Source organism: Yoonia ponticola (assembly GCF_014199395.1).
Classification (GTDB): domain Bacteria; phylum Pseudomonadota; class Alphaproteobacteria; order Rhodobacterales; family Rhodobacteraceae; genus Yoonia; species Yoonia ponticola.
Window position 1 is genome coordinate 1 of record NZ_JACIJM010000003.1, and the last position, 57,159, is coordinate 57,159.

Genomic DNA, 57,159 nt, shown 5'->3' on the forward strand with positions numbered 1-57,159 from the left:
ACTCGTCTGTAAACCGTATTCCTTTGTTCATATCCGTCTCTCCTTGGTTCCAAAATTACCAAGCAAAGCGTCTACAAATCTAGGGGCACCTCAAATTGCATTCGGTTCAGGTATTCAGGGGTGATGTTCCCACCGTGCGCACAGATTAATTTCCCAACGCCCGACCGCATCAGATAATTAACCACGGTGCCACCGACACCGCCGCACCTGCCCACAAAGACAGTGCTGCCTTTCAACCGTTCAATACCTTCGGAACCCATTATCGGTATCTGCCGTGAATACCGTTCTTCGACGACGTGTTTGGTCATAGTATTTCTTTCGTTTCAGCCGTATTTTTCCTACAAAACAGGAAAATCCGGGTTTTCGCGTTTCCATTGAACGACACCACCATCAAGGGAACTTGCCTTGATATTGCGTTCGTCCAGCCGATCCTTAAGCGCGATCAGTACGTTTTTGGATCGCAGGCCAGATTTGCAATAAAAGACGATGTCGTGCCCATTGGTTTGCTGCAAAATACGGTCAAGATATTTACCGTCAGCATCCGCTTTGCGCATCAGGGAGGCTGGAATTGAAATTGATGATGGCAGGTGGCCATACATGAATTCAAAATTATCTCGCACATCGACAAGCGCAGTTTTGCCAGACGATATCTGTCGCCGTAACTGATGTGCAGTCACAACAGGCACTTGTTGAACGGGGGCTGGTGGTGGCAAATCGATGCCACAAATAGCATCAGAGGGAAGATCGCCTACTTTGGTGAACTTACCCGCACAGGCGGGGCAATCGGCACGACGTGGCACGCGGACCATGTCATAATCGTGGCTTGCGATGTCCATGTTCAACATGCGCCCGCTTAAGCTTTCACCGAAACCGACGATGTATTTCACAGCTTCGGTCGCTTGCATGCAGCCCGCAATGCCAGGAAGCATGCCCAAAACACCAGCATCGCCGCATGTTGGCACGTCTGCAGGAGGTTCGGGGAACAGGCACCGATAGCATGGGCCGTCTTCCATACCCAAAACAGTGATCTGTGCTTCAAATTTGTAAATGCTTGCATAAACGAACGGGATCCCGGCCAGTTTACACGCGTCGTTCAGGATGTAACGGGTTGCAAGGTTATCGCAGCCATCCAACACAATGTCGTAGAAACTAACGATATCGTAAGCGTTCGCCGCATCGAGAAACTCGCTATAGATTTTGACATTGATGTTTGGGTTTAGCCGGGCGATGGCTGCACGCGCGGAATCGACTTTGGGTTTTCCGACTTGGTCGGTGGCATGGATGACCTGTCGCTGAAGGTTGGTTTCGTCGACAACGTCTTGGTCGATGATCCCGATTGTCCCGACACCTGCGGCAGCTAGGTACAAAAGGGCCGGTGATCCAAGACCGCCTGCACCAATGACCAGAACCCGTGCAGACTTTAGTTTTTCTTGGCCTTCCAATCCAACTTCGAAAAGCTTCATGTTGCGGTTATATCGTAGAATTTCGCTTTGTTTTAGCATAACTTTGGTTCCTTCATGGTCTTCTGTATCCAAATTTTTCGCTAATTCTGGGGGCTTCATTTTCCACCCAAAGAAGAATGTCCTGACCGGCCCCTTGCGCGAAATCGATTGCGGAAATGAGAGAGTAGAGGTTCGTTCCCGGATCGCGCGCGATCTCGACTAGCCCATTGCGTTGACTGGTGGAGAATGAACTTTCATCGACAATGATATGGCAATTGCGGATGCCGCAGATGCGCAGGCTGTTGGCGGCTCCCCCCGACGACACCTGATAATTTTCCAGCGCATTAGGATCGATGCCCGCAATAGCCCACTGCGCCATTTCGTAAGCGTGCGTACCTGACTGATCCCCGCGGGACATAAAAGTCTCGTCGCTTTGTAATAACGCGGCCAAACATTCATGTATTGATTGGCACGTGATCGTGCTGGTTTCAGGTCCCACAAATAGAAAGTCATTGGCAAATAGAATTTGCCGTGTGTGATCTCCTTGCGCGATCAATTCTTGTTCTTTGGCCGCGTTATGGGTGATCGCAAAGGGCACAAAACCATCCTGCAATACGCGCAATTGTTGCGACGTTCCCGCGATGGAATAGCTCAGGTCAAATGTTGGAAAGGCGGTCTTCATTTCGCCAAGCAAGGCATTGGCGAAACCCGATGCTTCTTGGGTAGTTGTCATGCCAAAGGTGATATCTTGCTCGGCTTTCCCGGGTGCGGCCCACAGTATCGAAAGTGCGGTAAGGACTTTAAATAACATGGTGTACATTCGGCGGCTTGATGCTGACAAATGTCGGAAATTCGACAGAGTTCCAGCAAGGCTCATTGCCGCTTTCCCATAGAAAGTTGGGATCATGTGTACAGCAAATGATGTAGCCATTGCGGTTTGCGATGAATTCCCGCAGTAACCGCATCAAGATTGCCGAATTGCTGCGGTCTAAAGCTGCTGTTGGTTCATCCAGCAAAAGCAGTTCAGCACTTGATGCGAGTGCCGCTGCGAGATGTACGCGGTGCAATTGCCCACCCGAAATCTGCATCATGCTGGACAACAAGATAGAGGTCAGGTCGAAAGCCTCAATGATGTCTTGCAGCGTGTCATCGCACCCGATGCAGTCATGATTTGCGACCAGCATCTTTTTGAAGAACTTATCTACTGTGAATTCAAAGCGGGGCGGATGTTGCGCGATGTAGCGGATATTTGCTATTTCACCATTAAATTTCAACAGCTTGCTGAATTTAATCCCCTTGACCTCGCCGTCTGCGTGGCCATTGGCAAGACCACGCAGGAACGTTGACTTGCCTATGCCGGACGGCCCGTAAATTGTGCAACACCGCCCATCTAATAACACAGCTGATATGTCGAACAGCGCACGATTATTTGCTTCGGCCCTAAGCCGTTTTATTGAACAAATCATTCAACAAGTCCTACTTTTTAAGAGTGTGGGTAGCCGGGTGTCCGACTTTACTTAGTGCTCTGTTGTTCCGACCCCGATCCCGAGGTGGTGCGCTGCGTGATGGTCGTCTTGCACCATAAACCCCGAGAACCCGAGCGCCTGAATTTTTGCCACTTCAAGCGGATCGTCTGATGTAACCACTACGGTATATGTGTCACCTTCATTCGAGAAATCGATTGCCCAATCCGGGCGCACCGCTTTTAAGAATTCAGAATGTGCTGGGATCATATTGTTTACGGCACGTCTGGCTGGCCCTTCGCCCGTGATGATCATGTTGAGGCCGTTATCAAGTTCGGTTTTTTCGACCTTGGCGTATGTCATCAGGGCATCCATGTCTTTCAGGTGCTCCCAAAGGGCATCTAGATCAACCTTGTCCCAATCTGCGCCAGAATTCTCGATGATTGTGCTGATTTCTGATATCGCGCCAAACATCCCTTGACCCGGCTCAATTGGGCCAGCTGCGGTTTGGGTCATAGCAACATGATCATCGGTCATTGTGTCGGCATCGGCGCTTTCGTCCGCAGTTTCGCAGTCCTTTGGGAAATGCGTGCAGTGTAATGCAGCGTCGCCTTGATCTTCGGTGGTAGTTTGGGCCGATAAGTGCGTGATGCCAAATGGAACTGTACCGACAGTCAACGCAAGTACGGAACCGGAAAGCAAAGTGAATGCAGTGAGTTTCATGGAAACCTCATATAAATGATTAAGATGAACGGTGGTCGCAGGCTTTCGTTCATCAAATGTTAATGAGTACATTGTGAATTGCAACGCAAATATTAACTTTTATTGTTTTAAAACAACAAGTTAACTTGCCGCATGTCTCTTGGTTGCTTAACGCCCACGAAAAACAATTCTGCAGCTTGGTAATTTTTTGGAAAGACATCGCTGACGTTTTGAAAGGAAAGGGTTTTACCCTTCATTGCACACAAGACAGACGGATCTGCGGCGCGCGCAATGGCTCCGAAAAGTGGTCAGAAAATAGAGGGAAAACACAAATGAAAGGTTGTTTTTGCATAATGCCAAAATCAAAGGCGTTGTAGCAAACTTCAGGTCACCCGCCATAACGGCGCTGTGACGCGAAACCAAAACCAACAGATCAATTGGAAAGCCCGGAAATCGTCGACCAAACGTCAGCGAAACCTAGGTTATACGGGGGGGCAATTGGGGCGTCGGAGGCCTAATGCTAGGCCATAATGTGTCATGCCAAAGGTAAACAAGAACATGAACGTTGTCCGGTTTCGACCAGACCACTGGTTCGTTCAGCGTGCTAATAGGCATAAGCGCACAGCCAGCCACCATCTGACCGGACGAACAACACTTTTTCATATTGTGCCCGTTTTCAGATTTCCCCTTAAGTGCCGTGCCATGTGACTTATGCATGTTTAGGTCAGGGACATGCGACGACTTGGTAACGCGTTCAGGCTGGACACCGGCATGAACCATCGCAGTGGTTGAATTCCCGCGCATATCCGCAACAGAATTCGATTGGTTATTGGTAGTCATCACATGGAAGGACTGAAGATAGCCCGATGCGCTTATCAAGATCATGAGCGAAAGAAAAATCGCAAAAAATGAACGCGGGGCCATACGAGTGTCCTCTTCGGTTGCGGGACCGTTGCACATTTTCAACTCAGAAGACAGCCTTTCAACAAGTCAGTATTTTTCAAATACTGCGACGACCCTACGTTTGGCTTGCATTGGCGGCTAATGAAACACTCGTCCGCTGCGGCCAACTTTGCTCAACCTGATCGCCGTGACACAAGTTCGACCCAGGCCACTTCGTCTCTAAGGTCCAAAATTTTCACCAAAGGTTAGTTTTCGACCATCGTTACTCTTACCTGCGCATGCCGTCACTTTGAAATCAGCCTTTGGTTTTTCGGATACTAAGGTCCGGGTTGTCCCCCACAACCGACATCGCTGGAAAGCGCAGCGAATGACCGCTGACCGTCCGTTTAGCCTCACAACTTTCATCAGTGCCAGATTCCTGTGGGCATTCATCTCTGCGCACCACGTAGTAATTTGGCAGGTCTATTTATCTCGGCGGCTCTCGGCCCGCAGCATACTTAAAGTATGAAACGCCCAAAAATCGTGCAGGCCACGCTCCGCAGCAAAGCACCGTAAATTTCTAAGCTTTAACGCTTGACTAATTCAAATCTAAAGTACTTTACTGATCTAAACCAATGCTAAACAAGGCGGAAATTGCTTTGCACCCAAAGTTAAATACTCTCTTTTCACTGTCCGGAGCCATAGCAGGGGCCGGTTTCGGGCTACTTGCGCTTATCGTTTCGGCAGACATTCTGATACGGAACTTAGGGTTGGCCAAATGGCCGTGGCTTAACGAGTTGACCGAATATCTGTTGACCGTTTCGACCTTTGGTGGCGCCCCATGGGTGTTGCGTCAAGCTGGGCATGTGAATGTCGATATCTTGTTGCGTGTTGTGCCTGCGTTCATTGCCACTTTTCTGTTGCGTGCGTCTTACGCGCTGGGTTTGGCCATTTCAGTCATCGTGACATGGCTGGCGATCTCTGCGGCACGCGATAGCTTTAGCTCTGGTTCAATTGTCTTCAAAAATCTTGTCTTTCCCGAATGGTGGATGATGGTCCCTGTCATCTGGTGTTTTGCGCTGTGCAGCGTCGAATTTCTGGTGCGCCTCGCTTGGGGAGAAGTTCAATGATCTGGTCAGAAATCCTGTTAATGATGATTTGTCTGCTCGCCGTACAATTCGCAATCGGATTGCCTGTGGCCTTTGCCTTTTTAGGGGCTAATCTGATTGGCGCTTGGATATTCTTGGGCGGTGAAGCCGGACTTGTCCAACTGGTGCGCAACGCCTCCGGTTCGGTCAATTCCTTTGCGTTGGCCCCCATTCCGCTCTTCGTTTTAATGGGCGAGTTGTTGTTTCACACAGGCCTCGCATACAAAGCGATTGACGCTGTGGAAAAGATGTTGGTGCGGCTGCCCGCGCGGTTGGCCTGTGTGACAGTTGTGGGCGGCACCACGTTTGCAGCACTTTCGGGGTCTTCTATTGCCAATACGGCGATGTTGGGTGGCACGTTGTCACAAGACATGTTGCGGCGCGGCTATTCACCAACGCTAACCTTTGGTCCTGCGATGGCGGTTGGTGGCATCGCAGTTCTGATCCCACCCTCGGCTCTTGCGGTGATGCTGGGATCATTGTCAGGCATATCCATTTCACAACTGTTGATCGGCGGCCTGTTGCCCGGACTGCTTATGGCTGTGTCGTTTTTGGTGTTCGTTATCCTGACGGCTGTTTGGTCACCGTCCAGCGCCCCGCGCGAAGACAAGACCGTGATTCTGACCAAGCGCGAGCGGTATATCCCATTCCTCCGGGATGTCGTGCCTTTGTCCGGCATCTTTTTCGCTGTCATCGGCGGCATGTTAACAGGCATTGCCACACCAACCGAAGCGGCGGCACTTGGATCAATCGCGGCCCTGATTGCCACCATCGCTTACCGCAAACTCAATCTGACCAATCTCGTGAAGTCATTGATGGAAACCGCTAAGGTCTCGATTTCGATCCTGTTCATCATCGTAGCCTCGATGACGTTCTCGCAGATATTGTCCTTCTCTGGGGCCACGTCAGGCTTTATGCAAGTCATCCGCGATGTTGACCCAACACCAATGGTTCTGATCCTGACAATGCTCGGTATCATCTTGGTTATGGGGTGCTTGATCGACCAGATTTCGATCATGATGATCACCCTGCCCTTCTTTATGCCCATCGCCCAATCCGCGGGTATTGATCCGGTCTGGTTGGGCTTGATGATGCTGGTTGCGATCGAGTTAGGTCTGCTTACGCCGCCTTTCGGACTGTTGCTGATGGTCATGCAAGGATCCAGCCGACAAACACCGCTTCTGCAAATCTATAAGGCGGCCGTGCCCTTCATCCTGATCGAATTGGTTGTCTTGGCACTCATGTTGTTCGTGCCAGCGCTGACGATGTTCTTGCCGTCCCTACTTCACTGATCACTACATTCATCCAACGGAGACACATAATGACTTTCAACGCCAAAACATTCGTATTCGCCACGACGGTGGCAATATCAGGCCTCGGCAGCATGGCCCAAGCAGAGGAAGTTGTCCTGCGTGCGGTTTCGGCGTTCCAACTCGGCACCGTCTTTTACGATCCGTTTGAAAGCTTTGTTGAGCGTGTGAACGAGAACGGCAAAGGGATCGTGCAGATCGACGTTATCGGTGGCCCCGAAGCGATGCCACCATTCGAAGTGGGTAACGCACTGCGCGGTGGGATCATTGATCTGGCCAACACGACAGCCGTCTATCACGCAAACCTCGTTCCCGAGGGTATGGCCATGACGCTGACGAATATGTCGATGGACGAGTTACGTGAAAATGGCGGCTATGATCTGCTTGACCAACTGCACCGCGAGAAAGCCAAGATTCACTGGCTGGGGCGTCTTACACAGAACATTCAGTACTACATTTATTTGTCGGAACTTCCCGATGGCGTCGACTTCGACGCATTGAAAGTTCGCTCTGCACCCGTTTACCAATCGTTCTTTTCCGCACTCGGGATCACGCCAGTCCAAACGGCCCCGGGCGAAGTCTTTACAGCACTGGAGCGCGGGACAATTGACGGATACGCATGGCCGTCGCTCGGTGTGTTTGACCTTGGCTGGCAGGAAAAAACGGCGGCACGGATCGAGCCCGGCTTTAATCAAGTTGAGACAGGTGTTTATTTCAGCGATGCGAGCTGGAACGAACTGTCTCAAGAGCAGCAAGACTTCCTGACCGAGCAGATGATCGCATTTGAAGGTGAGGCTGATCGCTACAACGCGCTTGCAGACGCCGAATTTGCGCATCAGGCCGAATATGGCATCACAACGATCCAGCTAGAAGGCGAGCAGTTGGACACCTTTGTTAAGATGTCAAACGAAGAGGGTTGGAAACCAGTCATGGCAGCGAGCCCAGACGCTGGCGGACGACTGCGCGACCTTCTGGTAAAGTAAACAACCGTTGGTGCGGTTTAGGCCGCACCATCTTTGGTACAGCCGCTGCGTCATGGGCACGGCATCAGCATCGTGGAATGCGAGTGATATCTTCGCGATTTTGGCTCGAATTTTTGCTATTTCAGATCCACTCACTAGCTTCATCGCGTTGTGGGATGTGAAGTATGGGACTCTCATGTTACCTATTTAGGTTTATTTACAAAGACTTGCGCTCAAACAGATGCGCACTTTCTCCTCGCCACCTTCCGCTAAAGCGTTTAATGACGAGCACTGACCGATTGTCACTGACCAGCACAACTGAACCAGACCAAGCGCGGCCGATCTTCTGACGAGCACCCTGCCCTGTCGCACTGCAGACAGCAACGGCAATTTAGTTCTCAAAAAGTCGTCCACGCAGAACGATTTCCCAGACCGGACGCCTTATGCGCGACGCTGGTCCTGTCTTTGTTCACGCCATTGAAGCATGCGTTAGACATGTTACGTGCCGCATTAACGAACGGAGAAATACAATGAACAAATCTTTAGCAACACTCGCACTTGCCCTTTCGACGTCCTTTGGCGCGGCACAGGCCGATACACTGAACGTGGGCATGTCGGGCGGCTACTTCCCTTTCACTTTCGTCAAGCTTGACGTTCTGCAAGGGTTCGAGGTTGATTTTATCAACGCAATCGCTGCTGAAACAGGCGACGATGTGAACTTTGTCACAATGTCGTTTTCCGGTCTGGTTGGCGCGTTGGAAACAGGTCGGATCGACACGATTGCCAATCAGATCACGATTACACCCGAACGCGAAGCAAAGTTCGCCTTTTCACAGCCCTATGTCTTTGATGGCGCGCAAGTTGTGGTCAAAGAGGGCAATGAAGATACAATTGCCAGTGTCGAAGACCTCAGCGGCAAGACTGTCGCGGTCAACTTGGGATCTAACTTTGAGCAATTGTTGAGCGCGTTGCCGAATGCCGATCAAATCGACATCCGCACCTACGAAAGCAATATTGCGCAAGACACCGCGCTTGGCCGCGTGGACGCATTTGTGATGGACCGCGTGTCCTCTGCCCAGTTGATCGCGGAAAGCCCGCTACCGCTGGCGCTTGCAGGCAAGCCGTTCAGCGAAATCCGCAACGCATTGCCGTTCCGCAATGACGAAGACGGCGTCGCCATGCGCAATCGCGTCGATGCGGCCATCACCACGTTGAAGGAAAACGGCACAATGGCCGACATTTCTGAAAAGTGGTTTGGCGTTGATATCTCGGTCGCGGAGTAACCTTTATGCGAGCACTGGATTTCGCATACATGTGGGACTTGGTCCCCGTTCTTTTGGGATACGTTCCGCTGACGCTGTTTATGGCGTTGGTGGGGATGTTTTTCGCGCTTATACTCGCGTCGGTTATGGCCGTTGAACGGGTGTTTCGCGTGCCAGTGCTCGACGTTTTTGTACGTCTTTTCATCAGCTTCTTTCGCGGCACCCCGCTGCTGGTGCAGTTGTTCTTGTTCTATTTCGGCTTGCCGCAGGTGCTGGCATTTTTGACCACGATTGATGGTGTCACGGCGACCATCATGGGGCTAACGTTGCATTTTTCTGCTTATATGGCCGAGAGTATTCGTGCAGCTATTTTGGGTGTGGATCGCAGCCAGTGGGAAGCCGCCCAAGCCGTTGGCATGACCCAGACGCAAATGATGCTTCAGATTATCCTGCCGCAAGCCGCACGCGTGGCCGCACCAACGTTGGTGAACTACTTCATTGACATGATTAAAGGCACCTCGCTTGCGTTCACCTTGGGCGTCACGGAACTGATGGGGGCGACACAAAAAGAGGCTGCGGGCAGTTTTCTATACTTTGAGGCGTTTCTGGTTGTCGCTGCGATCTACTGGATCATGGTCGAGGCGTTGTCCTTTGCCCAACGGCACTTGGAAACCTATCTGAACAAGGCGTATGCACGATGACCTCACATGCTGGCATTTCGATAAACGGGCTGAACAAGTCCTTTGGCGAGACATCTGTTCTGAAAGATATCTCGTTGGACATTGCCCCCGGTGAACGTGTCGTTGTGATCGGGCCGTCAGGGACAGGCAAATCGACGCTGCTGCGGTGTCTGAATTATCTTGACCGACCAGACAGCGGGACCATTCGGGTTGGTGATCTGACGGTTAATCCGGCCAAGGCATCGCGATCCGACATTCTGGCCCTGCGCCGCAGGACGTCGTTTGTGTTTCAAAACTACGCCCTGTTTGCCAACAAAACCGCCCGCCAGAACATCACGCAGGCGTTGATCACCGTCAAAGGCCAATCCAAAGCAGATGCACAGGCCCGCGCTGACGAGATTTTGCGCGAGACGGGTTTGGCCGACAAGGCAAATTCATACCCTGCAGCCTTGTCTGGCGGACAACAGCAGCGTGTCGGGATTGGCCGTGCTATGGCGTTGGATGCCGATTTGATGTTGTTTGATGAACCAACGTCGGCTCTTGATCCTGAATGGGTCGGCGAGGTTTTAGACCTCATGCGCCGCGTTGCTGAGAAACGTCAGACGATGCTGATCGTCACCCATGAGATGCAGTTCGCGCGCGAGATCGCGGATCGGATTATTTTTATGTCTGACGGACAGATTGTCGAGCAAGGCACACCCGAAAAGCTGCTAGAGACACCTCAAGATCCCCGCACCCAAGCGTTTTTGCGGCGTGTTGCTAAGACTGGGTCTTAGTCACGGGATTACGGTCTGGGCATGGCGTCTCGGATGAGCCAGTCACGATTGCTTTTCAGCGGCGGCAGCGTCGTAGTCCGCACGTGCAGCATCAATCGCCGCAAGATTATCCAAAGCCCAATACCCCAACGCGCTGACGGGTTCGCGGAATGACTGGCCCATGGGCGTTAGATTGTATTCCACTTTTGGCGGAATCGTCGGATGGTAGGTCCGGTTAACCAAACCGTCGCGTTCCAGCTCTTTTAATGTGAGGCTTAGCATGCGTTGAGAAATGCTCAAATTCCGCTTCAACTCGTTAAAACGAAGCGTTCCGTAGCGGGCCAGCGATATGATGACGAGCACGCTCCAGCGATCACCGACACGCGATAAAACCTCGTTGATCCGTTGGCAGTCGGGGCATTGCTGTGAGTCTAACATGTCGGTTCCCTTTTTGTGACCGAGGTTCTTTTCTGTGCCTTCTTGTGGCTGAATTAGGTTCTCAATATATATCAGGTAACAAATGTATACCGCACTAAGTCAGTGCCCACAATAGGACCAATATTATGACCAAAAGCACCCTACTCGACCAGTTGAACTGGCGCTACGCAACCAAGAAAATGGACGCGACCAAAGTGGTTCCACAAGACAAGCTAGATGTCATCATCGAAGCAATCCGCATGACGCCAACATCCAGCGGCACACAGCCATTCGAATTGATCGTTGTAACCAACCCCGACACATTGGCAGAGATTCAAAAAGCTGCGGGCGATCAAGCTCAGATCACCGATGGCTCGCACCTGTTGGTCTTTGCTGCGTGGGATAACTACACAGACGACCGCATCGACGAGGTGACTGATCTCAATGTTGCGGCACGGGGCGATCTGCCAATGCTGAACGCTTACTACGACAATTTGAAAAGCAACTATGTGCCACGCGACGCCGAGGTGAACTACGCGCATGCCGCCCGCCAAGCCTATATCGCGTTGGGCGTAGCGCTAGTTGCAGCCGCCGAACAACAAGTAGACAGCACCCCAATGGAAGGTTTTGACCCAAGCAAGGTAGACGAGATTTTAGACCTATCAGAGCGCGGGTTGCGGTCGGTTATTCTATTACCTCTGGGCTACCGTGATGCGTCTGGTGATTGGTTGTTGCCAATGAAGAAAGTGCGCAAGTCAGCTGAAACCATGGTCAGCTACGTCGCTTAATCCACAAGGTCATACCTCGAATTGCGCCCCACCCCCAAGCAGGTCTCGACCATGTCGTGCTTGGGTCCGCGCAAATCTCATTCAAGAAAGTGAACAAAATGTCCCTGCCCGATACATATCTTCAGATGATTTCCACTGTCAGTGCCGATGGTGAACTTCAAATGCGCCTTGCTGAAAAGCAGATGCCGACACCAGGTCCAGACGAAGTCTTGGTCCGCGTAGAGGCCGCCCCGATCAACCCGTCAGATCAAGGCGTGATGTTTGGTTGGTCCTCAATGGACAAGGCCACATCAACAGGCACAGGCGCCGACACGGTGCTTAAAGCGCCAGTGTCAGAGCACGGCATGGACGTGATGAAGGCCCGCGTTGGCCAAGACCTGACCATTGGTAACGAAGGCAGCGGTACTGTTGTTGCTGCTGGTGAAAATGCTCAAGAGCTTATGGGCAAAGTGGTTGGCCTGATGGGCGGCGAAATGTATGCGCAATACCGCCTTGTGAAGGCTGCGATGTGTTTGCCGCTAGGGCCGGATCATACCGCAAAAGATGGTGCCGCCTGTTTCGTCAACCCGCTGACGGCGTCGTCTATGGTCGAAGTCATGCGGCTTGAGGGGCACACAGCCCTTGTTCATACCGCCGCCGCGTCGAACTTGGGCCAGATGTTGAACCGCATCTGTCAAGCTGACGGTGTGCAACTGGTTAATGTCGTCCGCTCTGCGGCGCAGGAAAAATTGTTGCGCGATATGGGTGCAGAGTATGTCGTGGATAGCTCGAAAGACAGCTTTATGGCTGATCTCACAGATGCCGTACACGCATCTGGTGCGACATTGGCCTTTGATGCGACGGGTGGCGGACGCTTGGCGTCTGATATCCTAAGCGCGATGGAAGCGGCAGCAGCACGCACACCTGGTGCCTACAGCATCTACGGGTCCGTGAAGCATAAACAAGTCTATCTCTACGGTGCTTTGGACACGTCCGAAACAATCCTGACACGCGGCTATGGTATGGCGTGGGGCGTTAGCGGATGGTTGCTGCCAAACTTCCTTGCCCGTGTCGGTCAAGAGGTTGCTGGACGGATGCGCGCGCGGGTTGTCGCGGAACTCACAACGACCTTTGCGAACGATTACTCTGACGAGATTTCGCTCGCCGACGCACTGCAAGCCGACGTCGTGGCACGCTACAATGCTAAAAAGACAGGCGCTAAGTTCCTGATCAACCCACAGCTTCCGTTGTAACGCGGTCGTTAATTAGTTTGCTAATAAGCGCTCCAGCACAATGTCGTGTTGGGGCGCGTTCTGCGTTTTAATGCGGTCCGGCAGGACGGTCAGCCACGAGCCCGATTAACGACCCTTGGGGTTTCGGGAAAACTTTGCTCGCGAAGTATCCCGCATAAATTATTGCGCCTCCTGCGTGAAATGTGCGAAAGCCCAGTCGAATACTCGGGAGTCACATATCCGCGACAAAAGCACGCCGCGTGCTCATGCGATATCTCTTACCGTTCTTGGCACCTGCAACTGGTGCGGTTTCGTAGAAAGCTATCGCCGTGCAAACACCTTATTATCTCATCGACAAGTCACGCTTGCTGCCCAATCTCGAAAAGATCGCGTGGCTACGTGAGGCGTCAGGTGCAAAATGCCTGCTCGCGCTCAAGTGCTTTGCCACATGGTCGGTCTTTGATTTCATGGCCGAGTATATGGACGGGTCGACGTCGTCATCTTTGTATGAAGTCCGCTTGGGCCACGAGAAATTTTCGGGCGAAACCCACGCCTATTCCGTGGCTTATGCGGATCACGAGATTGATCAGGTTTTGGCATGTTCGGACAAGATTATCTTTAATTCGATCGGGCAGTTAACCAAGTTCGCGGGGCAGTCTCAGGGTCATATCCGTGGACTGCGGGTTAATCCCGGCGTGTCCACGTCTGACTTTGACCTTGCTGATCCGGCGCGTCCGTTCAGCCGTTTGGGCGAACACGACCCTGCTGCGATTGACGCGGTTGCGGATCAGATCAGTGGTCTGATGTTCCACAACAACTGCGAAAACGATAGCTTCGCGCGGTTCGACGAGATGCTGAGTTTGATCGAAGACCGTTTCGGCGCGGTGATCCACAAAATGGATTGGATCAGTCTGGGGGGCGGTATCCACTTTACAGGTAAAGACTATCCGCTGGACCGCCTTGCTGCGCGGCTCAAGGCATTCGCGCAGAATTTCGGCATCCAAGTCTATCTTGAGCCCGGAGAAGCGGCGATCACGGGCGCTGCCACATTGGAAGTCACGGTGTTGGATACGATGCACAACGGCAAGAACCTCGCTATCGTTGATAGTTCTATCGAGGCGCATATGCTGGATTTGCTGATCTACCGCGAGTCTGCAAAGGTTTCCCCGAACACCGGAAATGAGCAGTGGATGATCTGCGGCAAATCCTGCCTTGCGGGTGATATCTTTGGCGAGTTCCGCTTTGATGCGCCGCTCAAGGCGGGGGATCGGCTTTCGTTTCAGGACGCGGCGGGCTACACAATGGTTAAGAAAAACTGGTTCAACGGGGTCAAAATGCCAAGCATTGCGATCCGCGAACTTGATGGCACCACACGCATGGTGCGTGATTTCAACTATGACGACTTTGCTGCGGCACTGTCATAACTCACCAAAATAAGAGGTCTCTTGGATACATGAAACGTAATGTCCTGATCATTGGCGCTGGTGGCGTCGCACAAGTTGTTGCACATAAATGTGCGCAAAATAACGACGTTTTGGGCGATCTTCATATCGCAAGCCGTACAATCGCCAAGTGTGAGGCGATCATCGCAAGCGTGCACGCCAAAGACGCAATGAAACAGGACGGTGTATTCAAGGCCCATGCTGTTGACGGGATGGACACTGCTGCGGTGACCGCATTGATCACCGAAACGGGTGCGCAAATCGTGATTAACGTGGGCTCGCCTTTTGTGAACATGACGGTGCTCGAGGCCTGCATCCAAACGGGTGCCGCTTATATCGACACCGCGATCCACGAAGACCCGACCAAGATTTGCGAAACGCCGCCATGGTACGGCAACTACGAATGGAAACGCCGCGAAGATTGCGCCGCTGCGGGTGTCACCGCGATTTTGGGCGCTGGGTTTGATCCTGGCATGGTTAACGCGTTTGCGCGCTTTGCGGTGGACGAATTCATGGACGAGGTCACATCCATCGACATCGTCGACATCAACGCGGGCAACCACGGCAAGTATTTCTCGACCAACTTTGACCCCGAGATCAACTTTCGTGAATTTACTGGCACGGTCTATAGCTGGCAGCAGGGCGCGTGGCAGGAAAACAAGATGTTCGAAGTGGGCCGCGAATGGGACTTGCCCGTCGTCGGCAAACAAAAAGCCTATATGTCCGGCCACGACGAGGTGCATTCGCTCGCCGCAAACTACCCGCAGGCCGATATCCGGTTCTGGATGGGCTTTGGCGATCACTACATCAACGTTTTTACGGTCCTGCAAAACCTTGGCCTGTTGTCCGAGCAGCCAGTGACCACGGCAGAAGGCCTCGAAGTGGTGCCGCTTAAGCTTGTCAAAGCTGTGTTGCCTGACCCGTCCAGCCTCGCGCCGAATTACACGGGCAAGACCTGCATCGGCGATCTGGTCAAAGGCACCAAGAACGGCGAAGAAGTCGAAGTCTTTGTCTACAACGTGGCCGATCACAAAGACGCCTATAACGAAGTTGGCAGCCAAGGGATTTCCTACACCGCAGGCGTCCCTCCGGTGGCTATGGCAATGCTGATCGCGGAGGGCACATATGACAAAGGCGTCATGATGAATGTCGAAGAGTTGGACCCCAAACCGCTGTTCACCCTTCTCGACACCATCGGCCTGCCAACCCGCGTCAAAGACGCGAATGGCGACCGTGAATGGAACGCGGCTTAACTGCGCTTTAACCAGCCAGCCTCGGAAATGCGGGGCTGGCTGTTCGCATTGGTTTCGACGGGACGCCGGAGACTGGTACTGATGTGCTCCTGATCGCAAGAGGATTCACCGATGCCTGAAAATGCCGCTGACGCTGTTATAGGCCTGTATCAGGACAACGCGCCATCTTGGAATGATCAGCGGAACCAAACCCTTTTTGAGCAGCCTTGGCTCGATCGCTTCCTTGCCCTCACACCGGCGGACGGGCGCAACATTCTGGATCTTGGGTGTGGCACGGGGCAACCGATTGCGCGGTATTTTAATGACAACAACTGTCAGATCACCGGCGTTGACGCTGCCGTTGCAATGACTAAGCTTGCGCGTGAGACCTTTCCTGAGCAGACATGGATCACCGCTGATATGCGCAACTTTCAGTCCTTGGGTAAATTTCATGGCGTGATAGCGTGGCACAGCTTTTTCCATCTTAAGCCTGACGATCAGCGCCCGATGTTCAAGACCTTTAGCCGTCTGTGCTACCCCGGCGCTGCGCTGATGTTTACCAGCGGCACATCGCTGGGCGAAGCAATCGGGACATATGCAGGCAAACCTTTGTATCATGGAAGCTTAGACAGCACCGAATATCGTCGCTTGTTGCAGGAGAATGGCTTTGATGTGATTGGTCACGTTAAAGAAGACCCAACATGCGGTGGTGCGACGATTTGGTTGGCGCAGAAGGTTTGAACGGCGACTGAAGGTTCGGAGCGGTCAAGCGCTACAAAAGCGTGGATCGTTTAAATCTGACGCGCTGCAGAATCACCAAGGGCGCTGACGCCCCACCTGCAACCCAAAGCTGTATCCAAATCTCATTCACCGCAGTATATTTTCGCAAATTCTTTCCAGTAATGCGGGAAATACCTCTTCCAGCGCTTTACCCTAGCGAAACACTCAACTATGACATTTTCGTGAACCGGTGCCATCCAGACTTCGTCAAGACAGCATATGCCGAGTGTTGTAATTGATGGAGAACTGCCATGTCTGCGCCCAAGACGCCGTCCAATACCTTAAATGCAAAGCCAAAAGCTTTGGGGAAACCACTTGTCAGTCTGTCTGCGGCTGCTGTGTGTTTTGCCAGTGCGGCCTATGCGCAGACCAGCGCTGATTCTGGTCTTGTCGTTCTACCTACGGTTGATGTCGAGACGACCCAAGCCCCTGCCCCGCAGGTCAGCGCGCCACGCGCATCAACGACCCCGACAGTGACGGATGCCCAACGTCGCGCCCAAGCTGCCGCTGCCGCAGCGGCAGCCGCCCGTGCAGAAGCTGCCGCCGCCGAGGCCCGCGCCCAAGCCGAAGCTGCAGCAACAGCGCAACGCGCAGAGGCCGCACGCCGCGCCCAAGCCGGTGCAAACCCTTACGCCGATCCAGATGCGCCATTGCGTGCCTCAACCATCTCGAACAGCCGCGTCCAAGGTCCATTGTTGGAAACACCGCGCACAGTGACAGTTGCGACCGAGGAATACCTAGACACCACAAACACCACGTCGATCCGCCAGTTGGCGCGGTCCACACCGGGTGTGTCGCTGGGCTTTGGTGAAGGTGGTAGTTCGTTCGGGGATAACCTTTATATTCGCGGCTTCCGTGCCAACAACGACGTCTATGTAGACGGCGTGCGCGATTCAGGTCTGGCGGTGCGCGAGACATTCAACTCCGAGCAAGTCGAGATCGTCAAAGGTCCATCCGGGTCGATCGCAGGTCGCGGGACAACTGGTGGTGCGTTGAACATCGTCACAAAACGTCCACAAGACGTTGACTTCCAACAGACAACTTTTGAATTTACCGATGCTGGCACGCTGCGCACGACGCTGGATTACAACTGGGCGCAAAGCGATCAGCTGCAATTCCGTATCAACGGCATGTTGCAAGACGGCGAAGTCGCTGGCCGCGACGATGTGTACGACGACCGCCAAGGTCTCGCGCTGGCTGCCCGTTACAAGGTGAACGACAACATCACAGTTGATGCAGATTACAGCTACACCAAATTCGACCAGATGCCGGATTGGGGCGTGGGCTACATCACCGACCCAGACGGGCTTGGTATTTCCGAAGGCCCGATTACCGAATCCGGTGTGTCGCGCGACACGTTCTACGGCATCGACGGACGCGACTTCCAAGAGTTCGAGCAAAACACCATGAGCGCGAAAGTGACGTGGGATTTGAACGCGACGACCACGCTGACCAATACGCTGCGCGGTGTGTCATCCGTGAACGACTACATCATCACAGCGCCGAGCCGTGTGAATGATAACGGCTCAACGGATGTGGCGGATTGGACCGTCGGGACAAGCGTGAAGTCGCGCTATCAAGAAACTGACGTCTATTCCAACACCACCGAGATCGCGGGCAAAGCGGCGTTCCTTGGCTATCAGCACAGCTACGTGGCGGGTGTCATGTTGCAATCTGAGAGCCTGAAGCGCGCCAGCTATGAAGACCTGCAATCCGAGGACTTTCCCATCGGTGAAAGCGGCTGTACCCTGCCTGCGCTCAACCCCGACCCATCCCGGTGCTGGAACGGATCGTCACCCGTGCGCGGTGATTTCAGCACCGAAGTCGATGTAACAACCACCTCTGCTTACGTCACGGACCGCGTCACCCTTTCGCCACGTCTGATCTTTGATGCGGGCCTGCGGGTCGATCATTACGAGACAACGGCTTCTGGCACTAGTCGCGGCGTAGATTTTGATCGCGAACGGTCTGACACAATGCTCAACGGGAACCTTGGGCTGACCTATAAGCTACAGGATAACTGGACCGTTTACGGTGCTGCGGGCACGTCTACCAACCCGATGGGCCAAGAAATCGAAGCGGGCGGCGGATCTTACGGCGGTCTGGATGCCAACGGCGAACTGCTTGATCCTGAACGCAACACATCGCTTGAAATCGGGACAAAGTACGAGTTGAACGAACACCTGTTGTTCACAGCCGCCCTGTTCCAGACAACCAAACACAATGGCATGGAAACCTTTGACGGCGTCACGGACTCGACGCTGGAATACCGGATGTCGGGCATTGAGTTGGGTGTCGCAGGTCGTGTTGCGGATAAATGGGGCCTCTACGGTGGTGCTGTGTTTATGCAGTCCGAAATCTTGGACAGCCTCGACGATACCTTGGTCGGCGAACAGATCGCGACAGTCGTGAACGAACAGTTCAACCTGCTCGCAACATACGATTACGATGATCGTCTGATGTTGGGCGCACAGATCAACTGGGCTGGTGACGTTGACCTTGGCACAACTGCGCCAAACGGGAACAAACTGCCGTCCTATATGACTGTTGATCTGGTGGCGTCTTATGATGTCAGCGACAACGCTGCGATCCGCTTTGGTGTGAAGAACGCATCGGACGAGACATATTACGACACCGCCTACCGTTCCGGCGAGCCGTTCACATATGTCGCCCCCGGTCGTGAAATCTGGGCTGCCATCGACGTGAATTTCTAAAGTTCCCAAGCCAAACATGCGCGCGCGGGCAGGCTTTTGGTTTGCCCGCGCCAATTCAATCCAAAGAGGCACATCATGCTGATCACTATTCCCGACGTCTTTACCCCCGAAGAAGTCCGCACAATCCGCGACCAACTCGACACTGCCGCTTGGGACAACAGCAACAAAACGGCAGGTGTGCAAAGCGCCGAAGTCAAACATAACCAGCAATTAGATGCCAAGGACGCAACCGCGCAGAACCTTGGTAAACTGATCCTCGAACGGCTGGGCCATACGCCGCTGTTCCTGTCGGCGGCCCTGCCCCTGAAAATTCTGCCGCCTTTGTTTAACCGTTATGAGCAAGGCGAGACCTTTGGCCTGCACGTGGATAACGCGATCCGGTTGAACCTTTACAACGGCGAACATATCCGCACTGATCTGTCGATGACCCTGTTTTTCTCGGAACCCGAGGAATACGACGGTGGCGTGCTGGAAATCGAAGATCATTACGGCACGCAAAGCGTCAAGCTCCCCGCAGGCCACATGGTCCTCTATCCGTCCACATCGCTGCACCGCGTTACCCCTGTGACACGCGGCGCGCGGGTGTCGTCGTTCTTTTGGCTGCAAAGCATGATCAAAGCCAACGAGCAGCGCACAACGATGTACGAGTTGGACCAAACCATTCAAACACTTGCCGCCCGCTTTGGCACCAATGACCCCGAAGTCGTGCGTCTGACCGGGATTTACCACAATCTGATCCGCACTTGGTCCGAGGTTTAACATGACCATCCTAACCGCATCCTTTAGCCTCGTCTTTGCTGATTATCAGACGCAAGTGACCCACTGGCTCGCCACCGCTGGCGAAGACCACATGTCCCCTGTTGGCATGTTCATGGCCGCTGACGTCATCGTCAAAACCGTGATGTTGATCCTGATTGTAGCGTCGGTTCTGGTATGGGCGATTTTTGCGGCGCGGCTGATCCTGCTGATCGCGGCGCGTATCCGGCTACGGCGTAACTACCGCGTGCTGGACCGCGCGGGCCATCTGGACCGCAATGGCCCGTTTCGCAAAGGCGGCGGTGTCGTAGGGGCAATGGTTCGCGTGGCCATGAGCGAGATCACAGCGTCGCAAGGGGCCGATCGCGCGGGCATAAAAGAGCGCACCGACAGCGCCTTGTCGCGGATTGAAGCAGGCGCAGGACGCGGGATGCAACGCGGCACCGCACTGCTGGCGATCACCGGATCATCCGCGCCGTTCATCGGATTGTTCGGCACCGTGTGGGGCATCATGAACAGCTTTGTGTCGATTGCCGAAACCAACACGACAAACCTTGCCGTCGTGGCCCCCGGTATCGCAGAAGCATTGTTGGCCACGGCGATGGGACTTGTTGCGGCGATCCCTGCTGTGATTTTCTTTAACCTGCTGGCACGGTTCAACGGGGCGTATAAAGCAATGCTCGCTGACGCCTCCGCGCTGGTCAGTCGGCACCTGTCGCGTGATCTGGACCTTGCGGCAATGACACCGCAGGCTGAACCAGAGGCCGCCATTGCGGTGGACACCCCAGCCCCAGTGGTCGCAACTCCAGCGCTACAGGCGGCAGAATAATGGGCGCACGATTAGGTATCGGTGACGACGACGATCTCACGGAAACATCCGAGATCAATGTCACGCCATTCATCGACGTGATGCTGGTGCTGTTGATCATCTTCATGGTCGCAGCCCCCTTATCGACCGTGGATATTCCAGTTGAATTGCCCGTCGCCACAGCAGAAGCACCCGTGCGCCCGTCTGAACCGGTGTTCGTGACCATCAAAGAAGACCTGTCCATCGTTGCTGGCGAAAACACTGTGACGCTAGAGACGTTGAACTTTGAAATCGGCATTCTGACGGGATTGAACCGCGACGAACGTATTTACCTGCGGGCGGATAAATCGGCACCTTACGGCGAAGTTGTGAATGTTATGAACACGTTGCAGCGCGAAGGTTATGTGAAAATCGGGCTTGTCGGATTGGACGAATCCGCAGCACCACCTGAAGAAGACACAACCGCCCCATGAGCCTCGTTTACACATCTCGCCAAGGGTTTGCGCCACTGGTCGCACTGGCGATTGGCGGCAGTCTAGCGCTTCATGTGTGGGGGCCTGCTATGATCGTTAAGCGGTATGAAACGCCAGAGATGGTGCCGCAACCGCAAGACGATCTGGGCATCCAAGGTGCGATCATGTTTGACCTGTCCGACGTGATCGCTGCCCCCTCTGAAACCTCTGAAGACAGCATCGCGGTCACGGAATCCGTCGCGGCCCCCACGGTCACGGAATCGCCCGAGTATGTCGATCCGGCGAAAGCAACCGACGCACCGATCTTGCAGCAGATCCCTTACGCGGTTGAGGACGACAGCCTGAAATTCGCCGTCGCAGCCCCCGAGACAGAGACTGAAACCGACGCTGCCGCCACCGATCTGGCGCAAGAATACGACGAGGAAATGATAGACAAGCCCAGCTCGGCAGGTGCGGACGACGTGGTCGAAACAATCGCTGCGCAGTCCGGCGTCGCCTCGGATGCCACCGCCGATCAGGTCCAAGCCGAAGACGAAGGCATTTCAGCAGAGCAAATGGCCGAAGTCACCGAATGGCAGAAAAGCATCGTGCTGCGCATCGCCCACGCCAAAACCTACCCCTCCGAGGCGCGGCGCGACGGTATCGAAGGCGAAGTGCGCGTGGCCTTTGAAATGGACCGCTACGGCGCAATCATATCGCGGCGGATCGAGACGTCTTCGGGTCACGAAATCCTAGACAATGCAGCGCTGCAAGTCCTTGATGAAATCGGCAAAATGCCCACGCCACCCAACCATCTGGGCGGCGACATATTTGCAATGCTGATCCCGTTTAACTTTGCGATTAAAAGATAGGTTGAAGTTTTTGAACGGCGGCGACCTAGGACCGCAGCAGTTGACCCTGTTCGGTCATAGCTACGTCAGCCTTACTGCACCCACATATATCGCTTGCTATTTGCAGTTCTGCTCTGTAATTATGCATCTTCGCAATCAAACAGAATTGCGCCTAAAACGCTAAAAATTGCTCAATTTAGCGTATCTTGCCTACCTACCACACCATTTAATTGTCTTCTTTAGCCGCCGACTGGGTGCTTGTTCTCAGTTCACGCCGCTCTCTTCATTTTTGCTAGTTTGAATTGTCGAACGACATATGTGACGGCGTATTTTCAGGCCGTTTTTTCGAAATCGATTTGTGCCCTCTCGATGTTCACGCGCGTGTCTCGCACGTGGAGATATCATGGGCGTGGCGGCTTTGCGTCCAAGGGCATGAGGTCGAAAAAGATTGACCCTATTTTGGACAAATACCTGCTTTTCACGCCAGGTCCTGTGAACGTGGCTGCTTCGTTACGGCACGCAATCGGCAAAGAAGATATCTGCCACCGCGAGCCTGACTTTGACAATCTGTTGACGAGCATCGAACAAAAGTTGCTGACGCTGTTCGAGATCAAAAAGCGCAATCGTTACCGCGCTGTTGTCATCACCGGTTCGGGGACCGCTGCGAACGAAGCGATTTTGTCGTCGGTTGTCGGGAACGGCTCGATTTTGATCCTGTCGAATGGCGAATTTGGCGAGCGTCTGCACAAGACGTCGGTTATTCACAACAAGCGTACCCATCTGCTACAGCAGCCTTGGGGGATGCCTTTTGATACTGATCAGATCGCAACGTATCTCGCCGCCCATAAGATCGATGTGATCGCGATGGTGCATCATGAGACGTGCTCTGGAATGCTGAACCCGCTTGCGGTGATCGGTGGGTTGGCAAGGGCGCATGGCGCGATCTTTGTGGTCGATGGTGTGAGTTCTGTTGGTGCCGAAGTCATTGATATGGCGGGTTGTAACATCGCGTTTTGTTCGAGCTCCAGCTCCAAGGCAATCGGGTCTTATCCGGGGTTGTCGTTTGTCATTGGGCGCAAAAAGCAGTTCAAAAAGCTGAAGTTTCATGTCGCCAAAACGACGTATCTGAACCTTGCGACGTTTTATGGTTTTCTGAAACAACATGGCCAAACACCGAATACACCCGCTGTGCCGTTGTTTTTCGCCTTGGAACAGGCGCTTACCAATATTCTGACCGAGGGCGTCGCAAACCGTTTTGCACGGATACGCGCGCGCGCTGACCAGTTGCGCTTAGGGATGCGAAAACTGAACCTCGAATTCGTTTTGGACGAAGCAACCATGTGCACGATCCTGACCACAGTAAAGGTGCCGCCGTCGATTTCGGTCCGCGATCTGCGCGACAGATTGCGCGAGAAATCGATCATCATTTACGAAGGCAAAGGCTGCTTTGCAGGCAAGGTGTTTCAAGTCGGCAATATCGGCGAGTTGTCTGATCGTGACATCCAGTTCTTCCTCAGCACGCTGCGCGACGTCTTACTCAAATTGCAGGCAGAGGCGGCCGATGTTGTGGCCCCAATCCGCACCAAGGCTGTCATTCCATCAATCGTGGCACGCGCAATGCCAACACGCGCAAAGGTACGGTCATGACAGGCAAAATCACACAGCTTTGGGCTACAAAAACCAAAGATGACGAATGGTGGTCATCGTTTGTGACAGCACCGCTTGGGATTGTAGCGAACGTGTGGGCCGTTGATATTCCCGCAATCACACCGAACCGGATCACCGCCGCGTCATTTGCGGTCGCTGTGGTTGCGACCCTGTGCATTTTGATCGGCGGTATTGGGTGGTTTATTGCGGCGGCTATACTGATCCATCTCAGTCACATCCTTGATTGTATGGACGGCCAGATGGCGCGTTATCGCAAGGTATCTTCGCCTGTGGGCAGCTACTTTGACCGCCTTACGGATCAGGTTCAGGTGACGCTATGGTTTGGTGCGGCGGGATATGCGGCCTATGCGCAAACACTAAGCGTCGTGCCTGTGTTCCTCGCCCTGGTCGGTATCTCGTTTTATGGGCTGCGCGGATATGTGAAGTACATTGCGTTAGAGATCGAAACAGCCCTTGATCCTGAATATCCCGCAAAGATGGCATTGCGCAAAAAGCGGGACCCTGTGGCCGGATTAGGCTTTGGCCTCACAGCCAATGTGAAATGGTTCATCAAAGAACAGGCCAAGGTGCTGGACTGTGACGAGGGTGTGTTCATCTTTATGTTGTCAGTGGCGCTGATCTTTGACCAATTGACCCCCATGCTGTGGATTTTCGCAGCAAGTCAGCTGTATTGGGGCACCCTGAAAGCGTGGCAGCGCGGTATGAATATCGATGCAAACCAAAAGCTTGCGATCCAAAAGTAACTTTTCGAAACGCTGATCAAGTCAGGACGAGACCTATGAAATACGACAACAATCGCCCACCTATGGCCGTTATTCTGGCCGCTGGCATCGGATCGCGCCTCAGCCCGTTAACGGACAAAAGCGCCAAGTGCCTTTTGTCCGTCGGTGGCTCTGTCATTCTAGAGCGGATGATCCGCAATTGCCTTAGCTGTGGCATGTCCCAATTTGTGCTGGTGCTGGGCCACCGTGCCGAAGAGATCAAACAGTTCGTCGACAAGACGTTTCGCGGCATCCGCGTCACCTATGTAATCAATGACCGATATCGCGATACCAACACAGGCTATTCGCTGATGCTTGCCTCATCTGTTGTGGGCAATGCCGAGTTCATCAAATTTGACGCTGATGTCGTGTTTGACACCAAGATTTTACGCGGCTTGGTTGATAGCGCTTTGCCGAACGTGCTGTGCATTGACCGCAATATCGCACTGGCTGATGAAGAGGTGAAGGTAATCGCAGACGAGCAACTGCGCGTCAGCGAGATTGGCAAATCGGTCGACCCTGAAACCGCACTCGGTGAATCCATTGGTATCGAGAAAATCAGCGCGGTCACGGGGCCACTGCTGTTTGCCGAGCTGAAGGAAATGATGGAAAGCCCTGCCCACGCACAGGACTATTACGAGGCCGCCTATGCGCGGTTGGTTGATAAAGGGTTACCGTTTCACGCGCTGGACATCACAGGCTTGAAATGGACCGAGATCGACACCGTCGAAGATTTTGCGGCCGCCAATGCGAAGTTTGGATCACCCGTCATGACCGTATCGCGCGGACAACAACGGGCGATGGACGAGGCAGACGCGAACGCACAGCGCCGCAAGTAGGCACATACACCCATTCATTCCGCGTCTTTGACGGACGCGCGATGCATACCGCAGCCTCTCTTTGCCGAAACGGCAACGGATCGCTGCATTTTGGAAGGACAGACAATGGCCAAAGGTAAGAACAGCAACAAAGAGTCCAAGAAACCGAAGCAAGAAAAGCCGAAAGTCTCTGCGACGGCGAATTCTAATGCTGGAAAACCCCCGATCTCTATCGCGGGTAAAAAGGTAAAATAAGCGCGTGCGATTGACCGGATTTGTGCTGTTAATCAGCAGTTAGCCGAGGTGGTCAATCAGCGTAGCTATATCGAAGGCATTGGTACTCAAATGTGAGAGTGCCAATGCGCTATGGCTTAGGTCTCGAATTGATTGATCCGATGGCAAAACTTCGCAGGGGGTTAACACCCTGCCCCGTGATTTTTCGGTCTATTTGTTCGCAGTCACCGTCAACGGGATCTCGCCCAGAACGACACCGCCTTGCCCCATGAAATACCGGATTTCGTAGTCACCAGCAGCGTCGGGCAAGCTGATCGATACGGGGTTACCGCTACTTGTGTAGGCATAAGACAGATACCCATCCGCGCCCGCGTTCGCGATGCCGATATAGTCGCGCGAATAATCCGGCCCTTCCCACCCCACGATGATTTCGCCTTGCGTCACAGGAACCACCTGTTCCGCGACAAGCTGTGCTTTGACCTGCGAGACTGTCACGGGCTGGCTGTAAAGGATCACGCTATCTTGCGCCTGAATGTAACGGATTTCGAATTCACCAGCTGTGGCAGGCATGATTAGTTGCAACGGCGCGCCGTCTTTTGTGTAGGTGTAATTCACGTATTGGCCACCGCCGTCGCCAACGCTGGCGACGGAAATATAGTCAAGGTCATAGTTTGGACCGGTCCATGCGACCGTGACCGACGCCCCCATAGGCGCGGTGGCGGGCGCTGTCAGGTTGGCCGCAACTTCGTTGACGGTTAGGGTTTGGCGCGACAGCACAACATTGCCTTGCGCCACGATGTAGCGGATCTCGTAGGTGCCCGCCTCGGATGGCATCACAAGGTCAAGCGGTGTGCCTTCGTTAACGTAAGTATAGTTTTCGTACTGCCCGCCCGCGACGTCAGGCTGTGCCACAGAGATGTAATCGCGGTCGTAGGCTGGACCCGTCCACCCGACCGAAACCGTTTCTCCTGCCATCGCTGTATCCGGTGCGGTCAATGATGCGCCCACGTCGCCCACCGTAATTTGGGATCGTGCGACGACGGTTTGCGCTTGATCCAAGACATAGCGGACCTCGTAATCACCTGGCTCTGACGGCATCACGAGCGTCAACGGATTGCCGTCTTTGGTGTAGGTATAGTTGATGTAAGTCCCATCTGCGGGGCCAACCGAGATATAATCACGCAGGTAATCGGGGCCATCCCAGCCGATTGTGATCGTTTCGCCTGCGGTGGCGGCTTCCGGTGCGATCAATGCGACTTTCAACGGCGTGACTGTGATTTCACGCGCTGCCAGTTCGGTCTGATTGTCATCCGAGATATAGCGCAAAAGATAGGTGCCAGCGACGGGCGGCATTTGCAGTCCATCCTCGGTCGTGTTCACGGTGTAAGTGTAGTTGATATAGGGCGTTCCGTTTTGCACGACGGCACCCACAGAAATGAAATCACGATCCGCATTTGGCCCCGTCCAATCAACCGCGATAGTCTCGCCAGCAATGGCGGTGTCTTGGGCGGTGATCGTGGCCTTTGGTTGCGGGACCGCAAGCACAACAGTCACGGTCTGCGCGGTCTCGGTGACGGTGAAATCAGCGATCGCCGCGATGTCGTTTACGGCATCATAGGCGCGAACTGTGTAGTTGCCCGCCGCAAGTTCAGTCGCATAGGACGCAGCTGCGGGTGCTGCGATATTCACACTGTTACCCCCCGAAATATCCCATGTGACCTGCGCCGTTACATCGTCGCCACCCTCGCCACGGGTCGCGCGGAAATCGATACGTGTCAAAATCGGCTCGGGGTCTGGTTGGACAACGGCGGCGACTGTCGAGAGCGCTGCCGATAATTCTTCAGCATCTGACGCGGTTAGGAACTGCCCGCCCGTCTCGTCCGCGATGCACTGCATTTGGGCCAAAGCGTCAGGTTCGGTCACGTCAAAGCCAACCACATGCGCCGTGAAGTCGATGCCAGCCTCGTTCAACGCGCGGGCTGCAGCACATGGATCGGGATTACAGGTCTCAATGCCGTCTGAGACGAGGATGACCGTGGCTGCGACTTCGGTATAGCGAAGCGCCTGTGCCGCCGCGATAATCGCGTCCGTCATCGGTGTTTTGCCGCGCGGGCTGATGGCGTTCACAGCGGCGAGAATTTCGCTGGCAGAGTTCGGAACCGGTGCCACGATGGTTTCGATATCGGCGCAATTCCCGCGCTCGCGGTGACCATAAACGGTCAGCCCTAGGTTCTCGTCCGGCGGAAAGTCAGCAAGGATCTGGCCAACAACATCGCGGGCAATCACGATTTTATTCACCCCGTCAATCTGGCCCCACATTGAACCGGACCCATCCAGAACGAGGATGGTGTTGGTGCGATCTTGGGCGGTAGCGAGGTTGGGAATAAAGCTAAGGCAAATGAGCAAGGCGGATAAAAAACGCACAGTAAGTCCTCTCGAAAAGAAGATTTATGGTCGAAGGGTGCGCTCTATTTGACGCAGGGTCAAGGACGTCGTGGATTGCGTGTCAGGATCGCGCTGAAGTCGAATTGCGCGCATTGCGGCACCGGACCGAGCAATAGCGCACATCCTCCCAGTTCTTTTCCCACTTCTTGCGCCAGCTAAAGCTACGCATACAGATCGGGCATATCTTTTGCGGCAAGTTACACTTTTTCATCGGCTGCGATCTGCTTGAAAAACCTGTCGGTATCCATTCGGATCGCATCCCGCTTGTCGTCTGACATGCGATCTAAGGTTTTGTACATAAAACCCATCCTTGGATTGCCGCGCAGTTTGTCTGCGTTCCGGTCGATAAAATCCCAATACAGATAGTTGAAAGGGCATGCGTTGGGTCCGTTTTTAACCGTGTGTTTATACCGACATGACCCGCAATAATTCGACATTTTGTTGATATAAGCGCCGCTGGCTGCGTATGGTTTTGACGCCATCACCCCGCCGTCTGCGAACAGGATCATGCCGCTTACATTGGGCAATTCGACCCATTCATAGGCGTCGGCGTAAACGAGCAAGTACCAGTCATTGACCTGTTCGGGGTCCAATCCCGCGATCAAAGCGAAATTGCCCAAGACCATCAGACGTTGAATATGATGGGCGTATGCGTTCTGTTTGGTCTCGGTGATGCACTGCCGCATGCAGTTCATTTGCGTGTCTGCGGTCCAGTAGAATTCGGGCAAAGAGCGATTGGCATCGAGCGCATTCATCGTCTTGTAATCAGGCATTTTCAGCCAATAAATCCCGCGCACATATTCGCGCCAGCCTAAGATTTGGCGAATGAAACCTTCCACCGCGTTCAGCGGTGCGTCCCCTTCATGATAGGCGGCTTCGGCGCGGGCGATGCATTCCAGCGGCGTCAAAAGCCCGCAGTTCAAATAGAGCCCGATGTGACTGTGATACATCCAAGGCTCGTCTTGGATCATCGCGTCTTGGTAATCGCCAAACATGGCGAGCCGTTCGTCGACAAACATGTCCAAGGCTTGCAAGGCCCCGTCGCGTGTCACCGCAAAATGAAACGGGTCGATGTTACCGAAATGATCCGCAAAATGGTCCGTCACTAGCGTGATGACGTCTTCTGTGATCGCGTCAATCTCTGCGTGAAACGGCGCAGGCACAGACAGATTTTTGGGCGGCGATTTCCGGTTGTCGGCGTCATAATTCCACTGTCCGCCGATTGGCCCGTCGTCTGTCATCAGCACGCCGTATTTCTGGCGCATCTCGCGATAGAAATACTCCATGCGAAGCTGTTTTCGGTCTGTCGCCCATGTCGCAAATTCTTCTGTCGTACACAGGAACCGGTCGTCAGGGCGGATGGACACAGGGGTCCCGATCTCGTCGGCCCATTGCTGCATATCCATCAGCAAACGGTGTTCGCCCGGCGACGTGACAATGACTTCGTCAATGCTATGTTCGTTCATGAGACGTGCGACTTCGCCGCGCAATGACCCTGTATTTTCGGGGTCGTCATAATGCACGTATTGCACGTTGAACCCATCGGTTTTGAGGGTCTGCGCGAAATGGCGCATCGCTGAAAACAAGAACACGATCTTCTTCTTGTGATGTTTGACGTAGGTCGCTTCCTCGCGCACCTCGCACATCAAAATCATGTCGTCTTTGTCGGCGTCAGCGAGGCTGGACATCGATAAAGACAGCTGGTCGCCTAAGATCAGTCGCAGTTTCATTGCGGTGTCCCTTCTATATCGTCTGGTAATCGCGCCACGAACACGAGCGCCAACAGCTTGAGTGCACAGGGAAATAGCGCGTAGAGCACGTTCAGCGACAGCACGGCCTCTGCAGTATTCTGCACACCGGGCGTGAACTGAGCGAGTTGAAGCGCGGGCAAAACGATTGCCGCTGCCACCGCCAATGAGATCTTAGCGGCAAAAGCCCAAACGCCAAAACCGATGCCTGTTGCGACCCCTTTCTTGACCAGTGCTGTGGCAAATAATGCAGGCAGGATCACCATGTCCGCGCCCAAGGCGGCCCCCGACACCAGACATATTACGCCGAACTGCCACGCCGCACCTGCTGGCAGAAAGAAGGCACCGATGAATGATAAAATCGCAAAGCTCATCGCACAGAGCAGAACCTGACGAGCGCCAAGGTTTGCTGCGAGCTTTGACCAAATTGGTGCGGACAATCCGGCGGCCAAGAAAAACAATAACAGGAACAGCCCTGATAAGTCCGGTAGGCCTAACCTGTCCTCGACAAAGAACAAAAACAGCGTCGAGGTGACAGCAACGGGTAGCGCGTTGAGTAATGCAATCACAAGCAGCTGAAGGATCGTCGGCTGAAACAATGCGCGGAACGGCTGGCTTGCGGTTTCCTGCGCTGCAATCGGCACCCAAAACGATTTACTGACGCGCCAGACAATCAGCGACGCCGCGACCAGAAGCGCCCCAAAGATCGCGTAGGCCTGCAACGCGCCAAAATAGATACCAAGCACGCCGGGAGCGATGACGGCCACCACGATCCCCGCAAGCGCGCCCGTCTCGCGCAAACCAGCGAACCGCAGGTGTTCGGCGCGTCCGTTATTGCCAATCAGTTCAGCGCCTTGGCCGTAGAAAAGGATGGTCCCAAGGCTAAAGGCCGTGAAGACTAGAACCAGCCCAACAGTCAGGCCAAATACGTCTGGCTGCATCACAAAGGCGATGAAAAACCCAAGGCCCATGCCCGCAAAGGCAAGTGCCGCGAATAGCGCGCGCTTTGTCCGAAACTTATCAATCAACCGCCCGAGCAGCGGATCTTGTATAAAGTCCAAGGCGCGAAGCCCGAACAGAATAACCCCAATTGTCCCCAACCCGATGCCAAGCTCTGCGGCGTACCGTGGCAGATGGATATAAAGCGGGATGCCAGCCGAGGACAGAAATGCGGCGACGGCAGGAACTGTTAATCGGTTATTCATGATATCTCCAAACACACTTAATTTACGCATCAAGCGCGTGTTTGGATCATTTTACGAGATAGGGATGTGGCGCGGTGTTTGCGATTTTGGCTTTATGAAACCGCCTTTTTGGTTTTAGCCTTTTAGCAACGCACTCTGCACCGCGTCATCCCACCCCAGATAGAACGTATCCTGCTCGCGGATAATCGGACGCGCCATCACTTTTGGGCGGGCGTTAATCTGGGCCTCAGCTTCGGAGTTCTTCAGCCAATCATTGAGTGCGCGGTAATCATTCGAGGTGCGATCCACCAGTTGGTCGCCAAACTCTGCGATCAATTCGTCCAGTTCGGTTTCGGTCAGCGGTTCTGCTCTGACATCACGAAATGTAATTTCCTTGCCGTCCGCTTCCAAGGCTTTGCGTGCCTTTTGGCAAATCGCACAGGTGGGCAATCCATAGATAATCATGTCGCAAACTCCTTTGGCGCATAGCTGACCATCTTGCATCGACCGCGGCGATGCAACCGGTTCATGCATCCCTGCCCCAATGCACACCTTGGTTGCACGACGAGTTTTTGCGGCATCTGCAACAAAGAGACAGCTTTCGGTTGCTGTGTTATGCTTGCAAGGTATCCGTGTAATGAGGTCATTCATGTTAACCACAACCCGCGTAATTCTAATCCTACTTGGCGTGTCGGCTATCGCAATCGGACTGATGGTCGTAGTCTTCGGAGCAGACGCAACGGCACGTATTTTCAGTGACACTATTGGCATGGCGATAGGATCGACGCCCTATGCTGGCGGATTGGAACACGTCAATGTTGACAGCGAAATGCGGTTTTTTTCGGTGTTCTGGATTGCTTATGGCGCAGTGCTTTTGTGGCTTTCAACGAGACTAGTGAGCCACGCACAATGGGTCTATGCCGCAATCGCCCTGTTCTTTTCGGGCGGCGTCGCCCGTCTATTTTCGCTTGCGTCACTTGGCTGGCCAGACCCGTTGTTCATGGGTCTTATGACGATTGAACTGGCTGGTCCAATCATTGTCGCGGGAATTTTTACCCTTGGTCTACGCGCAAGAAAATGAGCGTCACCGCGCCTTGTGTTGCATAATAAAGTCGCTCACCGCAGCCACGCGCGCGATTTCGCTGCGTCCTTTACGTGCGATCATCCACAGATCGTGGTAGTGTTTTTGCGGCAGTCGAATGATCGCCACGTCCTGCTTGTTCGTAAAAGCATCGACGCCGGATTTGGGCAATATGGTATAGCCTAGCCCCTGTGCGACGGGCATGGGGATTTGACCGATTTGGTTCACGAAGGTGCGAACCCGCAGGCGGTCCGCCCCTTTGTAATCCTTTGGGAAGTTCAGCGAAAACAGATCATTCGCGTAGGCGTAGCCGTCTGGATGCGCGACAAAACCGAGGTCGTTCAGCATTTGCAGATCAAACGTTTGCCCTGCCAAAGATCGCGGCACGACAAGACACAATTCTTCACGCCCGAGTGCGACGGCCTCTAGTCGCGGATGGTTGATCGGTTCGGCAATGACGCCCAGATCAAAATCTCCGCTCAGAACGGAAGTCACAATGCCGCCGTGCGGCGCGGCGGTGACGTTAATTACAAGTTCGGGCGCGTGCTGCATCCGGTTGAGCAGATGCGGATAAAGCCACATTGCAAAGCTGCCGGAACAGCCGATACTGATCTCGCCGACGTCTGGACGATCGACTTGGATCGCGTCCTGAAGGGCGCGTTCTTGCTGGCGTCGCGCGGTCCCAATCGCCAACACCGCTTCGCCTGCGGGTGTCAACGTAAACGACTTTCCATCCTTTAAGATCAGCGGCTTGCCGACTTGCGACGCGAGCTTGTTCAAGTGTTGCGACACGCCCGGTTGGGTCATCCCCAACAGGTCCGCCGTGCGTGTGAAATGCCCGACTTCGCAGAGCGTCGTAAAGGTGTCCAACCACGTAGCGTTTAGCATGTGAGTCTCACATATTTATGAAAACCATATCGAATGATAATTTTTAATACAGGCGTAGTCCATCTAAATCACGTTCAACACTACAAAAGGAAATACCATGCAACCGACACCGCGCTCATTCTCTCACATCGGTCTGTCTGTCCCTGATTTGGACAAGGCGATCACATTCTACGGCGACGTGCTAGGCTTTTACGTCATCATGGAACCGACCGTCATTGTCGAAGACGACAGTGATATCGGCCAGATGTGCTCTGACGTTTTTGGCAAAGGTTGGGGCCGGATGCGTATCGCGCATTTGGCGACGGCTGACCGTATCGGGTTCGAACTGTTCGAATTTGAAGGAAACGAAGCACCCAGCGACAACCTCAACTACAGGCAACACGGCACGTTCCATTTTGCCATTCAGGACCCTAACCTAGAAGACCTGTTGGCCAAGATCGTCGCAGCGGGCGGAAAGCAACGGATGCCCGTGCGCGAATATTTCCCCAATGATAAACCCTACCGCATGGTCTACGTCGAAGACCCGTTTGGCATCGTCTTTGAACTGTATAGCCACAGCTATGAGCTAACGTATTCGAACGGCGCGTATTCTTGAGGTCAGAGCCTGCATGTGACCTTATTCATCATGCACCCAAGGCCGTGCTTGTTTAATAACTAAGTCCCCGTCGCGGTCGATCTTAAACTCGATATCCATTGCGAATGTCGCGTCAGTGGATCGACCGTACAACGCCCCGAAATGTGTTTGGATCAAGCGCATTTGTTCTGTCAGCACGAGCAAATCGTCGGGCTGGATCACACGGCTATCGTCGCCAATCAGCGACGACCTGCGGATATAGATCATCTCGTAGGGACGGTCAGGCGTGCCGTTCAAGTCTTTCATGATCAGCAGTTCTTCGGCAGTTTCCGCACCCGTTGGATTTGTGATCAGGTCTTCACCGATTTGTGCGTTCACATAGTAGCCGTCGAAGGTGTCGAAATAGAGATTGCGTGTGATGGCTACGCCGTTGACCCGTTCGTCGTCAAAATTCGGGTGGACAAGTACGCCCATCGCCGAGGTCAGATGATCGATGCGGTAGAAGGCACGCTCCTCAAATGCGCGAAAATTCCACAGACTGGCCCAGACTTGTTTGATCGATTTCTGGATGTGGCCTTCGCCTGCGCGGTGCGTGTAGCTGTCGTAAAGGCCCGCGCCGGTAAAGCCGATCCGGTCTTCGGCATTTGCGCTAGAGCGGCAGCGCGGTGTGGTCCCTTCTGGAAACGCGCGGTGCATCGCGTCCAACATGTCAGCCATCGGCGTAGGCATGTCGGCTGCTTTGATTAGCTTACGAAAGTCCTTGAGCATGTCTTTGCGTATCGCGGCATCGGCAATGAAATCGGCATCAGCCATCATCGCGGTGGCGTGGTCGTAGAACCCGTTGGCGATCATGAAGGTGTCGTAGAATGAAAACGGCACTGCGAACCCATCGGGCACAAATTGTGGATCAATGGCGCGGCGCAACTCTGCCACACCTGCGGCTTTGCCGCCGTAGCCATTTGCCTGGCTGAAGGTAAGATCATCAAGCGGTAGGATTGCCCTTGCCTGAATGTCACGCTCTGGGAATGTCGCATCGCGTGGACGTCTGGCGTTTTGGCTGTCACGCAATTCTTGCTGCGTCGCCTCGCGCACTTGGATTTCGTCAGGTGTCACGGCGAGCCAGATCACTTTGCCAATGAACTGATCCAATGGGGCGACTGTCGCCGCATTCCGCAGATATGCGTTGGGGATGCCGTTCTGTTGGGCGCGTAAATTCACGTGCGACAGTGGTGTTTGCGGCGCAGAGGTAATCACACCCGCGACAAGCGGCAGATCGTTCGGCAAGCGGTCATAGATCACGATATCAGAGGGTGCTGGCGGACGGCTATCAGTGTCGCTGATCACGCGCAATTCACCAACCGCCTCGCCGAGATTCAGCGGGTTGTAGTCGGTTGCCTCGAAAATTTCCGATGTCGCGATGGTCCGAATCTTGTTGGCCGCATAGGTCTCTGCCTCGCGCACAAAAAGCTGTTCCTGCATATCGCCAGACGGATGATAGGCGAGCGTTTCGCTTGCGAATGGCATTGCCGCGGCGAGCAGATGGAAACTGCGCCCGACGTGTTTGACGCTGACTGGATCCGTCGGCCAAAACTGAAGCGCATAAAGACCGGGTTCACCGTTGGGCCGCGTATAGTTGTCGAACGCAAGGATCGACCCCACCAGAAAGCGGCGTTCATCCGTAAAATACGTCACGCGGTTAAAATCCGAGATCGACAAGTCGGACACCAAAAAGTCCCGCACAAACCCATAGTGCAACGGATGCAGGTTGGAATTTATGAAAAACAACGACGGCATGTTAGTGTCGAAATCGGCCAAGACAAATTTCATTTCGCGCACACCTAGCGCACCGGGCACATCGTCACGCACAGCAAACGCATCAAACTCGGCGCGCGTTGCGAGGAAAATGGCACTATCCAAGCCTGAAATCGGGCGCGGCGGCGCAGGCGTATAGGGCATATCGATCAACGTCGGCAACGTTGGAAGGCGCGGAAAAGTCGGGGCATGGCGGATTGTCATAGCAGTCTCTCCATTGGGCTGTCCCCATATGACGATACTGCCGTGGCATTCCTTGGTGTGTCCATGTCGGTTTTTTGATTTATTTTGCGGGAGGATAGTTCTGCGCACTGGGTCTGCTGAAAATCGCGGCGATATCAGCGCCATTTCCCATAGAAAAAGGGCTTAGTGATTACTCACTAAGCCCTTGAATTCTTTGGCTCCGACGGTAGGGGTCGAACCTACGACCAATTGATTAACAGTCAACTGCTCTACCACTGAGCTACGTCGGAACACTGTATGCGCGGTCTATAGCAATGCGATTCAGAGGCGTCCAGAGGGTTCATTTGCTTTTTTCACTTTTCTCGCACTTTTTTCTCGTTTCTTCCTAAATGGCGGACTTCAAACCAAACGAAAGATCGCGTCTGGTCCGAGGTTTCCATTAACAGTGACGATCTTTTTCACATATAGATCAACGAGATGCGCCAATACGTTGCGCCCTGCTGCCCCGTGTAGGCGCGGGTCGATGTCTTGGTAGATCGCCTGCACGATTTGCATAACGTCATGTGGGCCTGCCGTCAGTTGCGCCAATATTTGCGCGGTGCGGGATTCTCTGTGGGCGATCAACTCGGTCAGCCGTGCGTGTGGGTCTGTGATCGGCGCGCCGTGGCCGGAATAATGTATACGTACGGGGATGTTTTGCAGCTTTGCGCAGGACGCGAGGAAATCGGTCATGTCGCCGTCGGGTGGTGACACCAGCGATGTTGACCAGCCCATGACCAGATCGCCCACGAACACGGCGTCATTCCATGCCAATGCGATGTGATTGCCCAGATGACCCGGAGTGTAGAGCACCTTGAGTGACCAGCCCTGCCCCGCGATGATGTCACCATCGGCGACCAGCACGTCCGGCGCGAAACTATGATCTAGCCCTTCGCCACCGCCCGCCATGCCCGCATCCGCAAGTTGCTGCATCACAGCACTGCGCCCCGCGTAGGTATCGCCAAACGCCAGAATCGGTGCGCCAACCGCATCTGCCAAAGGCCGCGCCAAGGGTGAATGATCCAGATGACTGTGCGTGACGATAATGTGCGACACGGGCCGTCCCGCAATTGCCGCCAGCAGCGCTGCAAGGTGCGCGTCGCTTTGCGGTCCGGGGTCGATAATCGCGAGCGATTGATCCCCCAGTATATAGGTATTGGTCCCCGGCCCCGTCATTGGCGACGGATTAGGTGCAAGCACTAGACCCAATTGCGGCGCGAGCGGCGTAAAGACGCCCGCTTGGGGAGGGAAATTCATGTCTGGCATCGCTTGTCACTTTTGGTTTGGCGTTATGCAGGGTAGCGTCGCCCAATGTTTCTACGTTGGATCAAAAACGCAATGCCACGTGGCATTTATGGCCGAGCCGCCCTAATCTTGGTGCTGCCAGTCGTCACGTTGCAATTGTTGGTGTCGGTGGTGTTCATTCAACGCCACTTTGACGGTGTCACCCAGTCGATGACAAGCGCTATGGCGATTGAGTTGCGGTATCTGCAATCAGAGGTCAATGCGGCGGATGATCTGGATGCGGCGGATGTGGCGCTTGACCGCGTGAATACGGGGCTAGAGCTGACAACCACCCTGCCCGCCAGCCCGATGTTTTCCGAAGATGTGAAACCGTTTTGGGATTTAACGGGCCGCAAGGTCATCACCAATCTGCGCGAAAACGTACCTGATGTTCTACAGATTTCGCTCGCGGAACGGCGTGTCGTTCAGTTGTGGCTTGGCACGAACAAAGGACCACTTGAAGTGTCGTTTCGCCGCAATCGCGTATCTGCATCAAACCCCCACCAACTGCTGGTAATTATGATGGTCATGGGTGCTGTGATGACGACGATCTCGTACTTTTTTCTGCGCAATCAGTTGCGCCCGATCAAACGCATGGCCGCGGCCGCCAGCGATTATGGACGTGGCCGGATGACGCCGTTTAATCCCACGGGCGCTATCGAAGTGCGCGCAGCAGGTATGGCGTTTCTTGACATGCGCAACCGGATCGAACGGCAGACCCAAAGCCGGACCTTGATGTTGTCAGGTGTCAGCCACGATTTGCGCTCGCCGCTCACGCGGATGCGCTTGGGTCTGTCGATGCTGGATGGTGAAGACGTGGACCCACTGATTAAAGACGTCGATGAAATGCAGCACTTGTTGGATGGTTTTTTGGATTTCGCCCGCAGCGACGCCGAGGATGTGCTGGAACCGACTGATCCTGTTGCACTGTTGGACGCATTGTTAGAGGACGCCGCACGTAGCAATCTCGCCGTCACCTGTGACAACACGACGCCGTTGGGCACAATCGTCGCGATGCGTCCACGCGCCATTCGCCGCGCGTTGGATAATCTGGTTGGTAACGCCCTGCGATACGGTCAAAGGGCCCACATCAGTCTCAGTATCACCGACCGCAGTATCCGCTTTACCGTCGAAGATGACGGCCCCGGTATTCCTGCCGAACAACGCGACGAAGCCACACGGCCCTTTGTGCGGCTTGACCCTGCCCGCAACCAAGATCGCGGCAGCGGCGTGGGGCTTGGCCTGTCAATTGTCAGCGATATTGCCCGCACGCACGGCGGGATGCTGCGGCTTGGTGAGAGTGATGATTTGGGCGGACTGAAGGCTGATCTGGTCTTGGCAAGGTAGCGGCTAGAACAGGCCCGCTTCGCGTGCCAACAACGCCGCAACCGTCCGGTTCGGCGCACCGATCTTGCGATATGTGTTCCTGATGTGCAGCTTGACCGTTGGTTCCTGCACGTCCAGATCGCGGGCGATTTGCTTGTTGGTTTTGCCTTCTGTCAAGCCGCGCAGCACCTGTAATTCGCGCTTTGTCAGCTGTTCAGACAACACATTGGTCGGTTCTGCGTCGCCTGCGGTCATGAATTCAATCGGGGCGTAGCGTTCGCCCATCGCCATAAATTTGACCGCGTTGACCAAAGACTTGGCCGGTAGCGATTTAGGGATAAAGCCAGCGGCACCCATCGCGAGTGCTTGTTCCGCGACAGAGCGGCTCGCCTCGCCGGATATCAACGCGAACCGCTGCGTCGCACAACTGGCGATTGCCGCCCTTAACCCTTCGAGACCGTTCATACCGGGCATATTGAAGTCCAAAATCACCAGATCAAACGGGCCATCGTCACGCAATTTCTGCTGCGCTTCTTCCAATGTTCCGGCGACTTCGGTCACGATCCCAGCTTCCACGTCGAGGAACATCGCAAGCGTGTCCCGCACCAGTTCGTGATCGTCTGCGAGCAAAACTTTCATACCGTACCCTGCGCTACGGCGTAGCGGCAAGTGCAAGGAAATGAAGATATATCAGTGAAATACTTAGGAAATTTCAAAAATGAAAACTCTAAATCAAAGTGTCAGTTGTGCGATTTGCTACGATAAACGACGACGTGTCGGATACGTTGGCTACGCGTCGGGCCGCATGAAAGTATCGGCGTCATTTTGCCGATTGAATACGATTTGATCGAAAAACACAACAAATTATCGCAGAAAATCACGCATCAATCCCTGCTTATGGGAAAATTTTTACCCAAAAATTAAGTGATTTCAGCTTTAAAGGTTTCGTGTCATGCTCGTGCAACCCAAACAAGAGGACCTTACCTTGCGCCTGCCCGTTCTGTTATCTGCCTTTTTGATCTGCGTCGCAACTTTGGCCGCGAGCGACCCTATTTCCGCCCCTGAAGGAAAGGTCGTGTTGACCGTGACGGGCAATATTGAACGGACCAACGACGGCGACGCGCTTCGGTTCGATTACGCGATGCTGAAAGCGTTGGATGCGACGATTGTGGAAACCAGCACGATCTGGACGGATGGCGTGCGAAAATTCCAAGGGGTCAATCTGGCGACATTGGTCGATGTGGTTGGTGCGAAAAGCGGCGCGTTTCTGGTCACAGCGATCAACAACTACACCGTAGAAATCCCGCTTTCGGATGCCGTCGATGACGGTCCGATTTTGGCCTATGCGATTGATGGTAAATCCATTTCTGTGCGAGACAAAGGCCCGCTTTGGATCATTTATCCCTACGATCGAGACCCAGAGTATCGCACAGAAGTCATCTATTCGCGCAGCATCTGGCAACTCGACAGGATCGAAGTCGTAGAGTAATCCCCAGATTCTCTTCAATCCTGCCAAATCTCATAAGGCGATAGTGTGCCAGCAAATTTGCCACCCCGCAGCCTAACCGTTCGCACCCTCGCGGGCATCGCGGGCGCAATCGCCATCGTTGCGATTGGATTGCTTGCGAATAATGTTGTGCGCGAAATGCAGATTTTACAGTCGGCCAGAGCGGGCAGCGCACAATGGTCGCTGGCCCAAGCCGAAGTTGAATTTCTCGACTTTGCCCATGCCGTCAGTACGTTCGACGAACCACCAACGACGATCAAACGCCGCTTCGATGTGTTTTACAGTCGTATTCAAACGATTGAAATCGCCAAGGTTTACCAAGTTTTACGCGAGGACCCCTCATTCGCCACGCACTTGGCCCACGCCCACGCCTTTCTGGATGACGCTGTCCCAATCATCGACCTGCACGACCCCGAATTTTCAGCGCAAAAAGACGCATTGCGGGCCATGGTCGACGACGCCCGCACGACAATGCGGGAATTGTCCAATTCGAGCATTGGAATTTTCGCCGAGAAAGCAGACGCGCAACGCGAGGCGATTGCATCGACCGTCCGGCGGCTCGTCACTGCAATGTTGGTGTTGATCGGCGCCTTGGCAACATCTGTTATCTACCTTAACAGATTGAATATCCTAAATATTCAACGCCAACGCGGCCAAGAAGAAACCGTGACACGCATGAACACGGTTATCGAAACCTCGCTAGACGGGATTATCGTCAGCGACGACGCAGGCCGCATCATCGAGTTCAGCAAAGCCGCCGAAAACATCTTTGGCTATACAGCCGACGAAGCGATTGGTCGGGACGTTGTGTCGCTGATTATCCCGCGGGATCAACGCAATGCTCACCGCGTCGACATGGATCGCCTTACCGGTGGCGGCACCATGCAGGTGATTAACGCCGGACGGATGCGGATCGACGCGATGCGCAAAGACGGCAGCGTTTTCCCGGTAGAGTTGTCAATCCAGACCGCGAAACGACACAACACCCGCATTTACGTGGCTTACCTGCGTGATTTGGTGCAGTCGGTTGCGGCCGAGCAAGAGTTGGTCATGGCACGCGACGCAGCCCTAGCGGGTGAAAAACTCAAAACCGATTTTCTGGCCACCATGAGCCACGAAATCCGCACGCCGCTGAATGGGCTTTTGGGCAATCTTGCCCTGATGAAAGAGACGCGACTGTCGCCGCCGCAAGACCGCTATATCCAGAATATGGACACCTCCGGCCGGTTGCTGATGAACCACATTTCCGACGTGCTGGACATCACCCGCTACGAGGCGGGCAAGCTGCCGATCTGCATTGTGCCGATGAATATCAGCATCTTGATGCAGGACATTATCGACAACCAAAGTGCGATGGCGCAGACCTCGAATACAACGCTATCTTGGCACTGGATCGGTCAGCCGCGCGACTGGGTGATGTCCGATCCGGACCGCGTTCAACTTGTATTAATCAACGTGATCAGCAACGCGGTAAAGTTCACCAATGGCGGCGAAGTTTGCGTCACCGCCGAAGTTTTGGCCAGCAACGATCACACCCGCATCTGTGTCCGCGACACCGGCCCCGGGATGTCGCCAGAACTGACGCGCCACGTGTTCGACGACTTTGTTACCGGAAACCCGGCCTATAACCGCGAAGTCGGCGGCACGGGTTTGGGGCTAAGTATCGCGAAACGCTTTGTAAAAGCCTTGGGTGGCACCATCACGGTCGACACAGCGCTGGGCCAAGGCAGCGTGTTCGAGGTGACGTTCCCGATGCCCGTCGCCGAAAAACCCGTTGATGATTACGCCATGCCGACAGCGCCAGAACAGCCGCAGCACCCGCTTGATATTTTGGTGATCGAAGACAACGATATTAACCGCATTCTGGCCCGCGAAATGTTGGAAAACGCGGGTCACACAGTGTCAGAGGCGCACAACGGCGAAACGGGCGTGAGCGTTGCGCGGAACATCCGCTTTGACCTGATTTTCATGGATATTAGTATGCCCGTGATGGACGGGCGCACAGCCGCGCGGTTGATCCGGCAAGGGCACGGCAAATCGGCCAACACGCCGATCGTGGCGCTAACTGCACACGCCCTGCCCGCCGATCTCGACAGCTTTGTCGCGGATGGCATGGTTGCGGCACTCACAAAGCCGTTAACCAAGGCCGGACTGCTAGACGTACTGCATAAAGTCACAAATGTGCCGGAACTCTGTAACACCACCACACCATACCAATCCCCCGCCTACGCCAAATTAACCAAACGGTTCATCGCTGAAACCGACAGTTTCGTCGGATGGGTGCAGACCCCCGACCTGCCCCTGTCCGACATCGCGGACCAAGCACACAAGGCGGCAGGCAGCGCCTCAACTTTCCAAGTCCCCGACTTTGCCGAACATCTATCCGCCATCGCAATCGCAGCACGCGCAAACGACACGGCAGCGGTGACAGCAGGCCTCGCCACTCTGCCGCAGGACTGGGACACCGCGAAAAAGGGTCTCGGTGCGCAAGATTAGGCGCGCCGATCCCGTACATATTTCCAAACATGCATCCCGACTTTCAAAACAATCAAAACACTCCTGTCCGCGAAAAGTCACTGGCCCGAACCCCGCCCAACCGTCATATCTAAGGTATCTCCTTGGATCGGAACCCTTATGTCTGCGAAATACTACGCCCCAACCGGCGGTCACCCTCCACAAACGCAACTGCTCACGGACCGCGCCGTCTTTACCGACGCCTACGCCGTGATCCCCAAGGGGACGATGCGCGATATTGTGACCAGCTATTTGCCGTTCTGGGATGATACACGGCTGTGGGTGATTGCGCGGCCAATGACGGGCTTTGCCGAGACGTTTTCGCAATACATCATGGAAGTCGCCCCCGGCGGAGGTTCCGACAATCCCGAGACTGATGCAGGTGCTGAAGGTGTGCTGTTTGTAGTCGATGGGACCGCGACGCTGACCGTCAATGGCGACACGCATACCTTGCTTGAAGGCGGCTATGCGTTCCTGCCACCTGCCAGCGATTGGACCCTGCGCAACACGTCTGACGAGGTGCTGCGGTTTCACTGGATTCGCAAAACCTACGAAGCGGTCCCAGGCCTGCCGATGCCAGACGTAATTATCGCCAACGAGAACGACATCGCGCCGACATTGATGCCCGGCACTGACGGGAAATGGGGCACCACACGGTTCGTGGAGCCAACAGATTTGCGCCACGACATGCATGTGAACGTCGTGACCTTTGAGCCAGGCGCAGTGATCCCGTTTCTTGAAACCCACGCAATGGAACACGGGCTATATGTGCTGGAGGGCAAAGCGGCGTACCGGCTCAACACCGACTGGGTCGAAGTCGAAGCAGGCGATTACATGTGGCTGCGCGCCTTCTGCCCGCAAGCCTGCTACGCAGGCGGTCCGGGGCGGTTCCGGTATTTGCTGTATAAGGACGTGAACCGGCACATGGGGCTGAGACCGCTGACGCGCTAAGTAGAGGTTAGCTGGCGACCTGCGCTATTTTGAACCCCTCAGGCTTGTAACTTACTTTTGCGTTTTGGCCCTCGGAGACTACTATAAAAAGCTGTTCGTGCTTTTTCAGGTGCTTAGACCATGACTTTCCTTGAAGTTTGTCTGTCGTAACTTCATGGTTTTGCTTCATGTAATTACCTAGGATTTTAACCTGCATCCCACTATTCTGCGACTTAGTAGCATCAATCGCTGCTTTGATCTGCCAGTTTATCTTGGAGATATCCGAGGTAAAAGATGACTGTTGCGCTACAGGTTTGGGTTTAGTTGAAGTTTTATCAGCAACGTTTTCTACGGTCTTTTTCTCAACCCCCACCAACTCCCGAAACTCCGTACACGCCGCTTTGAACCCTGCCCCGACCTTGGCTTCGCCGCAGCCCAGAACCTTTATGCCGCGTTCTTTCAGCCGTCGTGCCAGATGCACAAAATCCGCGTCAGAGGTGCACAGTACAACCACATCTAAGTTTTGCAGATACGTCAGTTCGGTTAGCTCTATTGCAAGATGCAGGTCGGACGCATTTTTACCCGTTCCCGAATAAATGATTTGGAAATCAACGCAGTCAGACCAATTTGCCAGTGCTTGGCTGTTGCCGTAGACTTTTGCCGCGATCACGTCACCTTGCGCGGAGGCAGTGGCTAAAATGGCAGCTGCATGTTGGCTGCGCAGGTTGTCACCATCGACGAATACTGCAACTTTGGTGGACATTTCAGGCGCCTTTCACTGATTAATGCATACTTTATTCCGCAACAGTTAGGCAGCATTTGGGCAAAAGCTTGGACAGACCGCGACGCACCCTCCCCAAACAAAAAGGGCGCGCTGCCGGAACAACGCGCCCTTCAATAACCATCTCGCCGAGCGACTTAGCCCTTCAGCGATCCTGTGCCGTGACCGGACATGCCGCCCGAGACTTCCTCGGTGGATTCGTCGGTTAGGTCTTCTGGCAGCATCAAGTTCAGCACAATTGCGATGACCGCAGCTGGTAGCAGTCCTGATGTCATTAGGATGCGCAGGGTGTCTGGCAAATATTGCACGGCTTTGGGTTCCAGTTGCAACCCAAGTCCGACCGACAAGGCAATCGCAAAGATCACCATGTTGCGGCGGTTCCAGTTGACGTCTGACAGCATCGAAATACCCGATGCTACGACCATGCCGAACATGACGATGACACCGCCGCCCAAGACTTCGATTGGGACGGTGTTAATCAGCGCGCCGACCTTTGGCACCAAGCCGCACAGGATCAGGAACAGCGCCCCGATCGTCACAACATGGCGCGACATCACGCCTGTCATGGCGATCAAACCGACGTTCTGGCTGAACGATGTGTTCGGAAAGCCGCCAAAGACACCTGCAATTGCAGATCCGATACCATCGGCATAGGTCGCACCGGTGATTTCTTTGTCGGTGGCTTCGCGCCCTGCCCCGCCTTTGGTGATACCGGACACATCGCCCACAGTTTCCACCGCAGAGACAAACGCCATCAGGCAAAACCCGACAATGGCGGCTACGCTGAATTCAAAGCCATATTTAAACGGCACAGGTACGGCGAACACAGCGGCGCGGTCGATGGTAGCTGCAATGCCAAAGTCGCCGCCAAAGCTGATCATGCCAACCATCAGCGCGTAGAAATAGCCGACGATAATGCCGATCACGACAGCCGACACCGCGAGCATCCCCTTTGCGTAGAATTTCAGCCCAAGCGTCACAAAGACCACGACCAAAGCCGCAGACCAGTTCAGCAGCGAGCCATATTCGGGTTTATCCATCGCAGGGACGCCGCCCGCTGCGTATTGGATGCCAACTTGGACCAGCGCCAGACCGATCATCGTGACCACAAGGCCCGTCACCAACGGCGGCATCGCAAAGCGGATTTTGCCGATGAACGACCCGATCAGACAATGGAACAAGCCACCGATGATGATACCGCCAAACAAAGCGGGCAATGCATCTAGCCCTTTGCCAGCCACAAGCGGGATCATGATCGGGATAAACGCAAAGGACGTGCCTTGCACAATCGGCAACCGCGCCCCCACAGGCCCCATACCAATCGTCTGGAACAGGGTCGCGATACCCGCAAACAACATCGACATCTGAATGAGGTAGGACATATCAGGAAAGCCCTGCGCCCCTGCCTCTGACCCAAAGCCAAAACCAGCAGCGCCTGCGACAATGATCGCAGGTGTCACGTTTGACACAAACATCGCAAGCACATGCTGAATGCCCAATGGAATAGCGAGGTGCAGCGGCGGGGTGAAATTAGGGTCCCTTAGCTGCTCGGGGGTGCCGATGGATGTGTCTGTCATGGTGTGGTTTCTCTTTCCCGTTGGGTGTTTCAGGCCAGTGTTCCCCCGGCTCAGATTATTATTTGGTAATTTCGTATGGCGTGTCGAACCAGTGTTCTTGCAAATTTGCGCCCGCCCCGATCCGGTCCACGACTGCAAACAATCCCGTCGCTGAAATTGGCGTCAAAACGCCGTGCCAAGTGGCGCGATGATAATTCACCGCTTGGCCCGGATTTGTCAGGAATGCACGCGGCTGGCCCGGTTTTCCGTCGTCGTCAGGGGCCACGATCACGACAAACGCAGTGTGTGTCATCGGGATAAACGCCTGTGACCCGTCGGGGTGGCGCTCCATCATATCCAGCGTGAACGGCAGGCTGCGGGCCTGCGCGTTGAACAAGCTGATACCCGCTTTGCCATCGCTGAAATCAAGTTGGGCGCGGTCATGGTAGCGGCCGCACAGCCCTTGGTTAATGATTTTATCCGGCTCGCCTGCGATTTCTAGCACATCACCAAAGGGCGCGAATGCTGCGGCGGTGAGCGGTTCGAGTTGCAGCGCGCTCATGCGTTGAACTTTGCGATGAGGCGCAATTCTGCGATCCGTTCGACCTGCTTGCAAGCCTCTTCGAATTCAACGGCTGTGTCGTTAAACAGGCGACGGTTAAAGGCCGCGGTGATGCTCGCCTTGGTGTTGTCGCCCACGGCAATGATGAAGGGAAAGCCGTGCTTTGCGACGTAACGGGTGTTCAGGTCTTGGAACATGGCGCGTTCCGCGTCCGTCAGCGCGTCTAACCCTGCGCCTGCCTGTTCTGCTGTGCTTTCTGCCGTCAGTTGCTTGGCCGCCGCGAGTTTGCCCGCCAGATCAGGGTGCGCGGTCAGCACGCCCATGCGTTGATCGGAAGACGCCGACCGGAACACCCGCGTCAGTGCATTATGCACGCCGCAGGCCGTGTCATGTGTCGGTCCCAGCTCCAGCGCATATGCACCTTCGGCAATCCATGGGCTATGTTCAAAAATCCCGCCAAATTCGCCCACAAATGTCTCGCAATCCATCTCGCAAGGGCGCTGTTTGCGCTGGGCTGGGTTTTGTTGCGCCCAATGATCCGCAATCTGTTCACGGGTGGCGAACCAGACGCCCTCATGCGCTTGGAAATGCGCAATCGCACGTTTCAGCGCCGCAGCCCTGCCCGGCCGTCCGATAATCCGGCAATGCAAACCAATCGACAGCATTTTGGGCGCACCCGCCTCGCCTTCGGCATAAAGAAAATCAAAGCTGTCCTTGAGATAGCTTTCAAACTGATCGCCAGTGGTAAAGCCCGCCTGAATCCCGAACCGCATGTCGTTGCAATCCATCGTATAAGGCACGATCAACTGGTCGCGGTCACCAAACGACGACCAATACGGCAGATCATCGGCGTAGCTGTCAGCAACATAGGCAAATTGACCCGTTTCCGCCGCCAGTCGCACCGTGTTGTTGGAACAGCGCCCCGTATACCAGCCGCGCGGCGGTGTGCCGACCACTTCGGTATGCAGACGGATGGATTCCGCGATAGCTGCGCGTTCCTCGTCCTCGGGCATGTCTTTGTGTTCGACCCATTTCAACCCGTGGCTCGCGATTTCCCAGCCTGCGGATTTCATCGCAGCGACCTGTTCGGGCGCACGGGCCAAGGCCGTGGCCACCCCGTAAACCGTCACAGGCAAGTCCGACAACATCCGGTGCACCCGCCAGAACCCAGCCCGCGATCCGTATTCATACAGCGATTCCATGTTCCAGTGCCGCATACCCGGCCACGGCTGCGCGCCGGTGATCTCGGACAAAAACGCCTCTGATGCAGCATCGCCGTGTAAGATGTTGTTTTCGCCACCTTCTTCGTAATTCAAAACGATTTGCACGGCGATTTTTGCGCCATTTGGCCAGTTTGCAGTTGGCGGCGTGGCGCCATATCCGGTCATGTCACGAGGGTAGCGGATCAAGAGATGTTCCTTTTTAGGTTGGTTCAACTGTAACCCCAAATAATCACAGCCGTTTTCAAAAAATACACGAAAGTCTGTCTTGCCCAAGGGCTTTGCGATTTCAATGATACTTGGGGTATAGTCCAAACATATGCACATGGAGAACTGCAAATGGCCGGATATCTGACGACGCATGTTTTGGACACGGCACGCGGTTGCCCTGCGCAAGGTCTGAAAATTGACCTCTACCGGATTGAGGGCGACAACCGCACACATCTGAAATCGCTTGTGACCAATGACGACGGCCGCACCGACGAACAGATTTTACCTGCCGCCGACTTTGCGCTGGGTACCTATGAATTGGTATTCCACGCAGGCGACTATCTGGACAGTATCGGCACACCACCCGAAGAGCCACGTTTCTTGGATATGATCCCGCTGCGGTTTGGCATGTCAGAAGCATCACATTACCACGTCCCGCTTTTGCTATCCCCGTTCGGCTATTCCACCTATCGCGGAAGCTGAGCCTGATAGCTGCTGTCGCGCACCGCTGCACTGATCCGGTCAATCACGTAGTCCATGAACAGCCGTGACTTGGGGTCTTGGTTTTTGCGGTGTGTGAACAGGCACGCCATCTGGATTGGCACAGGCGGCGTTTGTGTGGCCACAGGAACGAGGCGTCCTGCTTTGATGTGATCTACGACCTCGAACACGGGTTTCATCGCGATGCCGTTGCCAGACAACGCCCAGTCGGTCAGCACATCGCCGTCATCAGATTCGTAACGCCCTGTGATACTGTACTTTTTCACACCATCAGGGTTTTGCAGTCGCCATTGGAATTCCGTCGCACCGGGAAAACGCAGGTTCAGGCATTCGTGGCCCTCAGCCAGTAACGCCTTGCCGCTGTCGGGATTACCATGCGCCGCGATATAGGCCGGAGACGCGCATAACACCCGTTCCACATCCGCGATCTTGCGAATTCGCAAGGTGCTGTCTTGCGGCTGGCCCAAGAAAAACGCGAGGTCAAGGCCTTCGCTGGTCAGGTCCACTTTGCGATCTGTCAGGCGCAAGCGTACCTGCACCTGCGGATATTCCGCAAGAAAATCGGGGACTTGCGGCGCGATCAGCCGCCGCCCGACCCCCAATGGGGCCGCCACATGCAACGCGCCTTTGGGGTTGTCGGTGATGTTCACAACCTTGGCCTCGGCACTTTGCACTGAGTCCAAAATCGCGCAGGCCCCCCCGTAGAACGCTTGGCCCTGTTCGGTTGCGGTCAGGCTGCGGGTGGTCCGCTGGAACAACCGAACGCTTAAATGTTCCTCAAGTTGCGAAATCCGTGATGAAGTTACAGCAGGTGAAATGCGCAAGTCACGCCCCGCGGCCGACATGCTTCCTAATTCGTAGACACGCACAAAAGTGCGGATATTATCCAGATAAGACATTGTTTTGATTTATTTGATGCTGCTTGGTTCTTTGACGGGATAGCAGAACAATCCAACGTCGCCTAGAGTAGCGTCGCAACCGCAGGAGATCACGATGTACGATATGGCAATTCTTTGGGACTGGATCGCGTTTTCCGTCCGCTGGTTACATGTGATCACCGCGATGGCGTGGATTGGCGCGTCGTTCTTTTTCATCGCACTGGACCTGGGTCTGAAGAAAGCGCCGAACATGCCAACAGGTGTGAGCGGCGAAGAATGGCAGGTCCACGGCGGCGGGTTCTACCACATCCAGAAATATCTCGTGGCCCCTGAAAACATGCCCGAACACCTGATCTGGCACAAATGGCAAAGCTATATCACGTGGGTCTCTGGTGCCGCCCTATTGATGATCGTCTATTGGGTTGGTGGCGAGCTATTTTTGCTTGACCCGACCAAGGCTGACCTGTCGTTGTGGGAGGGTATCCTGATTTCCGGTGGGTCGCTGACGATTGGCTGGTTGATCTACGACTTCCTATGCAAATCTAAATTAAGCGAGCAGCCTACGACATTGATGTTGCTGCTTTTTGTGATGCTGGTGGTGATGGCGTGGGGCTATAACGAAATCTTCACAGGCCGTGCCGCGCTGTTACATTTGGGTGCGTTTACCGCGTCGATTATGACCGGAAACGTGTTCTTCCAGATCATGCCAAACCAGCGCATCGTCGTGGCGGACCTCAAGGCTGGCCGCAAGCCCGATCCAAAATACGGCAAGATCGCCAAGGTGCGGTCCACCCACAACAACTACCTGACGCTGCCCGTCGTGTTCCTGATGTTGTCGAACCACTACCCGCTGGCCTTTGGCACGGAATACGCGTGGATCATTGCCAGCCTGATCTTCCTGACGGGCGTCACGATCCGTCACTACTTTAACACGATGCACGCCACAGGCTCGGGTCCGCATTGGACATGGGCCGTCACGGTCCTACTGATGATCGCAATCGCGTGGCTGTCATCTGCGCGACCAACAGAAACGATTGAACAAGCCGAAGCCCGCGTCCTAACCCCATACGAGCAGCACTATGTCGCTGCCGCAGGGTTCGACGACGCCTACAACACTGTGCTTGGCAATTGTGCAATGTGCCACGCCCGCGAACCATTCTGGGACGGTATCCGCTGGGCACCCAAGGGCGTGTTCCTTGAGACCAAGGCAGACGTTGCACAACACGCCGACCAGATTTATCTGCACGCAGGCATATCCCACGCAATGCCACCGCCCAACGCGATCCAGATGGACGAAGACGCCCGCGAAGTGCTTGTCGCTTGGGTCCGCAACGCCCGCGCAACAGACTAAGCGGTCAAAATCGTCCAACAATTGCTTAAGTTTTGAACGGTGTTTGTGGCAGCGCAAGCTGGGCTTTTGTCGATCTGCCAAAACGCGCGTTTTTGGAACGCCCCTAACAGATCCCGAAGAACTCTTTAGGGAAGATCGCCTTCATCTCTGATCGCCTTGCATCAAAATTTTCGTATGCCTCTGACACGTCCATAATGCTATCGGACAGTGTGATGGCTACTCCTGATCCAATCACCTGTGTCGTAGCCTGACCGTATTGCCCCAACGTATCGGGGATGAAATCAGCGTAGGGCGGTCCTAGAAATGTAGACCAGCCTAGTTGAGGAACGCAGGTTGAGCCTCTTTGGCCAGTGAACCAAGTCGGCTCACGTGCTTGTGAAAGATCAGCCCTGAGATGCGCATCGCGGTGCAGATGTACGAAACCATATTGCGCTTCGGTAAGTTCATACAATCGATTTGCGAACCCACGCCAGTCGATTGCCTTGTGTGGCTTCGCATAAATAGACAATGTTGCTGGTATCAAACGACCACGAACATCCCTGCGCTCGTGCCGAATTTCTGCTTGATACCTTGTGGTCAGTTTGCGGTGCCAGCCGACACCCACGTGAAACTCTGACAGGGAGCCATTGATACGCATTGAACCAATACCAGCCCAGTGGGGTTGGGCTCTTCTATTTCGGATAAGTCCGCAGCTTTATTGCCCCAGATACTCAAAGTCTGTGGGGCGAGGCGTTTATCATGATTGGCAAAGAGTTCGAGCAATTGCTTGCCGAAATCCCATTCGATTGTAGGCCTGCCGATTTCAATATTTATGATTAGCAGTTCTTTGGCTGTTATGTCACGCATTCAGGCTGCCATTGACTGGATCGGTTTGCTATCAATAATTTGGTACCGTTCCCGCAACGAGGCACCTGCATGTATTTTCCAAAAACCACCGTTTGTTAAACACGTCGCAAAGAAATATTCGTGAAATTTCCACGCGCTTATACCTTAACCCTGTATTGCTCATCCTGTCCCGATTTTGTTTAGGTCAGCGGTGTTAGACTGGTGGAACGTCCCCTAAAGCTGATCCCGCAACACCTGCAACACCACATCAGACGGCACGTCGCTGGTGATGAATGCCTCACCGATCCCACGCGCAAGGATGAACCGCAGTTTGCCGTCCACGACCTTTTTGTCTTGTCCCATCAAGCCCAACAGGCCTTCGGCGCTGGGCAGATCGCCCGGGATATCGGCCAGATCGGTTTTCATGCCCATCGCTTTGAGGTGGGCACGCACGCGGCTTGGCGCTTCTTGGCTGCATAGGTTCAGGCGTTGCGATAGCTCAAACGCCATGGCACAGCCGATAGCCACGCCTTCGCCGTGCAACAAACGGTCGGAAAAGCCTGTCGCCGCTTCAAGCGCGTGTCCGAATGTATGCCCGAGGTTCAGCAATGCACGGTCGCCCTGTTCGGTCTCGTCGCGCGTCACGATGTCGGCTTTCATCTGGACTGACCGTGTCACGGCCTGCACTTGTGCCGCAATATCGCCGTCGGCCATGGTGGGCGCGTTGATTTCCAGCCAGTCAAAGAACGCCGCGTCGCCTAGCAATCCGTATTTCACAACCTCGCCGTAGCCTGCCAGAAAATCGCGGCGCTCTAGCGTGGACAGTAAATCAGTGTCGGCTAGCACAAGCGATGGCTGGTGAAAGGCACCAACAAGGTTCTTTCCCGCTGGCGAATTGATCCCCGTTTTGCCGCCGACAGAACTATCGACTTGCGCCAGCAGTGTCGTTGGTATCTGTACAAAGCGCACACCGCGCCGCAACACGGCCGCCGCAAACCCCGCCAGATCGCCGATCACGCCACCGCCAAAGGCCACAACGATATCGCCGCGCTCGACTTTTTCGGACAGCAGCCATTCGACCGTGCGTTCCAGCTGCGCCCAGCATTTTGTGGCTTCACCCGCAGGCAATGCCAATGCGGCAGATGTCAGGCCCGCAGCCGTGAGGTTCGCTTGCAGTGTCGCCAAATGCAGCCCTGCGACCGTTTCATCCGTCACAATCGTCACATGCGGACGACGGGTCATTTCAGCGATACGCCGCCCCGCTTGCGCCAAAACACCCGGTCCGATCTGGATGTCATATTCACGACCCGGCAGGTCAACACGGACAGATTGGGATGCGGCACTCATGCAGTTTTCTCCAGAATATCGGGGTGTTGCGATAGCAAATCGATGACCATGTCGGTGGTTTGCTCAATCGAGGCGACGCCAGTGATCGTGGCATGAATACCCGCCATCGCATAGACAGGCACACGGGCATCGAAGATGTCCGACAAGGTCTGGCGTGGGTTTTGAGTGCGCAAAAGCGGGCGCGTGTCCTTGTTGCGGACCCGTTCCCAAAGCGTTTGCAGCTTTGCATCAAGCCAAACCGCAGCCCCTTTGTCAGCAATCGCGTCACGCACGGACGGGGTCAGGAACGCCCCACCGCCCGTGGATAAGATGCAGGGTTCTCCGGCCAAAAGCCGCTCAATCACCTCTGCTTCGCGCTTGCGAAAGAACGCTTCGCCGTCGCGTTCAAAGATTTCTGCGATGGAAACAGAGGCTGCTTCTTCGATTGCGGCGTCACTATCCAAGAAAGGCACACCCAATCGGGCGGCCATTGCCTTGCCGATTGCAGTCTTGCCTGATCCCATCATCCCCACCAAAACAACGGTTTTCTTGAGGTAAAACGCATTTTCACTGGCTTGAAGCATGTCTGGTCCGCTGTATCCTTTAGCAAATCATCGGCTGTGACCCGCTTAATCATGATTTATTACAGTCAATGGCGTGATCTTGCCGAAAAGGCCATATATAAACGCAGACAAATGCGGGACGATAACCGTAACATTGGGCAACGAGAGAAATCTGAGGCAATCTATGTGGCGACTGATCAAAGCACTGGTATTTCTGACAGCACTGGCTGCGATCGGCTTAATAGGCTATGCCTATATCGGGCCGATCTTTTTCCCCGGTGACTTCTCGCCGCCCCGGATTCAAGTGACAGAGCCGGTGACATTGGACCTGGAGTGATATGAAACCGGTAGTTCTCGCGATTATCTTTGGCACGTTAGCCACATCAGCGCCCGCGCAAGGCAAAGACCCTCTATCAGCGATTGATTGGTTATCGCAAAGCGTGGAACCCGCCGCTGCGGCACCCAGCCGCCGTCCGTCACCATTGCGTCCTAACGAGGCCCCTGTGTCCTCTGGGGCTGGCACGCCGAATGTGACCACGACGCCGCTTGATGGACCGTCGCCCGACCCGATTGGCTTGTTGTCGTCTGACCTGACGGGGCTGCCGATGTCGCTGTGGTCTGCCAGTACCGAATCTACATTGGTCACGCTGTTGCAAGCCCAACAGACTGACGGTCTGCCCGCGATGCAGGATTTGTTGAAAACACTGCTCATGGCCGAAGCTGATCCACCTTTGGGTGCCTCTGCTGCTGGTGGGTTGTTCCAAGCCCGCGTGGACAAGCTGCTCGACATTGGTGCGATTGAACCGGCACAAGCTTTGCTGGAACAAGCCGGTGCCGACACGCCTGATCTGTTCCGCCGCTGGTTCGACGTCGCCTTGTTGACCGGCAGCGAAGACGCCGCCTGTCGCACCCTGAAATCCCGCATTGATGTGGCTCCAACCTATGCCGCCCGCATTTTCTGTCTGGCGCGTGGTGGCGATTGGGCTGCTGCTGCTTTGTCGCTGAACACGCACCGTGTCTTGGGTGATATCTCCGAGGAAGAAGAAGCGCTGCTCTCGCGGTTCCTTGATCCCGAACTTTACGAAGGCGAGCCGCGCTTGCGTCGCCCTGAACGGATCAGCCCGCTTGTGTTCCGCCTCTACGAGGCCATCGGCGAACGGATGACCACGAACCGCCTACCCCGTGCTTTTGCTCATGCAGACCTGCACAATCAGGTCGGCTGGAAAAGCCAGCTTGAGGCCGCCGAACGTCTGGCCCGCGACGGTGCGATTTCCAGCAACGTGCTGTTCGCGCTTTACACATCGGGTCGCCCTTCTGCGTCCGGTGGTGTGTGGGACCGTGCTGATGCGATCCAAGATTTTGACCGCGCGTTACGTGACCAAGACGAAGACGCTGTTGCCGCCGCTCTGCCCGCCGCATGGGAAGCAATGCAGTTTGTGAAAACCGAAATCGCCTTTGCACAAGAATACGGCGTTGATCTGGTGGATGTGCCGTTGACAGGACGCGCCGCTGAAATCGCCACTACGGTGGGTCTTTTGTCGCCATCCTACGAGGACACGGCACTTGTGCGCACCGACGGCGATCCGTTCTTGATCGCGCTTGCCCGTGGTATCCCGCAAACCGTGGACAGCAACGACCCGTTGCGCATGGCGATTGCAGCAGCCTTTGGCGACGCAGTGGCCCCAGACGGGCTGGCGGAAATGGCCGCGAATGATCAGCTTGGCGAGGCGATTTTGCAGTCCATCGCATTGGTACATGTCGGGATGTCCGGCGACTACCAAACCTTGACCGAGGCGCTGTCGTTCCTGCGATCCGTCGGGCTAGAAGACGTGGCCCGCCGCGCAGGCCTGCAACTGCTGTTACTTGAGCGGCAAACATGAGCCCTTCTGACCGCCCGATGATGAACTGGGTCCAAGCGTTCCTAGAGGCGCAAGCCGCCGAGTTGGACGCCGCGACCAATACGCAGCTGGCCTATGCCAATGACCTCAAGGATTTTGCAGGTTGGCTGACACCGCTGGGCAAACACTTTGCCAATGCGACCCAAGACGACGTTGAAGGCTACCTGATCGAATGCGATACCCAAGGGCTGTCACGCTCCACCCGTGCGCGGCGGTTGTCTGCGATACGGCAACTTTACCGCTTTGCCTTTGAAGAAGGTTGGCGCGAGGACAACCCTGCGATCCAGATCAAGGGGCCAGGTAAAACCAAATCGCTGCCCAAAACGCTATCCATTGTCGAAGTTGACGCGCTGATCTCTGCGGCTGCAGCCCACCCGAAAGAAGGAAAACGCAACGCCTGCTTGATGCAATTGCTCTATGCAACGGGGATGCGTGTTACGGAACTTGTGACGTTGCCTGTGTCGGCCGCACGTGGTGATCCGCCGATGTTACTGGTGCGCGGTAAGGGCGGCAAAGAACGCATGGTGCCCCTGTCGCCCCCCGCCAAAGCGGCGATGGCGGACTGGTTGCATGTCTGGGATGCGACGAACGATGCAGGCCGTGCGCTGGGCAAACCGGAATCAAAATTCCTGTTCCCGTCACGTAGTAAAGCGGGCCACCTGACGCGCCACCACTTCTTTGGCATGATCAAAGATTTCGCGGTCAAAGCGGGCGTATCACCGGACAAAGTCACGCCGCACACGCTGCGCCACGCCTTCGCGACACATCTGCTCGAAGGTGGCGCTGATCTGCGGGCGATCCAGACCATGCTAGGCCATGCGGATGTGGCGACCACCGAAATATATACGCATGTTGTTGGTGAGAGACTGACAGCACTTGTGATGGAACATCACCCGCTCGCCAAAGTCCCGCCCCGCGACCGCGACGACACGTCCTCATGACACGACTTGATTAGATTGAACCGAACCCCTATCTCACACCAGTATTTTACCGATGAAAGACCCTGATGGACCCCTCGACATTTGACGCCGCCTTTTGGTTTACAGCCGTGGCGATTTTGGTTTTGCTGGCATTATCCGGCTTTTTTTCCGGGTCTGAAACCGCGCTGACCGCGGCATCGCGGGGCAAGTTACGCTCTGCGGCGGATCGCGGATCAAAAGGCGCGGAAACCGCACTTGATTTAACAGAAGACAGTGAACGGCTGATCGGCTCAGTCCTGCTGGGCAACAACGTGGTGAACATCCTTGCCACATCGCTGGCTACCGCCGTGCTGACCAAAGTATTCGGGCAAAACGGGGTCGCAGCCGCCACGCTGATCATGACGCTACTCGTGCTGATCTTTGCCGAAGTGTTGCCGAAGACCTACGCCATCACGAACCCCGAATTGGTGGCATCGCGTGTCGCACGGCCCATCGCGTTTGTGGTGCTGGTCTTTTCGCCCGTCGTGTCGATGGTGCGTGTGCTTGTGCGCGCAATCCTGAGGATGTTTGGCGTGCAGACCGACCCTGACAGCCATATCCTTGCGGTGCGTGAAGAAATCGCTGGCGCGTTGCAGTTGGGCCATTCCGAAGGCTTTGTGGAAAAAGAAGACCGTGACCGGATTTTGGGCGCATTGGACCTGAACGACCGTGCGGTGGAAGAAATCATGCTGCACCGCTCGAATATCGAAATGGTGGATGCGGCGCTGCCGCCGAGCGAGATTTTAAAACAAATCCTACAATCCAAAAACACACGGCACCCGATCTACAAAGACGATCCCGAAAACATCGTCGGCGTAATCCACGCCAAAGACGTGTTGCGGTCGATGTACGAGCTGCTGACTGCAGAAACCGACACCAGCGACGCGATGGAAAAATTCGACATCATGTCGGTGGCCACCGCGCCATACTTTGTACCCGAAACCACCACGCTTGATGATCAAATGCGGCAGTTCCTACGCCGCAAGACGCATTTCGCACTGGTCGTGGACGAATACGGTGGGTTGCAAGGTCTGATCACGCTCGAAGACATTCTGGAAGAGATAGTCGGTGAGATTGCCGATGAATTTGACGGCGATGAAGACTACCAGATCGAGCAATGCGATGACGGCACGTATATGGTCGACGGCAGCATCACGATCCGCGATTTAAACCGTGCGCACGACTGGAACATGCCCGACGACGAAGCCAATACCGTCGCAGGTCTGGTGATCCATGAGGCACAGATGATCCCTGTTGAGGGCCAAGTATTCAGCTTCCACGGCTTCCGATTTGAGGTCGTGAGCAAAGAAGAAAACCGGATTTCCGAGTTGAAAATCCGGCCTCTTTGATCGGGCGCTGCGCCGGTTGCACCGACAGGATGCCTCCGGCGGGAGTTGTTTTGGCGACATGAAGGTGCGGGTTAGCGCCCTTTGAACAAGCTGCCCAAGATACCGCGAACGAGGCGGCGGCCTGTGG

56 protein-coding genes and 1 tRNA gene (1 of these 57 only partly in view) are annotated in these 57,159 nt (G+C 54.7%); 32 read left to right on the plus strand and 25 right to left on the minus strand.

The window, feature by feature from the left end; translation table 11 throughout:
* Positions 1-71: 71 nt before the first annotated feature.
* From FHS72_RS05050 to FHS72_RS05070, 5 genes are read right to left on the minus strand one after another with little or no spacing between them, the layout of a single operon-like run.
* Positions 72-308 carry a ThiF family adenylyltransferase gene (locus tag FHS72_RS05050; RefSeq protein WP_183526569.1) on the minus strand — a complete coding sequence of 79 codons (237 nt, stop codon included), beginning with the start codon at positions 306-308 and terminating at the stop codon, positions 72-74.
* A gap of 30 nt (positions 309-338) precedes the next feature.
* The gene (gene moeB, locus FHS72_RS05055) at positions 339-1,502 is read right to left on the minus strand and encodes a molybdopterin-synthase adenylyltransferase MoeB (RefSeq protein ID WP_183526572.1); all 1,164 of its coding nucleotides are present in this window, start codon (positions 1,500-1,502) and stop codon (positions 339-341) included.
* Between the two features lie 13 nt (positions 1,503-1,515).
* A complete protein-coding gene (locus tag FHS72_RS05060) occupies positions 1,516-2,253 on the minus strand; it encodes a substrate-binding domain-containing protein (RefSeq protein ID WP_183526575.1) in 738 nt (245 codons plus the stop codon).
* A complete protein-coding gene (locus FHS72_RS05065) occupies positions 2,243-2,908 on the minus strand; it encodes an ATP-binding cassette domain-containing protein (RefSeq protein WP_183526578.1) in 666 nt (221 codons plus the stop codon). Before FHS72_RS05065 ends, FHS72_RS05060 begins: the two co-directional genes overlap by 11 nt.
* Positions 2,909-2,959: 51 nt before the next feature.
* Positions 2,960-3,628 (minus strand): hypothetical protein, encoded by a 669-nt coding sequence (locus tag FHS72_RS05070; RefSeq protein WP_183526581.1) that lies wholly within the window; start codon positions 3,626-3,628, stop codon positions 2,960-2,962.
* A 1,496-nt stretch (positions 3,629-5,124) separates the two neighbouring features.
* On the opposite strand from FHS72_RS05070, the gene FHS72_RS05075 reads away from it, so the two are divergent.
* The 6 genes from FHS72_RS05075 (at position 5,125) to FHS72_RS05100 (ending at position 10,627) form a co-directional block, all read left to right on the plus strand.
* Entirely contained in the window at positions 5,125-5,619 is a 495-nt protein-coding gene (locus FHS72_RS05075) for a TRAP transporter small permease (protein ID WP_183526583.1), read from the plus strand.
* Positions 5,616-6,929, plus strand: coding sequence for a TRAP transporter large permease (locus FHS72_RS05080; RefSeq protein WP_183526586.1), 1,314 nt, complete (start codon positions 5,616-5,618; stop codon positions 6,927-6,929). The genes FHS72_RS05075 and FHS72_RS05080 overlap by 4 nt, the downstream gene beginning before the upstream one ends.
* A 29-nt stretch (positions 6,930-6,958) precedes the next feature.
* Entirely contained in the window at positions 6,959-7,930 is a 972-nt protein-coding gene (dctP, locus tag FHS72_RS05085; protein WP_183526588.1) for a TRAP transporter substrate-binding protein DctP, read from the plus strand.
* A 509-nt stretch (positions 7,931-8,439) separates the two neighbouring features.
* The gene (locus tag FHS72_RS05090; RefSeq protein ID WP_183526590.1) at positions 8,440-9,192 is read left to right on the plus strand and encodes an amino acid ABC transporter substrate-binding protein; all 753 of its coding nucleotides are present in this window, start codon (positions 8,440-8,442) and stop codon (positions 9,190-9,192) included.
* 5 nt (positions 9,193-9,197) lie between these two features.
* Entirely contained in the window at positions 9,198-9,872 is a 675-nt protein-coding gene (locus tag FHS72_RS05095; protein WP_183526593.1) for an amino acid ABC transporter permease, read from the plus strand.
* Positions 9,869-10,627, plus strand: coding sequence for an amino acid ABC transporter ATP-binding protein (locus FHS72_RS05100; RefSeq protein WP_183526595.1), 759 nt, complete (start codon positions 9,869-9,871; stop codon positions 10,625-10,627). Before FHS72_RS05095 ends, FHS72_RS05100 begins: the two co-directional genes overlap by 4 nt.
* Positions 10,628-10,669: 42 nt before the next feature.
* Here FHS72_RS05100 and FHS72_RS05105 read toward each other — a convergent pair whose 3' ends face one another.
* On the minus strand, positions 10,670-11,044 hold the full coding sequence (locus FHS72_RS05105; protein ID WP_183526597.1) for a winged helix-turn-helix transcriptional regulator: 375 nt from the start codon (positions 11,042-11,044) through the stop codon (positions 10,670-10,672).
* A gap of 125 nt (positions 11,045-11,169) precedes the next feature.
* Between FHS72_RS05105 and FHS72_RS05110 the strand changes: the two genes are divergently transcribed.
* The 14 genes from FHS72_RS05110 to FHS72_RS18560 all read left to right on the plus strand — a co-directional run bounded on the left by FHS72_RS05110 (position 11,170) and on the right by FHS72_RS18560 (position 25,559).
* Positions 11,170-11,811 carry a nitroreductase family protein gene (locus FHS72_RS05110; RefSeq protein ID WP_183526599.1) on the plus strand — a complete coding sequence of 214 codons (642 nt, stop codon included), beginning with the start codon at positions 11,170-11,172 and terminating at the stop codon, positions 11,809-11,811.
* Between the two features lie 98 nt (positions 11,812-11,909).
* Complete coding sequence (locus FHS72_RS05115) at positions 11,910-13,043, plus strand: zinc-binding dehydrogenase (protein WP_183526602.1); 1,134 nt, start codon at positions 11,910-11,912, stop codon at positions 13,041-13,043.
* A gap of 308 nt (positions 13,044-13,351) precedes the next feature.
* Positions 13,352-14,446 (plus strand): type III PLP-dependent enzyme domain-containing protein, encoded by a 1,095-nt coding sequence (locus FHS72_RS05120; protein ID WP_183526606.1) that lies wholly within the window; start codon positions 13,352-13,354, stop codon positions 14,444-14,446.
* A 29-nt stretch (positions 14,447-14,475) separates the two neighbouring features.
* The gene (locus tag FHS72_RS05125; RefSeq protein ID WP_183526609.1) at positions 14,476-15,717 is read left to right on the plus strand and encodes a saccharopine dehydrogenase family protein; all 1,242 of its coding nucleotides are present in this window, start codon (positions 14,476-14,478) and stop codon (positions 15,715-15,717) included.
* Positions 15,718-15,828: 111 nt separating this feature from the next.
* Positions 15,829-16,437, plus strand: coding sequence for a class I SAM-dependent DNA methyltransferase (locus FHS72_RS05130; RefSeq protein ID WP_183526612.1), 609 nt, complete (start codon positions 15,829-15,831; stop codon positions 16,435-16,437).
* 290 nt (positions 16,438-16,727) lie between these two features.
* The gene (locus tag FHS72_RS05135; RefSeq protein ID WP_183526614.1) at positions 16,728-19,190 is read left to right on the plus strand and encodes a TonB-dependent receptor; all 2,463 of its coding nucleotides are present in this window, start codon (positions 16,728-16,730) and stop codon (positions 19,188-19,190) included.
* Positions 19,191-19,265: 75 nt separating this feature from the next.
* On the plus strand, positions 19,266-19,949 hold the full coding sequence (locus FHS72_RS05140) for a Fe2+-dependent dioxygenase (protein WP_183526617.1): 684 nt from the start codon (positions 19,266-19,268) through the stop codon (positions 19,947-19,949).
* Position 19,950: 1 nt separating this feature from the next.
* Positions 19,951-20,775, plus strand: coding sequence for a tonB-system energizer ExbB (gene exbB, locus FHS72_RS05145; RefSeq protein ID WP_183526619.1), 825 nt, complete (start codon positions 19,951-19,953; stop codon positions 20,773-20,775).
* Positions 20,775-21,227 (plus strand): TonB system transport protein ExbD, encoded by a 453-nt coding sequence (gene exbD, locus FHS72_RS05150; protein WP_183526620.1) that lies wholly within the window; start codon positions 20,775-20,777, stop codon positions 21,225-21,227. The genes exbB and exbD overlap by 1 nt, the downstream gene beginning before the upstream one ends.
* Positions 21,224-22,078: an energy transducer TonB gene (locus FHS72_RS05155; RefSeq protein WP_183526622.1), complete on the plus strand. Its 855-nt coding sequence runs from the start codon at positions 21,224-21,226 to the stop codon at positions 22,076-22,078. Before exbD ends, FHS72_RS05155 begins: the two co-directional genes overlap by 4 nt.
* Before the next feature lie 411 nt (positions 22,079-22,489).
* On the plus strand, positions 22,490-23,704 hold the full coding sequence (locus FHS72_RS05160; RefSeq protein WP_183526624.1) for a pyridoxal-phosphate-dependent aminotransferase family protein: 1,215 nt from the start codon (positions 22,490-22,492) through the stop codon (positions 23,702-23,704).
* Entirely contained in the window at positions 23,701-24,468 is a 768-nt protein-coding gene (locus FHS72_RS05165; RefSeq protein ID WP_183526626.1) for a CDP-alcohol phosphatidyltransferase family protein, read from the plus strand. Before FHS72_RS05160 ends, FHS72_RS05165 begins: the two co-directional genes overlap by 4 nt.
* Before the next feature lie 35 nt (positions 24,469-24,503).
* Complete coding sequence (locus tag FHS72_RS05170; protein WP_183526628.1) at positions 24,504-25,325, plus strand: phosphocholine cytidylyltransferase family protein; 822 nt, start codon at positions 24,504-24,506, stop codon at positions 25,323-25,325.
* Positions 25,326-25,430: 105 nt separating this feature from the next.
* Positions 25,431-25,559: a hypothetical protein gene (locus FHS72_RS18560; RefSeq protein ID WP_281378259.1), complete on the plus strand. Its 129-nt coding sequence runs from the start codon at positions 25,431-25,433 to the stop codon at positions 25,557-25,559.
* Positions 25,560-25,748: 189 nt separating this feature from the next.
* Here the strand turns inward: FHS72_RS18560 and FHS72_RS05175 are convergent, their stop codons facing one another.
* From FHS72_RS05175 to FHS72_RS05195, 5 genes are all read right to left on the minus strand, one after another.
* Entirely contained in the window at positions 25,749-27,962 is a 2,214-nt protein-coding gene (locus FHS72_RS05175) for a VWA domain-containing protein (protein WP_183526630.1), read from the minus strand.
* A gap of 82 nt (positions 27,963-28,044) precedes the next feature.
* Positions 28,045-28,242, minus strand: coding sequence for a DUF2256 domain-containing protein (locus tag FHS72_RS18645; RefSeq protein WP_425511108.1), 198 nt, complete (start codon positions 28,240-28,242; stop codon positions 28,045-28,047).
* The gene (locus FHS72_RS05185; protein WP_183526634.1) at positions 28,181-29,713 is read right to left on the minus strand and encodes a cryptochrome/photolyase family protein; all 1,533 of its coding nucleotides are present in this window, start codon (positions 29,711-29,713) and stop codon (positions 28,181-28,183) included. Before FHS72_RS05185 ends, FHS72_RS18645 begins: the two co-directional genes overlap by 62 nt.
* A complete protein-coding gene (locus FHS72_RS05190; protein WP_183526637.1) occupies positions 29,710-30,936 on the minus strand; it encodes an MFS transporter in 1,227 nt (408 codons plus the stop codon). Before FHS72_RS05190 ends, FHS72_RS05185 begins: the two co-directional genes overlap by 4 nt.
* Before the next feature lie 114 nt (positions 30,937-31,050).
* On the minus strand, positions 31,051-31,380 hold the full coding sequence (locus FHS72_RS05195; RefSeq protein ID WP_183526639.1) for an arsenate reductase family protein: 330 nt from the start codon (positions 31,378-31,380) through the stop codon (positions 31,051-31,053).
* A 184-nt stretch (positions 31,381-31,564) separates the two neighbouring features.
* Here FHS72_RS05195 and FHS72_RS05200 point away from each other — a divergent pair, with 184 nt between their 5' ends.
* Positions 31,565-31,996 (plus strand): DUF4345 domain-containing protein, encoded by a 432-nt coding sequence (locus tag FHS72_RS05200; RefSeq protein ID WP_183526641.1) that lies wholly within the window; start codon positions 31,565-31,567, stop codon positions 31,994-31,996.
* 3 nt (positions 31,997-31,999) lie between these two features.
* On the opposite strand, the gene FHS72_RS05205 is transcribed toward FHS72_RS05200, so the two are convergent.
* Positions 32,000-32,884, minus strand: a complete 885-nt coding sequence (locus FHS72_RS05205) for a LysR family transcriptional regulator (protein ID WP_183526643.1) — start codon at positions 32,882-32,884, stop codon at positions 32,000-32,002.
* A gap of 97 nt (positions 32,885-32,981) precedes the next feature.
* On the opposite strand from FHS72_RS05205, the gene FHS72_RS05210 reads away from it, so the two are divergent.
* The gene (locus FHS72_RS05210) at positions 32,982-33,479 is read left to right on the plus strand and encodes a lactoylglutathione lyase family protein (protein WP_183526646.1); all 498 of its coding nucleotides are present in this window, start codon (positions 32,982-32,984) and stop codon (positions 33,477-33,479) included.
* A gap of 21 nt (positions 33,480-33,500) precedes the next feature.
* On the opposite strand, the gene FHS72_RS05215 is transcribed toward FHS72_RS05210, so the two are convergent.
* From FHS72_RS05215 to FHS72_RS05225, 3 genes are all read right to left on the minus strand, one after another.
* Positions 33,501-35,474, minus strand: a complete 1,974-nt coding sequence (locus tag FHS72_RS05215; protein WP_183526649.1) for a PEP/pyruvate-binding domain-containing protein — start codon at positions 35,472-35,474, stop codon at positions 33,501-33,503.
* 194 nt (positions 35,475-35,668) lie between these two features.
* Positions 35,669-35,743, minus strand: a tRNA-Asn gene (locus tag FHS72_RS05220).
* Positions 35,744-35,852: 109 nt separating this feature from the next.
* Positions 35,853-36,758 (minus strand): MBL fold metallo-hydrolase, encoded by a 906-nt coding sequence (locus FHS72_RS05225; RefSeq protein WP_343042657.1) that lies wholly within the window; start codon positions 36,756-36,758, stop codon positions 35,853-35,855.
* Positions 36,759-36,803: 45 nt separating this feature from the next.
* Here FHS72_RS05225 and FHS72_RS05230 point away from each other — a divergent pair, with 45 nt between their 5' ends.
* Complete coding sequence (locus tag FHS72_RS05230) at positions 36,804-38,123, plus strand: ATP-binding protein (protein ID WP_183526653.1); 1,320 nt, start codon at positions 36,804-36,806, stop codon at positions 38,121-38,123.
* Positions 38,124-38,126: 3 nt separating this feature from the next.
* Here the strand turns inward: FHS72_RS05230 and FHS72_RS05235 are convergent, their stop codons facing one another.
* Positions 38,127-38,741 (minus strand): response regulator transcription factor, encoded by a 615-nt coding sequence (locus tag FHS72_RS05235; protein WP_183526656.1) that lies wholly within the window; start codon positions 38,739-38,741, stop codon positions 38,127-38,129.
* 313 nt (positions 38,742-39,054) lie between these two features.
* Here FHS72_RS05235 and FHS72_RS05240 point away from each other — a divergent pair, with 313 nt between their 5' ends.
* The 3 genes from FHS72_RS05240 to FHS72_RS05250 all read left to right on the plus strand — a co-directional run bounded on the left by FHS72_RS05240 (position 39,055) and on the right by FHS72_RS05250 (position 43,074).
* Entirely contained in the window at positions 39,055-39,591 is a 537-nt protein-coding gene (locus FHS72_RS05240; RefSeq protein ID WP_183526659.1) for a putative pterin-binding protein, read from the plus strand.
* Between the two features lie 45 nt (positions 39,592-39,636).
* Positions 39,637-42,105, plus strand: coding sequence for an ATP-binding protein (locus FHS72_RS05245; protein ID WP_183526662.1), 2,469 nt, complete (start codon positions 39,637-39,639; stop codon positions 42,103-42,105).
* A 138-nt stretch (positions 42,106-42,243) separates the two neighbouring features.
* Complete coding sequence (locus tag FHS72_RS05250; RefSeq protein WP_183526665.1) at positions 42,244-43,074, plus strand: bifunctional allantoicase/(S)-ureidoglycine aminohydrolase; 831 nt, start codon at positions 42,244-42,246, stop codon at positions 43,072-43,074.
* A gap of 7 nt (positions 43,075-43,081) precedes the next feature.
* On the opposite strand, the gene FHS72_RS05255 is transcribed toward FHS72_RS05250, so the two are convergent.
* The 4 genes from FHS72_RS05255 to puuE all read right to left on the minus strand — a co-directional run bounded on the left by FHS72_RS05255 (position 43,082) and on the right by puuE (position 47,361).
* Positions 43,082-43,816 carry an NYN domain-containing protein gene (locus FHS72_RS05255; protein ID WP_183526667.1) on the minus strand — a complete coding sequence of 245 codons (735 nt, stop codon included), beginning with the start codon at positions 43,814-43,816 and terminating at the stop codon, positions 43,082-43,084.
* Positions 43,817-43,971: 155 nt separating this feature from the next.
* The gene (locus FHS72_RS05260) at positions 43,972-45,411 is read right to left on the minus strand and encodes a uracil-xanthine permease family protein (RefSeq protein WP_183526670.1); all 1,440 of its coding nucleotides are present in this window, start codon (positions 45,409-45,411) and stop codon (positions 43,972-43,974) included.
* 58 nt (positions 45,412-45,469) lie between these two features.
* Complete coding sequence (locus tag FHS72_RS05265) at positions 45,470-45,952, minus strand: ureidoglycolate lyase (RefSeq protein ID WP_183526673.1); 483 nt, start codon at positions 45,950-45,952, stop codon at positions 45,470-45,472.
* Positions 45,949-47,361: an allantoinase PuuE gene (puuE, locus tag FHS72_RS05270; RefSeq protein ID WP_246414505.1), complete on the minus strand. Its 1,413-nt coding sequence runs from the start codon at positions 47,359-47,361 to the stop codon at positions 45,949-45,951. The genes FHS72_RS05265 and puuE overlap by 4 nt, the downstream gene beginning before the upstream one ends.
* 150 nt (positions 47,362-47,511) lie before the next feature.
* On the opposite strand from puuE, the gene uraH reads away from it, so the two are divergent.
* Complete coding sequence (uraH, locus tag FHS72_RS05275) at positions 47,512-47,865, plus strand: hydroxyisourate hydrolase (RefSeq protein WP_183526692.1); 354 nt, start codon at positions 47,512-47,514, stop codon at positions 47,863-47,865.
* Here uraH and FHS72_RS05280 read toward each other — a convergent pair.
* The gene (locus FHS72_RS05280) at positions 47,850-48,782 is read right to left on the minus strand and encodes a LysR family transcriptional regulator (RefSeq protein WP_183526695.1); all 933 of its coding nucleotides are present in this window, start codon (positions 48,780-48,782) and stop codon (positions 47,850-47,852) included. The genes uraH and FHS72_RS05280 overlap by 16 nt on opposite strands.
* Before the next feature lie 94 nt (positions 48,783-48,876).
* Between FHS72_RS05280 and FHS72_RS05285 the strand changes: the two genes are divergently transcribed.
* Entirely contained in the window at positions 48,877-50,112 is a 1,236-nt protein-coding gene (locus tag FHS72_RS05285) for a urate hydroxylase PuuD (protein ID WP_183526698.1), read from the plus strand.
* Positions 50,113-50,215: 103 nt separating this feature from the next.
* Here the strand turns inward: FHS72_RS05285 and FHS72_RS05290 are convergent, their stop codons facing one another.
* The 3 genes from FHS72_RS05290 to FHS72_RS05300 form a co-directional block, all read right to left on the minus strand.
* Entirely contained in the window at positions 50,216-50,749 is a 534-nt protein-coding gene (locus FHS72_RS05290; RefSeq protein ID WP_183526701.1) for a hypothetical protein, read from the minus strand.
* A 422-nt stretch (positions 50,750-51,171) separates the two neighbouring features.
* Entirely contained in the window at positions 51,172-52,284 is a 1,113-nt protein-coding gene (gene aroB, locus FHS72_RS05295; RefSeq protein WP_183526704.1) for a 3-dehydroquinate synthase, read from the minus strand.
* Positions 52,281-52,847, minus strand: a complete 567-nt coding sequence (locus tag FHS72_RS05300; RefSeq protein WP_183526707.1) for a shikimate kinase — start codon at positions 52,845-52,847, stop codon at positions 52,281-52,283. The genes aroB and FHS72_RS05300 overlap by 4 nt, the downstream gene beginning before the upstream one ends.
* Positions 52,848-53,010: 163 nt before the next feature.
* Between FHS72_RS05300 and FHS72_RS05305 the strand changes: the two genes are divergently transcribed.
* The 4 genes from FHS72_RS05305 to FHS72_RS05320 all read left to right on the plus strand — a co-directional run bounded on the left by FHS72_RS05305 (position 53,011) and on the right by FHS72_RS05320 (position 57,032).
* Positions 53,011-53,163, plus strand: a complete 153-nt coding sequence (locus FHS72_RS05305; RefSeq protein ID WP_183526710.1) for a hypothetical protein — start codon at positions 53,011-53,013, stop codon at positions 53,161-53,163.
* 1 nt (position 53,164) lies between these two features.
* On the plus strand, positions 53,165-54,706 hold the full coding sequence (locus FHS72_RS05310; RefSeq protein ID WP_183526713.1) for a hypothetical protein: 1,542 nt from the start codon (positions 53,165-53,167) through the stop codon (positions 54,704-54,706).
* Complete coding sequence (locus tag FHS72_RS05315; RefSeq protein WP_183526716.1) at positions 54,703-55,665, plus strand: site-specific tyrosine recombinase XerD; 963 nt, start codon at positions 54,703-54,705, stop codon at positions 55,663-55,665. Before FHS72_RS05310 ends, FHS72_RS05315 begins: the two co-directional genes overlap by 4 nt.
* A 65-nt stretch (positions 55,666-55,730) precedes the next feature.
* The gene (locus FHS72_RS05320) at positions 55,731-57,032 is read left to right on the plus strand and encodes an HlyC/CorC family transporter (RefSeq protein WP_183526720.1); all 1,302 of its coding nucleotides are present in this window, start codon (positions 55,731-55,733) and stop codon (positions 57,030-57,032) included.
* 71 nt (positions 57,033-57,103) lie between these two features.
* Here FHS72_RS05320 and FHS72_RS05325 read toward each other — a convergent pair whose 3' ends face one another.
* Positions 57,104-57,159, minus strand: the 3' portion of a protein-coding gene (locus FHS72_RS05325; RefSeq protein ID WP_183526723.1) for a helicase HerA-like domain-containing protein. It continues 1,486 nt past the right edge of the window; the window shows 56 of its 1,542 coding nt (coding positions 1,487-1,542); its start codon lies off the right edge, out of view; its stop codon occupies positions 57,104-57,106.

Bases quoted from the DNA above. Each gene is read 5' to 3' on its own strand.
- FHS72_RS05050 (WP_183526569.1), bottom strand. From the start codon at position 308: ATGACCAAACACGTCGTCGAAGAACGGTATTCACGGCAGATACCGATA.
- moeB (WP_183526572.1), bottom strand. From the start codon at position 1,502: ATGCTAAAACAAAGCGAAATTCTACGATATAACCGCAACATGAAGCTT.
- FHS72_RS05060 (WP_183526575.1), bottom strand. From the start codon at position 2,253: ATGTTATTTAAAGTCCTTACCGCACTTTCGATACTGTGGGCCGCACCC.
- FHS72_RS05065 (WP_183526578.1), bottom strand. From the start codon at position 2,908: ATGATTTGTTCAATAAAACGGCTTAGGGCCGAAGCAAATAATCGTGCG.
- FHS72_RS05070 (WP_183526581.1), bottom strand. From the start codon at position 3,628: ATGAAACTCACTGCATTCACTTTGCTTTCCGGTTCCGTACTTGCGTTG.
- FHS72_RS05075 (WP_183526583.1), top strand. From the start codon at position 5,125: ATGCTAAACAAGGCGGAAATTGCTTTGCACCCAAAGTTAAATACTCTC.
- FHS72_RS05080 (WP_183526586.1), top strand. From the start codon at position 5,616: ATGATCTGGTCAGAAATCCTGTTAATGATGATTTGTCTGCTCGCCGTA.
- dctP (WP_183526588.1), top strand. From the start codon at position 6,959: ATGACTTTCAACGCCAAAACATTCGTATTCGCCACGACGGTGGCAATA.
- FHS72_RS05090 (WP_183526590.1), top strand. From the start codon at position 8,440: ATGAACAAATCTTTAGCAACACTCGCACTTGCCCTTTCGACGTCCTTT.
- FHS72_RS05095 (WP_183526593.1), top strand. From the start codon at position 9,198: ATGCGAGCACTGGATTTCGCATACATGTGGGACTTGGTCCCCGTTCTT.
- FHS72_RS05100 (WP_183526595.1), top strand. From the start codon at position 9,869: ATGACCTCACATGCTGGCATTTCGATAAACGGGCTGAACAAGTCCTTT.
- FHS72_RS05105 (WP_183526597.1), bottom strand. From the start codon at position 11,044: ATGTTAGACTCACAGCAATGCCCCGACTGCCAACGGATCAACGAGGTT.
- FHS72_RS05110 (WP_183526599.1), top strand. From the start codon at position 11,170: ATGACCAAAAGCACCCTACTCGACCAGTTGAACTGGCGCTACGCAACC.
- FHS72_RS05115 (WP_183526602.1), top strand. From the start codon at position 11,910: ATGTCCCTGCCCGATACATATCTTCAGATGATTTCCACTGTCAGTGCC.
- FHS72_RS05125 (WP_183526609.1), top strand. From the start codon at position 14,476: ATGAAACGTAATGTCCTGATCATTGGCGCTGGTGGCGTCGCACAAGTT.
- FHS72_RS05130 (WP_183526612.1), top strand. From the start codon at position 15,829: ATGCCTGAAAATGCCGCTGACGCTGTTATAGGCCTGTATCAGGACAAC.
- FHS72_RS05135 (WP_183526614.1), top strand. From the start codon at position 16,728: ATGTCTGCGCCCAAGACGCCGTCCAATACCTTAAATGCAAAGCCAAAA.
- FHS72_RS05140 (WP_183526617.1), top strand. From the start codon at position 19,266: ATGCTGATCACTATTCCCGACGTCTTTACCCCCGAAGAAGTCCGCACA.
- exbB (WP_183526619.1), top strand. From the start codon at position 19,951: ATGACCATCCTAACCGCATCCTTTAGCCTCGTCTTTGCTGATTATCAG.
- exbD (WP_183526620.1), top strand. From the start codon at position 20,775: ATGGGCGCACGATTAGGTATCGGTGACGACGACGATCTCACGGAAACA.
- FHS72_RS05155 (WP_183526622.1), top strand. From the start codon at position 21,224: ATGAGCCTCGTTTACACATCTCGCCAAGGGTTTGCGCCACTGGTCGCA.
- FHS72_RS05160 (WP_183526624.1), top strand. From the start codon at position 22,490: ATGAGGTCGAAAAAGATTGACCCTATTTTGGACAAATACCTGCTTTTC.
- FHS72_RS05165 (WP_183526626.1), top strand. From the start codon at position 23,701: ATGACAGGCAAAATCACACAGCTTTGGGCTACAAAAACCAAAGATGAC.
- FHS72_RS05170 (WP_183526628.1), top strand. From the start codon at position 24,504: ATGAAATACGACAACAATCGCCCACCTATGGCCGTTATTCTGGCCGCT.
- FHS72_RS18560 (WP_281378259.1), top strand. From the start codon at position 25,431: ATGGCCAAAGGTAAGAACAGCAACAAAGAGTCCAAGAAACCGAAGCAA.
- FHS72_RS18645 (WP_425511108.1), bottom strand. From the start codon at position 28,242: ATGCGATCCGAATGGATACCGACAGGTTTTTCAAGCAGATCGCAGCCG.
- FHS72_RS05185 (WP_183526634.1), bottom strand. From the start codon at position 29,713: ATGAAACTGCGACTGATCTTAGGCGACCAGCTGTCTTTATCGATGTCC.
- FHS72_RS05190 (WP_183526637.1), bottom strand. From the start codon at position 30,936: ATGAATAACCGATTAACAGTTCCTGCCGTCGCCGCATTTCTGTCCTCG.
- FHS72_RS05195 (WP_183526639.1), bottom strand. From the start codon at position 31,380: ATGATTATCTATGGATTGCCCACCTGTGCGATTTGCCAAAAGGCACGC.
- FHS72_RS05200 (WP_183526641.1), top strand. From the start codon at position 31,565: ATGTTAACCACAACCCGCGTAATTCTAATCCTACTTGGCGTGTCGGCT.
- FHS72_RS05205 (WP_183526643.1), bottom strand. From the start codon at position 32,884: ATGCTAAACGCTACGTGGTTGGACACCTTTACGACGCTCTGCGAAGTC.
- FHS72_RS05210 (WP_183526646.1), top strand. From the start codon at position 32,982: ATGCAACCGACACCGCGCTCATTCTCTCACATCGGTCTGTCTGTCCCT.
- FHS72_RS05215 (WP_183526649.1), bottom strand. From the start codon at position 35,474: ATGACAATCCGCCATGCCCCGACTTTTCCGCGCCTTCCAACGTTGCCG.
- FHS72_RS05225 (WP_343042657.1), bottom strand. From the start codon at position 36,758: ATGCCAGACATGAATTTCCCTCCCCAAGCGGGCGTCTTTACGCCGCTC.
- FHS72_RS05230 (WP_183526653.1), top strand. From the start codon at position 36,804: ATGTTTCTACGTTGGATCAAAAACGCAATGCCACGTGGCATTTATGGC.
- FHS72_RS05235 (WP_183526656.1), bottom strand. From the start codon at position 38,741: ATGAAAGTTTTGCTCGCAGACGATCACGAACTGGTGCGGGACACGCTT.
- FHS72_RS05240 (WP_183526659.1), top strand. From the start codon at position 39,055: ATGCTCGTGCAACCCAAACAAGAGGACCTTACCTTGCGCCTGCCCGTT.
- FHS72_RS05250 (WP_183526665.1), top strand. From the start codon at position 42,244: ATGTCTGCGAAATACTACGCCCCAACCGGCGGTCACCCTCCACAAACG.
- FHS72_RS05255 (WP_183526667.1), bottom strand. From the start codon at position 43,816: ATGTCCACCAAAGTTGCAGTATTCGTCGATGGTGACAACCTGCGCAGC.
- FHS72_RS05260 (WP_183526670.1), bottom strand. From the start codon at position 45,411: ATGACAGACACATCCATCGGCACCCCCGAGCAGCTAAGGGACCCTAAT.
- FHS72_RS05265 (WP_183526673.1), bottom strand. From the start codon at position 45,952: ATGAGCGCGCTGCAACTCGAACCGCTCACCGCCGCAGCATTCGCGCCC.
- uraH (WP_183526692.1), top strand. From the start codon at position 47,512: ATGGCCGGATATCTGACGACGCATGTTTTGGACACGGCACGCGGTTGC.
- FHS72_RS05280 (WP_183526695.1), bottom strand. From the start codon at position 48,782: ATGTCTTATCTGGATAATATCCGCACTTTTGTGCGTGTCTACGAATTA.
- FHS72_RS05285 (WP_183526698.1), top strand. From the start codon at position 48,877: ATGTACGATATGGCAATTCTTTGGGACTGGATCGCGTTTTCCGTCCGC.
- FHS72_RS05290 (WP_183526701.1), bottom strand. From the start codon at position 50,749: ATGCGTATCAATGGCTCCCTGTCAGAGTTTCACGTGGGTGTCGGCTGG.
- aroB (WP_183526704.1), bottom strand. From the start codon at position 52,284: ATGAGTGCCGCATCCCAATCTGTCCGTGTTGACCTGCCGGGTCGTGAA.
- FHS72_RS05300 (WP_183526707.1), bottom strand. From the start codon at position 52,847: ATGCTTCAAGCCAGTGAAAATGCGTTTTACCTCAAGAAAACCGTTGTT.
- FHS72_RS05305 (WP_183526710.1), top strand. From the start codon at position 53,011: ATGTGGCGACTGATCAAAGCACTGGTATTTCTGACAGCACTGGCTGCG.
- FHS72_RS05310 (WP_183526713.1), top strand. From the start codon at position 53,165: ATGAAACCGGTAGTTCTCGCGATTATCTTTGGCACGTTAGCCACATCA.
- FHS72_RS05315 (WP_183526716.1), top strand. From the start codon at position 54,703: ATGAGCCCTTCTGACCGCCCGATGATGAACTGGGTCCAAGCGTTCCTA.
- FHS72_RS05320 (WP_183526720.1), top strand. From the start codon at position 55,731: ATGGACCCCTCGACATTTGACGCCGCCTTTTGGTTTACAGCCGTGGCG.